Below are 56903 nucleotides of genomic sequence, written 5' to 3'. Positions count from 1 at the left end.
TGCGCGATAACCAGTTGTGATAAAGTTATCGCCTAAAATGTTTGCGCGCAAGATATTTTTTAAGAATGAATTCGATGTTTATATAAGTGATTGTTTTTTAATGAAATATTTTCGTAGTGAGCTGCGGGCTCTGATCGAACCTCGAGCGAAAGGGAAGGTATTCACCCTCGGACTCATGGTCAGTCAGGCACGAGTCATGTCAGGACCGAGGCTGATGGTTGGACGGTCGTGACCCGGGACGGAGCGCTTTGCGCGCCATTCGAACACACCGTTGCGGTGACTTCATCGGGTGTTTCGGTGCTGACGTTGCACCTGGATGAGTTGGGGAGGGTGCGAGGCGAGGGCGTCAGGGGCGCTTTGTCTAAGGGCATATAGACGTTGCGACGGCGATCGGAGAGAGAGGCCCCGTCCCTTGGCTGCCTGTTGTTCTGAGGCTGCTTACGTGCTCCCTTCTCTATGACCGACTACGAGGCTACGCGGTTTTTCCCCCCGCGCTTGGCCTTGTACAGTGCGGCGTCCGCTGCTTGGATCAGTATGGTTTGATCGGTCCCGTTACGCGTCGTCGAGGCCACGCCAAAGGATGCGGTAACGCTGAACGTCTGTACTCCATCCGTAGGGCTCATGCTTTCCAGCGAATCCCGGATGGATTCGGCTCGCAGGAGAGCGTCTTCAATGGAGCAATCCGGCAATATGATGATCAGTTCTTCTCCACCAAACCGGCAGGCGACATCGGTGGCTCTGATTGACTTCATGATCAAGGATGCAGTGCTTCGCAGCACCGCGTCGCCCGCAGAATGACCATGGATGTCATTCAGTTTTTTGAAGTTATCCAGGTCGAGCATGATGAGGCTCAGGTCCACTGCGTCTCGAGTGGCTTTGGAGAGTTCGCGCTTGAGTGTTTCCTCCATGAAGCGACGGTTATACAGGCCCGTCAGGGGATCTTTAATCGACTGGACTTGCAGGACCTGGCGCATCCTACCGTTCGCCAGCGCGAGCGCCGTTTGCTCGGCGGCAGCTTCCGCAAACTGACGGCTGATCTCCTTGTCGCCATTTTCGCCAGCATGCTGGATATGCAAGAGTCCCAGTGTTTCTCCGTAGGCTATCAGCGGCAGGCACCAGTGAATCTCGCCATCGTTGAACTCTGATTTGTCTGAGTAGTGGGCGCAGCGCAGCTCATGACGGTGTTCAACCACATGGGGGTGGCCTCGACGTATGGCCCAACAGTCTTTGGGGCCGATGAGGACGTCTGATTGAGCCTCGACATGGCCCCAGCTTGCGGCGGGTTGCAGGGCATCAGCCGAGTTGCGGTACAGGTACAGCGTGCCGCTACTGCCCTCCAGCAACTGTTGGCAATAAGTGCTGACCAGTTGGAGCGTTTCCTCTTGGCTCATCTCAGTCTGCAGCAGGCGAGCCATTTCTGCGAGCAAGCCTATTTCTGTATTGCGCCGCTCAAGGTTTTTCAGGCTTTTGCTGAGTTGGGTGCTTGAAGAAAGCGCACTGGCCGTCGATTCGGCTTGGCGTTTTATGGTCTGACGCATGGATACATAAATAAATCGGCCCAGCACAAGCGTAAGCAGGAAGCTTGCGATGGATACGGCGACAGCCCAACGCAAGTTGGCGTTAAGCTGGTTGTCCAGAATAGCCACTTCCTCGACTTCTGCTTGAATCAGCTCGCCTCCCAGGTCGCGGACCTGGTCCATGAGGTGCTTGCCGCTACCTGTAGCGATTTCGGCCACCGTCGCAGCAGCACCTTGGGTGCTGCGCAGCTTGATCACCATGTCCAGGTGGTCCAGCTTCAGTGCGGACTTCTCGATGAAGTCCTCCACCTTGGCAATTTCAGCGGATGAATCGTTTCGATAGTTTTCACGAAGCAGCTTGATCGCGTCGGGAAGCTGCGACGTGGCGACGTAATAAGGGCGAAGAAATGTCTCCATCCCCGTTAATGCATACCCACGTTCGCCTGTTTCTGCGTCTACAAGCAAACCTTGCACCTTGCGAATACCGTCCAGCTGCTTTTCTACCACGTTGCGGTCGTTACGCGTTTCGTTCGTCCAGAACAGGGTAAACGGACCTACTGCGGCCGTGACGGACATGACCAATGTGGCAGTAGCTGCTGCGAGGAGAAGTCTGGGGGTGCGATGGGGCATCGTCAGCTCCAATGGGATTCACATCGTTATCGGCAAGTAAGGTTAATGGCGTAGGTGTATCACGCTAAAACCGTTAGGCGGTCAAAAGATTGCCTATCCGCTGAAAGGTCGCGCGGTTTACGCGGTGGCAGAATCTGCGCATTTTGGCCAGTAAGGCGAGGTATGCTGGTTAAACTGATCCCGGACCTAACGACCAACGCTGTTCAACGCTGGCGATTACTCAGGCGCTTCTGTATCGGCTGGAATCGGCGTGGGAATTTGCCATGAAGGTTTATGGCCATCCTGGCTGTCGAACGTGCGACGCGCCTTGCGGAAGTCGTCGACGTTTTCGACGACCCAAGTCCAAATAGGGGACATGCGGATCAACAGCCCCATGCCCAGCGGAGTCAGCTCATACTCGACACGAGGCGGAATTTCATCGAACGCTCGCCGAATCAGCAGACCATCACGCTCCAGGGAACGTAGCGTTTTGGTCAACATCCGCTGTGTTACACCGGCCAGCTGCTTTTTTATCTCGGCATGGCGCATGCTGCCGTACACACCCAAGGCATGCAGGATGCCCAACGACCAGCGGCTACCTGCGTGAGCAAGGACTTCGCGCCTGACGCCATCATCATCTTCTCTAAGCGACTGGCAGATAAATTGCGCATGGCTAAGCGTTTCCTGATCGGTCATTTCTCCCCCTGGTATCACGCGTGTGCCTTCTTATGAGCGCTGCCGAATCGTGCCAGCATCTGTTCATCTTACAGGCAACGGGTTTGAGGAGTAATGATGACCGCAGTGACTCAGTTTTCCCCCCAATCGATTCTCGTTCTAGGCGCCGGAGAACTTGGCCTCCCGGTTTTGCGCAATCTTGCGCGAGTGGCAAAGCGTGCGCCGGGTTCCCAAATCAGCGTCCTGCTCCGGGACTCGACCATCAACACTCAGTTGCCCGATAAAAAGCTGGAGATCGAGGAGCTCCGTAGTCTGGGTATCCAGACGGTTGCGGCAGACCTGGTGAACGATTCGATCGATCAGCTGGCTGAAGTCTTCGCACGTTTCGATACTGTAATAGGCTGCGCAGGCATGGTCGCGGGTCGAGAAACCCCGATGAAGTTGGCTACGGCCGCTCTCAGGTCCGGCGTGAAGCGTTACTTCCCATGGCAGTTTGGTGTCGATTACGACGTGATTGGGCGGGGCAGTCCTCAGGATCTATTCGATGCTCAGCTCGATGTGCGCGAGTTGCTTCGCGCCCAAGATAAAACTGAATGGGTCATCATCTCGACGGGTATGTTCACCAGCTTTCTCTTCGAGCCTGTATTTGAGGTAATTGATTTCGAAAATGACACAGTGAACGCCCTGGGCAGTCTGGAGAACAGCGTGACGCTCACGACACCCGACGACATCGGTACTCTGACGGCGGAAATCGTTTTCTTCGAACCTCGCTTGCGCAATGAAATCGTCTACCTTTCTGGCGACACTGTGACATATGGGCAGGTTGCGAGCATCCTTGAGCGGGTGCTGGGACGTCCATTCAAACGTAACGTGTGGACTGTTCCGTACCTGATCCAGGAATTGGAAAAAGACCCCACTCACCCCATCAAGAAGTACCGCGCTGTTTTTGCCCAAGGCAGAGGCGTGGCGTGGCCTAAAGCTGACACTTTCAACGAGCGGCAGTCGATTCAAGTCACCACGGCCGAGCAGTGGGCAAGGCAAAACCTCGCCGACAAGTGAGCGTAAAAGCCCCTCCGGCAAGCTTCTGGCGTCGAGATTTCATGGACGCGAAGCTGCGCTGAGCGTCGCCTCCTGGTCAGTCATGGGAATAGAGTTTCAAGGCCTTGGCAAAGCCTTGGGCTTTGAAAATAGCGCTGCCTTCGCCCAGATCGCCATCACTGGCGACAAGGTAAACCTCGTTTGTATCTGGCTTGAGCGCCAGGCTGGTTGAACGCAGAAAGTGGCCGTGTTCACGTCCCGGTATCAGGATCTGCCCGATGGGAAGGCCGCTTGGATTGAGTACCAGGACACGCCCCTGGCTGTACATGGCCACGTACAAGTTGCCGTCCTGATCGACGCGCATCGAATCGGGGGAGGGACCGTTGAATCGATAAACCACGGCCTCGCCAAAAGGCGCTATGGTCCGAGCGTCTTTGAGTTCAATGCGATGAAGCAAGCCGGAGGCAAATTCCGTCACCCACAAGGTTTTTCCGTCGGGGGCGAGGGCGATGCCGTTGGCTATCGCCAGCTTGGGCAGGATCGGGACGATTGACTGCCCGTCCGCGGGCACATAATAAACGCCGCCCGTTGGCTCGGTAGACGTGCCCTTGAAGTCGGTGAAGTAAAAGCCCCCGGTGCTGTCGAACACCAGATCATCGACCAGGTAGTTTTTATTACCCGCAATGAGCTCTTTCTTCCCCGAGCCATCCGATTGGTAGACCGTCAGGTTACCTGTGTTCTTGAAGTTTCCAAGACCAGCTACAAACAGGCGTCCATCTTTATGTATGGCCAATCCTGCTGAACCCAACGTGTTTTTCTGCACGACAACACTGAGCTTTCCTTGTGGGTCGGCCTTGAGTACCTGGCCACCGAACACCTCCACGAATAGCAAATTACCCTCTCGGTCGAACGAAGGGCCTTCCAGTTGCATGCCTTCGTCCGAGACTTTGATCCAGCGCTGTGCAGTAACCGTCGGAAGGTCTTTTTCTGGCGCCGGAATGGCATACAGCTGTTTGTCGCCTGCGGGATAAGCGAGGGTTGGAATTGATTCACCGGCGTGTGCCATGAATGCAGTCGCGCTCAACACCAACAGCAGGGATGCGGGGATATTCTTAGGCATGATGATTACCTGGGTTGTTGTCGTGCTTGCTGGAGATCATGGGTGTGCCAGCGCGACGAGGGCCGGAACCGTGAGCACGGCGGTGTAATAGCCCATGAATTGGACGCCAATGTTGAAGCCCAGAAAGCGTGAGAGAAATCCGCCGAGCAGGCCGATGGTGATGATGACCAACAAGCCCAGGAGGCCACCTTCCCAGATGCCAATTACCAGGATCAGGCCAACGAATGTCGAGATCACGGCTTCGTGGCTGATGTTGCGCGACACATAGGAGGCGGCTCTGTGTGCGTAGCTCATGGTGAAGGGATAAGCAATCAGAATGGCAATGACCACTGCCAACATGCCGTAGCCCAGAAACTCCCATGTGCTGAGCAATGAGTGCAGGTTGTGCACCTGACCCGTTGCGTTGTCGACGCTAAAGCGTGGGGGAGCATTGAAGAGCGGCGCCGCCGGGCCTGCGGCGACAGGGCTCAGTGGCAGGCCAAACGCGATCAGCGGGATTAACGCTTCGGCGAGATAAGTTGATTCGGTCACCCCGTTTCGAGCGGTGATGACTGTGGTCAACCGATGGTAAACGTGCTTGACCCTCGAGCCGACGACTTCGCCCATGATGACGGTCATGGCAACCGGGCTGAACACAAAAGTGGCGCTGGAGATTACCGCAGTGATGGCCGTCCACAGGCTTTGCCTGCTGTCCAATACCTTGAGTGGATTAGGGAAAAATCCGCCCCCGCTTTTTACGTCGGGAGACAAGGAGAAAGTGCGCACCTCCTGGCGTCGCATTGTTTCTCGCTCGGCCGGCGCGAGCATGGAGAACAGGGCGGCGATCAATGGGCCGATGGCAATGCCGAGGAAGTAGCTGACACTGAGCTTGACCCCATACTGGCCGGTGACGCTTTGCAGGGCCACGATCACCATGACGAAAGGGATCAGCGTCAGCACCGCCGCCATGCGACCTTTGGAAAACCATGCGATAGCGACCGCTGCGCACAGGAATACCCAGGGTGCGGCACGCTTGATCATGTCACCGAACGGCGCGAGCATCACGGCGAACAGTACCGCCATCGGAACAGCAATCAACGCAGCAATGACCGCGCCCGAAATCATCTTGCGCAGTGCGATGTGGGGGACGCCCAGATTGCGCAAATAGTTGGCTTCGCGCATGAGCGGCGTTGCCATGGTGTCGCCCGGAATACCCAGTAGAGCCGTCGGTACGGCGTGGGTCATATGTTTGGCCACGGCGCCCGCCAGGAAGAATGTCAGCACACCCGCGGCAGGAACGCCCAGCAGAACGACCAGCAACGTCAGTGGGGCGAGCGTCGTGGTTTCATCGCTACCCGAAATGAGCCCGATCCCGGCAAAAATCACCGCCCCCAGGATACCCATGCCCAACGCAATCAGGATCTGATCCAGCAGGGGAGCGATCATGACCGGTCACCCTCGATGCTTCCCGCGCTGACCGCGGCGATGGGAGGGGCATCGAAGCTTTTCGTGCACGTGTTCAGACCTTTCTCGTAATCTGCGAACAGGTCATAAAGATCCATTTCACGCAGTTCCGCTATTGTGGCTGGCGGCAGGTCAGTCAGATTGCCGAGCGGGCCGTATTCATTCTCCAACTCGATCAGGATTGCTGAACGCCACGCCGGATCTGCCAGATGCTCTACGACATGACGCTTGGGTTTGAACATCGATGCACTGATGGCGCCTCCTGCGAGGCAGCCGACGATACCCACCAGCATTGCGTATGCACGGGCCATCTGCAGAGAGTCCACCCAGCCAACAAACAGGTATTGCGCCAGGGAGAACGTGCCGAGGCTGACGATGGCGCCGATGCCAATGGAATAGATCAAGTGGCGACCGTCTACCGTGTCGCCCCATACTTCAAACAGTTCGGATTTCATTAGGATTCTCCCACTGCCCCTGCGGGCTTTTATTGTTATGAACGTGAAGAGATGCGCTTTAGTTCGTTTCTACAAGATCACGTTTCGCGAGGAGGGCATGGAACACTCGGGATGCTGTTTCCCACCCGGGTTCGGCATTGATGAACCCGGACGTGAGCGTCGGCCATGATCATTCCTGCGCGCGCTTTTGCTTGAGCAGTTCAGCCGCTTTGTCTGAACGCACATCACCCGCCTCAACCATCTGCTTGACCAGCCACTTGACCTCTTCGCCTTTGGCACCGGCGGACAGCGCAATGTTGCGCGCATGCAAAGCCATGTGTCCGCGTTGTATTCCTTCCGTCGACAATGCACGCAGTGCGCCCAGGTTTTGAGCCAGGCCCACTGCCACTGCGATTTCGGCGAGTTCTTGCGCCGTCTTCACACCCAGGATGCGGAGCGACAGTTGTGCCAGCGGGTGAGTCTTCGTGGCGCCGCCGACCAGGCCGACAGGCATGGGCATTTCCAGGGTGCCCACCAGATGACCTTTGCCATCTTTTTCCCACGTGGTCAGCGAACCGTAATGGCCATTGCGGCAGGCATAGGCGTGTGCGCCGGCCTCCACCGCGCGCCAGTCGTTGCCCGTGGCGACGATAAGCGGGTCGATGCCATTCATGATGCCTTTGTTGTGAGTGGCTGCACGATAGGGGTCGATGACAGCAAAGTTGTATGCATCGAGGATCCCTTCAATGACGTCTGCGCCTTTGTAGGCTGCGGTCGTGAGCAGTTCGGGGGCAATGCGGATCTGAGCCCTGGCAAGACGCAGGTCCGCCAGGTTGGACAGAATGCGCAGTCGTACCTTGCCTCCGGTAATGTCTTCCATCAGCGGGGCAACCGCTTCAGCCATGGTGTTCACGGTGTTGGCGCCCATGGCATCGCGCACATCCACGATGAGGTGGGCCACCAGCATCGGCCCGCGGGGGCTCTGGGCAAAGGTGTGCACTTCAATGTCGCGGCAGCCGCCGCCCAACGTGTTGAGCAGTTGATCCTTGCGGTTGGCGAGTTCGATGATTTCGTCTTTGCGACGCAAAAGGCTCAGGCGTGCATTGAAGGGGTCTTCGATCTCGACAATCTGCACTTGGGCTCGCATCAGCGGCAAGGAACTGGATGTCTGGAAACCACCGGCATCGCGTGCCAGCTTGGCCATGAACGAAGCCGCCGCGACCACCGACGGCTCTTCAACCACCAACGGCACGATTACGTCACGACCATTGATTTGGAAGTTGCTCGCGACGGCGTAGGGCAATTCGAATTTGCCGATCACGTTCTCGATCATGCCGTCGGCAATCTCCAAGGGGAGGGCGCCGGCATCGCGTAGAAGGGCAACGTCCGCTTCTGGAAGCTCAAGCAGCGCTTGCAAATGGCCCAGGCGTTCGGCGGGCGACAGGCTGCGGAACATGGGGAGGCGGGAGTCGATACTCATGGGAAGGGTCCTGGCGCAGTTATTGTTATTGAATGGCTGTCACCCTATTCACATGTGTCCAAGTAAAAAAGGTACAGTTTGGACAGACAGTACCTAAGCTGTACCCTCTGTAACTCATTCGTCCAGGGTTCTATACGATGGCGCGGCTGACACTTGCCCAGCAACTGACGGCCTCATTAGTCGAGCAAATCGGCAATGGCACTTACCGGGTGGGTGACCGCTTGCCCTCCCTGCGCGAGTGCATGCGACTGTTTGGCCATTCGAAAAACACGGTGATCAACGCTTATGAATCGCTGGCCTCCCAAGGACTTGTCGAAGCGCGCCATGGCCAGGGCTTCTTCGTCAAGCAGGGAGCCCCGAGCAGTCACGAACCGGAAGAGCCGCTACCGTTCACCCGGGCGATGGACACCATCTGGCTCATGCGCCAGCAGTTTGTCCGTGAGCCCGGTCACTCGCCACTCGGTGAGGGGTTTCCACCCGTAGAGTGGCTGATGGATTTGCGATTGGACAAGTTCACCCGCCAGGTCATGCGTATCGGTGTAACGACGCTTTTCCGCTACGGCAATCGGTTGGGGAACGCAGCGCTTCGGCAACATCTGGTGCAAAAACTGGCGACCTACTCAATTACCGCAAGCCCTCGCCAGATTGTGACCACCCATGGAGCCAATCACGCACTGGACCTGATAATCCGTCGGTTCATAGCGCCCGGGGACTGCGTTTTTGTTGAGAATCCGGGCTATTACCCGCTATTTGGCAAGCTGCAATTACAAGGCGCCCGGATGCTATCCGTACCCAGATTGCCCGATGGGCCGGACATGGACGTGCTGGAGCAGCATCTGCTTGTACATAAGCCAAAATTATTTTTCATGCAGTCTGTCGGGCACAATCCGACGGGCTCCGATATTTCACCCGGCAAAGCCCATCGGTTGGTTCAGTTAGCGCAAGAGCACAACTTCATCCTGGTGGACGACGACGCTTTGGCAGATTTTAAACCGGCATCGGCAATCAAGGTGTCGGCGCTGGATCAGTTGCGACGCTCGCTGTACGTGGGAAGCTTTTCAAAATCGGTGTCTGCGGCATTGAGGGTTGGGTTTATCGCAGGCAGTAAAGACGTCATAGATGAACTGGGCGACCTGAAAATGCTGCTGCATACCAGCACTTCGGAGCTTTGTGAGCGAACCGTCGACGTCATCCTGACGGAGGGGCATTTCCTGCGCCATCTGATCCGCTTACAAGAGCGGCTAAAAATTGCCACCACGACAGGTTTGCAGATGCTGGATGACATTGGCGCCGAAGTCTTCGTCAGGCCGGAGCAAAGCCTCTATTTATGGGCCAGGTTTCCTCACGTTGACGATGCAAGGGAGCTCACCCGTCGACTGCTTCCGAAGGGTTTCATGATTGCCCCTGGGCACATTTTTTCTCCGGAACAGTCGCGTATGAATCCATGGACGAGATTGAATGTCGCGTATCTGAATGATCCATTGCTCAAGGCCGTATTGGACGATTGAGATTACCGGGGCTTCAGCCGCATTTGTGTGTTCATCGAATTTCTTGAGGAGATCCTGGCCCGGTGATCTCGATGCGCTTTTTTACCTGGCGGATCCAGGAAAACCATGGCGCCTGGCGAACCACACCACCGCCAGCGTGATCACCAGGAGCGCGATGAGGGCAGGGGCAAACGCGGCGACACCCAGGTGTTCCAGCAGCACGCCGCCAATGATCCCGCCGCCCGCAATAGCCAGGTTCCAGGCGGTGACCAACATGGACTGGGCGACATCCGCCGCATCTCCCGCCGTCTTGGCCAGTGCAGTCTGGAACAACGTTCCCGCGCCGCCGAAAGCGATCCCCCAGGCACCCACCGCGAGATAGACCGCAGCCAGGCTGTCGTTCATCACCCACAGCAGCAGCGCCGCAATGGCGAACAAGGTCGTGCCGGCAAGCGTCAATGGCCGGAGATGCCGGTCGATCAGTACGCCGACGATCCAGATGCCCAGTAGCGACGTGACGCCGAAAACCAATAGGACCTGCTCGGTGCGATCGGCCAGTCCGGCGGCGCCTAAGAATGGGGCGATGTAGGTGAAGAGAATGTTGTGTGCCAGCACGAACGAAAGCACTGCGAGCAGGACCGGCCGAACGCCCGGGAGCCTGACAACGTGGCCCAGGCCAAAGCGTTTGTTCGCGGCTTGCCCTGGGAAGTCAGGCACTTTCAGGCGCACCCAGACCATCAAGGCTAGCGCAAACAGGCTCATGATCGCGAAGCTCATCCGCCAACCGATCAGGTTGCCGAGCAGGGTCCCGGCAGGCACACCCAGGGATAACGCCAGTGGCGCACCGACCATGGCAATCGCGATGGCTCGGCCTTTTTGGCTCTCTGGCACCAGGCGGGCGGCATAGCCTGCCAACAATGCCCAGAGCAGCCCGGCTGCAACACCGCCCAACATCCGGGCAATGATCGTCAAGCCGTAGCTGGTTGAAAGCGCCGTGACCGTATTGGCAACGGCAAAGCCGGCGATCGCGAACAACAGAAGCGAGCGTCGCCGCATGCCTTGGGTGGCTGCTGTCAGTGGAATGGCCGCCAGTAACGAGCCGATGGCATAGACCGTCACCCACTGGCCTGCGAGCGCCTCGGAAACGGCCAGCCCTTGGCTGATCTGGGTAAGCAGGCCGGCTGGCAATGCTTCGGTCAGGATCGTAATGAATGCCGCCAATGCCAGGGCAAACAGTGATCCGAGAGGCAATGGCGCAGGGGCTTGCGTAACGTCTGGGGGGAGCTTGATGTGGGTATTGGCAATCGTCATGGTTCACCTTTTGGTGGCGCAGTTGACGCACCCTACGGTGTCGTCAGCAGCAGGGTCGGTACGTGTCGACTACGGTAGGGGCCCACCCGGGATGAGACAAGAATGCTAGAGTGCGAAACACATAGGAATAAATGTCCGTAATGGGATGGGTATGGAATCGCTAAGCGGGATTGATTTTTTTGTCCGGGCCGCTGAAACCCGCAGCTTTTCGGAGGCCGGACGAGCGCTGGGGATTTCGTCCTCGGCGGTGGGCAAAAGCGTCGCCCGCCTGGAGGAACGCCTGGGCGTACGGCTGTTTCATCGCAGCACGCGGAGCATCACGCTGACGGCAGAGGGCGCGCTTTTTCTCGAGCGTTGTCGGCGCATTCTCAGCGAAGTGGAAGCAGCGGAGTTAGAGTTGTCCGAAACCCGGAAAGCGCCACGGGGCAAGCTGCGGGTGAGTGTGCCGCTGGTGGCGGATTTGGTCATGCCGACGCTGATCGCCTTCATGCGTCGCTACCCGAGCATTGAACTGGATCTGGATTTTTCCGATCGGTTAGTGGACATCATCGAGGAAGGTTTCGATGTGGTGATTCGCACCGGTGAGCCGAATGACTCGCGGCTGATGTCCCGTCCATTGGGCCCGTTCAAGCTGGTGGTGGTGGGTTCACCCCGGTACTTCGCCGAACACGGTACGCCGCAGGTGCCGACTGATCTGCTGCAGCATGCCTGCCTGCTCTATAAATTCCCCAGCACCGGCCGGCTGCAGGTCTGGCCGGTCAGGCAAGAGGGCGAGGCTGAGCTCAATCTTCCGGCGACCCTGCTCTGTAACACCACCGAGGCTCTGCTTCATGTGGTGCGGGATGCATTGGGGATTGCCTGTGTACCGGATTTCACCGTGCGCGAGGCGCTCGCTGCCGGTGAGCTGGTCACCGTCCTGGACGATTTCAATCAGCACCAGAGCACCTTCCGGATGCTTTGGCCTTCCAGCAAGCATCTGGCGCCGAAGCTGCGGGTGTTCATTGATTTCATGAACGCTGAGCTGTTCAAGCGTTGAGCCTGCTACTGGCGATTTTGGTGCGTACACATTCCTCGGACCAGATGCTAAAGGGTCCGTATTGACGAGCGAATCGCCCGTGCACATTCAATAACCGCGGGCGCCAGCTTGCGCTCGGCTTCCTCCATGCTCCAGCGACTGGTGGGCACGACCACGTGCACGGCTGCGACCGGCAGGCCCTGGCTGCCAATGATCGGCGCAGCAATGGACATGTCGCCAAGGAACAGCTCTTCCTTGTTTGTAGCGTAGCCCCTGCGCCGCGTGGTCTCGATCTGCTCGATGATGTCCTCGATGGCGGTCAGGGTGTACTGGGTATGTCGTTTGCGCTCGCTGGCTTGCAGTGCGGCAACGAGTTCGTCGTCTTGCTGGGCACTCAGGAAGGCCCGTCCGGAACCGGTGCAGTACATCGGTATCCGGCTGCCGATGGGCATGTGAATAGGGATGAATTTCGGCGCCACGAAGCGTGCAACGTAAACCATGTCCAGTCCGTCGGGTTCGGTCAGGTTGGTCGTTTCCCCGGTAGCCTGCGCCAGCTCGGCAAGGAACGGATTGGCCACGTCAACCAGCGTGTCGGCGGCCAGGTAGTTGTAGCCGATCTCCATGACCTTCGGGGTTAGCTGAAAGCGTTTGGTCTGTGGATGTTTACGCACATAACCAAGCTCTTCCAGGGTGTGGATCATCCGTTGCGCGGAGCTTTTATTGATCTCTGCAGCTTGCGCGATATCCGCCAGATTCATCGTGCGCCGGGAAGCGTTGAATGCGCGCAGCACTGCCAGGCCTTTTTCCAATGACTGATTGAACAGGGGATGAGGGTTGTCGCTCATGTGAAATCCTTTTGTTTTTGCCGCTTAGATATCGATATTCGATACTTATAAATCTCTTTACGATTTTTGTAAATCGCTTTACAGTCATTTTGAGCCTCCTGCCATTCATCTGGGGCAACCCTTACCGGACTTAAGACAATAAAAGCGTCCAATGGGAGATACGCCATGCTTACTCGCTTTCGTGCACTCACGTTCGTTGTTGCTCTGGCTACCGGCATCGCTTCAGCCAATGCCGAGCCCCTCTACAAGGTTGGCGCAACCGCAACGGGCATTCCTTTCACCTTTCTCGACGTCAAGAGCCAGAGTATCCAGGGCATGATGGTCGATGCCGCACAGGCGGTGGCCAAGGCCGGCGGCTTCGAGGTGGAGATCCAGCAGACCACCTTCGCTTCGCTGATCCCGTCACTGACGTCCAACAAGATCGACGTGATTTCTGCCGCGATGCTCCGAACGCCGGCGCGGGAAAAGGTGGTGCAGTATTCCGATCCGGTCTTCAGCTATGGCGAGGGTCTGATCGTCAAGGCCGACGACCAGACCGCATACACCCGCATGGAGGATTTTGCCGGCGAGGTGGTCGGCGCCCAGGTCGGCACCGTGTTCATCGATGAGCTGAACAAGCGTGGCGTCTTCAAGGAAGTCCGTGGCTATGATTCGATCCCCGATCTGATGCGTGACCTGGCGCTTGGCCGTATCAAGGCAGGCTTCGCCGATCGCCCGATCGTCGCCTACCAATTGGCCCAGGGCACGCAAAACAAGGTGCACCTGGTACAGAGTTACCAGCCAGTGGTGATGGGAGATGTTTGCCTGATCGTGCGCAAGGGTGACAGCGCAACACTGGAGCAGGTCAACAAAGGCATTGCTGCGATCAAGGCTGATGGTTCGCTCGAGCGGATCATCGAGAAGTGGAAACTCAATTAAGGGCCTCGCCGCCCGCTCGCGTCGGCGGGCGGGTCCACTCATTGTCCCGTGGGTAGCTTTATGATTCTCCAGAATGCTTTGGACTTCCTCCCTATCTTGCTCAAGGGGGCGGTGGTCACTCTTCAAGTGACGGCGGGGTCGTTTGTACTCAGCTCGTTGATCGGGCTGCTCTTCGCCCTGATGATGGTCTCGAAAATACGCGCCATCGCCTTGTTCGCCATCAGCGTGGTGAACATCATTCGTGGTTTGCCGATCATTGTGCAGTTGTTCTATATCTATTTCGTCCTGCCGGAATTCGGCATCCAGCTGACTGCGATGCAGGCCGGTGTCATTGGCCTGGGGATCGCTTACTCGGCGTATCAGGCAGAGAACTTTCGGGCCGGTATCCAGGCGATTCAGCAAGGACAGATCGAGGCAGCGGAATCCTTGGGGATGCGCGGTGCGATGGTGATGCGGCGAGTGGTGCTGCCCCAGGCGTTCCGCATCGCCTTGCCGCCATATGGCAATACACTGGTCATGATGCTCAAGGACTCCTCGTTGGTCTCCACCATCACCGTGGCCGAGATGACTCGCGCAGGGCAACTGATCGCCTCTTCGACCTTCGAGAACATGACGGTCTATACCCTGGTGGCATTGCTCTACCTTGCGATGAGCCTGCCACTGTCCTTTGCGCTGCGTCGTCTGGAAGCACGCTTCAGCACCCGGAGAACCTCATGATCGAGATCAAGGGCGTTCACAAGAGTTACGGCAGCGTGGCGGTCCTGGAAGGCATCGACTTGCAGGTCAAGAGTGGTGAAGTGGTGTGCCTGATCGGCCCTTCGGGGTCGGGGAAGTCCACGCTGCTGCGCTGTATCAACGGCCTGGAAAGTTACGACCAGGGCGATGTCCTGGTCAGCGGCGAACGTGTCGACCGCAATGCCAGGAGCATCCACGACATTCGCAGTCGGGTGGCGATGGTCTTTCAGCGCTTCAATCTGTTTCCACACCGCACGGCCCTGGAAAATGTCATGGAAGGGCCGATCTACGTGAAGAAGGAGAACCCTCAGGCAGCTCGCAAGCATGCCGAGGCGTTGATGGAGAAGGTTGGCTTGTCCCATCGGATGAATGCCTACCCGGACGAACTGTCCGGTGGCCAGCAGCAACGTGTCGCCATTGCCCGGGCGTTGGCGATGAATCCGCAGGCGATTCTCTTCGACGAACCGACCTCGGCGCTCGATCCGGAGCTGGTCGGCGAAGTGTTGGCGGTGATGCGCAATCTGGCTGATGAGGGCATGACCATGATCGTAGTGACGCACGAAATGGCCTTCGCACGGGATGTCGCCGACAAGGTCTGTTTTCTTCACAGCGGCACGATCGTCGAGTCAGGGCCGGCCGGGGAGGTGCTGACTACTCCAACGCACCCTCGCACACAGGACTTTCTTCGCCGACTGCTCAACCACAGCGGGGAGGTGCAGGCATGAATGCACCTTTCGCGCCTCAACTGCCGGCCTCGCTCTGGGCCGCGACTGCGACACCGGCGGTGGAAACGCCGGCGTTGGCCGAAGACAAGCAAGTGGATGTGGCTATCGTGGGGGCTGGCTATACCGGTTTGGTGACGGCGTTGCGCTTGGCCGAAGCGGGTGTCAGCGTCTGTGTGCTGGATACCGGGGAGCCAGGCTGGGGCGCTTCGGGGCGCAACGGCGGGCAGGTGATTCCTGGGCTGAAGTTCGACCCGGATCAATTGCATGCCAAGTTCGGTCCGGCCCGTGCCGAAGCGATGATCGAGGCGGCCGGCTCAGCCGCTGACGAAGTGTTTTCGGTGATTCGCCAATACGGGATTGAGTGTGATGCCACCCAAAAAGGCTGGATTCAACCAGCCTGTTCAGCCGCTGCGATGAAGACCATCGAACAGCGCGCCGCGCAATGGCAACGCCGGGGCGTCAAAGTGGAGCTGCTTGACCGGACGGCGGTCAGCCAACGTATCGGTACCGAGCATTATCTTGGGGGGTGGGTTGATCCGCGAGCCGGTAGCCTGCACCCATTGAGTTATGCCCGTGGCCTGGCGAAGGCCGCAATGGGGCAGGGCGCAATGATCCACGGCCACAGTCGTGTCACGGGGCTGCAGCGGCAGCGATCAGGCTGGACGTTGTCCACTGCGCAAGGATTCAAGGTCGACGCGCAGCGGGTGTTACTGGCCACCGATGGCTATACCGACGACCTGTGGCCCGGATTGCGCCAAACCGTCGTCGCGGCCAACAGCTTCATCATCGCGACCCGTCCGCTCCCACCGGCGATACGCAAGACCATTCTGCCCGGTGGCGAGGTCTGTTCAGACTCGCGACGTTTGCTGCTCTATTTCAAGCAAGATGCCCAGGGCCGCTTGCTCCTGGGCGGCCGGGGGCCCTTCTCGGAGCCTTCCCGGCAGCGTGACTGGGCGCACCTGGAGCGTTCGCTGGGTGCACTGTTTCCGCAAGTGGCGGATGTCCCTGTCGAGTACCGTTGGAGTGGTCGGGTCGCCCTGACGCAAAGCTTTCTTCCACATGTGCATGATCCCGCGCCAGGACTGTCAGTCCTGCTTGGCTACAACGGTCGTGGTATTGCCCTGTCCACGGCGTTAGGCAAACATTTGGCAACGAAGCTGTCGGGGGCGACGCAGGACTTCCCGTTCCCGGTCATGCCGCTGCGCCGGATTCCATTCCATGCGTTGCAGCGGCTTTATCTTGCTGCCGGGATTAGCTATTACCGGGTGTTGGATGCCTTGTTTTGAAGGCGTATTGACGAAGCTGCGGGCGCGTACCGTGTGATGGGGAGGTAAAGATTGTTGATCAACGGTACGGGGGACCCACCGGGAATAGTGAGATTGCGCAAACAGATCCTGCCACCCACTCACTTACCACCGGTGACATCGAGGAACGTACCGGTCACGAACGACGCCTGCGCGCTGGCCAGCCACAGAATGGCCAGCGCCACTTCCTCTGGCTGGCCACCGCGGCCCATGGGGATCGAGTCCTTGACGCGATCGACCCGCCCGGGCTCGCCGCCGCTGGCGTGCATTTCGGTGTAGATGTGGCCGGGGCGAATACAGTTGACGCGTATCCCTTCCCGGGCCACCTCTTTGGCCAAGCCGATGGTGAAGGTCTCCAGGGCTCCCTTTGATGCCGCGTAGTCGACATATTCATTGGGGCTGCCCAGGCGCGCGGATGCCGAAGAAATGTTGATCACCACTCCGCCCGGACCGTTGTGCCGGTTAGACATGCGCTTCACCGCCTGCTGTGCGCAGAGCATCGGGCCAATGGCGTTGACCGCGAAGATGCGCTGCATGCGCTCGAAGCCGAGGTCCTCGAGGCGTGATTGCAGCGCCAGTACCCCAGCGTTATTGACCAATACGTCGACGCGCCCGAACGAGCGATCGATGGCCGTGAACAAATCCGCGACCTGCCCGGGGTCCGCGCTGTCGGCCCGGATGGCCAAGGCCCGGCGTCCCAAGGCCTCCACATCCGCCACCACAGCCAGCGCCGCCGGCTCGTTGGCAACGTAGCTGATCGCGACGTCATAGCCTTGTTCGGCGGCCAGGCGCGCAGTGGCGGCACCCACTCCGCGACTGCCACCGGTTATCAGAATCAGCGGTGCCTGCGAGACGTTTTCCATCGAGAGTACCTCCTGCAACGGTGGGAAATGAGTTGTGTCAGCCGATGATGAGGGTGCCGCTGGCGATCACTGCGCACGCCAGGAGCCGGCGAGCGGTGAGTGTCTCGCCGAGGAACACGTAGCCAATCAACGCCGCAAACAGCACGCTGGTTTCGCGCAATGCCGATACCGCGCCCAAGGGCGCTTCGTTCATGGCGTAGATGACGATTCCATAGGCCAGCAAAGAGACCAGCCCGCCGAACAAGGCGGTCAATGTTCCGGGCCGGACGGAGAATAAACTGCGGGCGTCGCGCAGGCCGATGTACACCGCAGGCATCAGCACGCCCCACAAGGCGCACATCCACACCGTGTAGGCGAGCGGCGCGCCGGAAAGCCGGGTGCCAATGCCGTCGGTGACGCTGTAGGCAGCGATGAAGCAGCCCGTTCCCAAGGCATAGGGCAGGCTGGGAACCGACAACTGGCGCCCCCTGAAGGCCAGCGAAATAATTCCGCCCGACACCAGCGCAATACCGAGTAACGCGCCGGGGACGATGCTTTCTCCGGCAAAGATGGCGGCGCCCAGGGTGATCAACACCGGTGACGACCCACGCGCAATCGGATAGGTCTGCCCCAGGTCGCCGACCCGGTAACTGCGCACCAGAAACAGGTTGTAGCCGACATGCAGCAACGCCGAAAGCACCGCATAGCCCCAACTGTCAGCCGCTGGCGGCACCATGAACGCCGCGGCGATGGCACTGGCGATGGCAACCGCGATGCACATGATCGTCATTGACCACAGTCGATCGGCGCCGCCACGCAGCAGTGCATTCCAGCTGGCATGCAGGAGCGCGGCGAAAAGAACCAGCAAGGTGATATGGATAGGCATGCGCCATTTTAAGCAGCCCAGCTGCCCGGACTACAGCGAAGTCTCCTCATTGCATCATGAGTTAAACCTCATGCACATTACCCATAAGCTCGTTGGACTTTCAGCGCTTCACCTATCAGCCACTGGCGAAAGTTGACGATGTGCGGCTGCGATTCGGTGCCCCTTGGACAGACGAAATAGTAGGCCAGCGGTGAGGGGAACGGCACATCGAACAGCCGCACCAGATGGCCGTCGCTGATTTCGCTTTCAACGTGCCCGCTGCGCACCAAGGCGACGCCCTGGCCGAGCAGCGCGGCCTCGACGGTCATGTTGGTATCCCCAAACCTGACGCTTTCCTTGAGCGGCAAAAACTCCAGCCCGACCTTTTGAAACCAGACCTCCCATTTCGGCACCAGCTCGGCGCCATCTCGGGTCAGCAGCGGGTAATGCAACAATTCGGCAGGGCTGCGCGGTGTTCCGAAGCGCTGCAGAAGATCGGGACTTGCCACCGGAAACACCTGCTCGCCGAACAGAAACTCTGAGTGCAGGCCCGGGTAAATGCCCTTGCCGAGCCGGATCGCGACATCGGCTTGGGCGTTGGAGAAATGGATGATCTTGTCCGTGGTGTCCAATGAGACCAACAGCTCCGGATGCAGGCGCGAGAGACTCGGCAAGCGTGGCAGCAGCCACTTCAGGGCGAAGGAATACGTAGTGCTGACTTCGAGTCGGACCCTGCCTTTTTGCTCGCGCAGATCGCCCAGGGTCGCCTCCAGGCTCATGAAGAACTCTCTCACGATGGGCGCCAGCGTGGCTCCGGCAGCCGTGAGGCTTAAGGACTTGCCACGCTCGAACAATTGCAATCCCCAAAGCGCCTCGAGATGCTTGAGCTGGTGACTGACTGCGCTTTGCGTAACGTGCAGCTCTTGGGCAGCAGAGGTAAAGGTCGTGTGCCGGGTGGCGACTTCGAAGGCACGCAATGTGGCGGTCGGCGGCAGGTCTCTCATGGATAGGGTGTCCCGGCGAGTCGTCAGAAATGTGTGTCATGAACACAGGCTCATGATAGAGCATCTCGGGCAGGCGTCGAATGTGCTGGTCGACGAGCACTTGCGCGGTTACTCCACCGCCTCGACCACCCCCCGATCCTCACCCAGAAACCCACCGCTCTGATGGTGCCACAGCCGCGCGTAGGTGCCGTTTCTTGCCAGCAGCTCGGCGTGGGTCCCTTGTTCGATGATGCGTCCCTCATCCATGACAATCAGCCGGTCCATGGCTGCGATCGTTGACAGTCGGTGGGCAATGGCGATGACGGTCTTGCCTTCCATCATTTCATCGAGGCTTTCCTGGATGGCGACTTCGACCTCCGAATCCAGGGCACTGGTGGCCTCGTCAAGCAACAGGATAGGGGCGTTCTTGAGCATCACCCGGGCGATGGCAATGCGTTGACGCTGGCCGCCCGAGAGCTTGATGCCGCGCTCGCCTACCAAGGTGTCATAGCCGTTATGACCTTGTCGGTCGCTCAGTTGACTGATGAAGCCATCGGCCTGGGCGTTGGCCGCGGCCCTGCGGATCTGCTCGTCGGTCGCATCCGGACGGCCGTAGGCAATGTTGTCGCGTATGGAACGGTGCAGCAGGGAGGTGTCCTGAGTGACCATGCCGATGGCGCTGCGCAGGCTGTCCTGCGTCACTTGGGCGATGTTTTGACCGTCGATACGAATCTCACCGCTGTCCACATCGTAGAAGCGCAGCAGCAGGTTGATCAGCGTGGACTTGCCGGCACCGGAACGGCCCACCAGGCCGATCTTTTCGCCCGGGCGGATATCCAGGCTCAGGCCATCGAGCACCTGGCGTTCACCGTTGTAGTTGAAGCTGACATTGTCGAAGGTCACCGCACCGCCAGTGGGCACCAGCACGCCGGCACCTGGCGCATCCACCACTTTGGGGCCAAGGGTCAACGTCGCCATGCCATCCTGCACGGTGCCGATGCTTTCGAACAGCGCGGTCATCTGCCACATGATCCAGTGCGACATGCCATTGATACGCAACGCCATGGCGGTAATCGCCGCCACGGCCCCCGTGCCGACTTCGCCTTGGTGCCACAGCCACAGGGCATAGCCGCCGGCGCCAAGGATCAGCGCGACCACCAGGGCCTGGTTGACGATTTCGAACTGGCTGACCAGGCGCATCTGGCGAAAGCCGGTGAGCTTGAAATCCTCCATGGCCGCGCGCGCGAAATGCGCCTCGCGTTTGGAGTGCGAGAACAGCTTCACGGTGGTGATGTTGGTGTAGGCGTCCGAGATGCGTCCGGTCATCGACGACCGCGCGTGGGCCTGTTCCTGTCCGACTTGCCCCAGGCGTGGCACGAAGTACAGCATGGCCAGGCCGAACAATGCGATCCAGGCAAGGAACGGCAGCATCAATTTCAGGGCGAAGCCGCCGGCCAGTGCGATGATTGCGATGAAGTACACCCCGATCCCGGGTGCTATTTCGATGAGGGTGAACAGGACTTCGCGCACGGCGAGCGCTGTTTGCATCACCTTGGTCGTCACCCGGCCGGAGAACTCGTCGGAAAAAAATGAAAGGCTTTGCCGCAGCATGAGGCGATGGAAGTCCCAGCGCAGGCGCAGCGGCAGATTGATCGCCAATACCTGGTGCTGCACCATCGTGCGCAGCGCCACCAGCCCGATGCTGGCGACCAACACGATGCCAATGCCCCACAGCACTCGACTTTCCTGCCCCTGCGCATCGCCACCCGTTTTCCAGGTCGAGAGCAGGTCCACGACTTGCCCGAGGAAGGAAAACAACCAGGCCTCATAAATCGACACACTGGCACTGAGCAGCGCGAATAGGAGCATGTAGCCACGGGCACCTCGGGTGCAGGCCCACAGGAACCGTACCAGGCCGACAGGGGGCGGTGGTGCTTCATCGGGTGGGAAAGGGTCGAGCCTTCGTTCAAACACACGAAGCATTGTGGCCTCCAAAAGATTCATGATTGGAGGATTCTGCCATTTAATGGCTGCTTTGAGGGTTTTGCGGGAAGGAGAGGGCTGCGGGATTGGCGCTGAGTCGCTCTGCTTGAAATGATAAGCGGGGAGGCTACAGCGCAGGACGCTGCAGATTGACCCACTCCTGGACGGCCGGTCGTTGCCATTGGCGCTGCGCGTATTCCACCAACGCCGTGGGCACAGGGTCACCATTGAGTATCAGTCGATTGAGCATCAACGCCAGGTCAACATCGGCAATCGACCACTGACCGAACAGGTACTCTGGGCTGTCGGCCAGCAGCGTTTGTGCGGCACCGATCAACTTGCGTGCTGCCGATTCGGCAAGGGACGACAAGGGCGCTGATTTGAGGCCATAAAACACCACCAAGGTGGAACGCTCCTGTCGGATCGGCAACAGGTCACTGCGCAGCCATGCCTGGACTTGTCGTGCCTTCGCCCGCTGCAGGCGGTCTTGTGGATAAACCGGCGGCAGAGGAAATACCTCCTCCAGGTACTCAGTGATCGCCGAAGATTCAGACAGGGCGGAGTCGCCATGCACGAGTGTAGGTACGCGCTGAGTCAGCGAAAGGTTGGCATAGCCCTCTGTCTGGTTTTCGAAGGTTCCGAGGTCTATCGGGCTCATTTCAAACTCGATGCCCTTTTCGCGAAGCACCACGAAAACCGACATGGCATAGGGGCTGCTGAATTGAGAGTCAACGTAAAGGCGCAGGCGGGAATTACTCACGGCGGTCATCTCCATATGCATTGAAGGGCACACCCTACGAGTTCCACGGGGATAAATAAAATGCATGATTTTTATGGGCGTATTCCTGATCGGAATACCTTATTGCTCGCCTTGCGCATCCTTGACGAGAGGGCTGGAAGTGATATTAGGTAGACCTGAATATCCTTCCAGGAAGAAAAAATGATTTCACATGTATTCGTCGGAGTGAATGACTTCAAGCGAGCGCTTGTGTTTTATCAAGGAATCCTGCAAACCCTGGGGCTCGAGTCCAAGTTCACCGACCTTGAACGCCCCTGGGCGGCCTGGAAACACCCAGACACCCCGCGTCCTCTGATCGTGGTGGGCAAGCCTTTCAATGGCGAATCAGCATCTCCAGGCAATGGGCAAATGATTGCTTTGTTGGCGCCTGACCGGCAGAGCGTCAACAAGGCTTATGCCTTGGCGTTGTCATTGGACGGAACTTGCGAAGGGGCTCCAGGCCTGAGGCCGGAATACCACCCGAATTATTATGGTGCGTACTTTCGAGATCCCGAAGGCAATAAAATATGCGTTTGTTGCCACGAGGTGGAATGATGCGCCGAACATTATAGTCAGCACATGATCAATGAAGCGTTAAAAAGTTAAGTTGAAGGGTGGCGTGCAGTGAGCGTCGCTGTTTTATTTTGATCGTGGGGTCAATCCTAATTGTTTGGTCCGTGCCTATATTCGGCGTGAAGTCCCTGTTTTTTCTATTTTCATGAATGCGAAAGGCCAACTTTTAGTTGCGCTATGTTGATAATTTTTGTCCACTTGTCAACCCGATCATAGCCCTTATCATCAAGCCACTGAGAGAAAAACAAGAGGGGCTTATGGGGCAGTTATTTGAAGGTTGTGTAAAGGTCATCGTTCCCTGTGGTTCATTAGGGGCGGGCGTCCGTGAAGAGGAAATTGCCTATGGTCTGGCGGCAGGCGCGCAGGCAATAGCGACTGACGCAGGTTCCACCGACAGTGGGGCCGCTTATCTTGCGCTGGGGAAGTCGAAAAACAACCGAGGCGCGGTCAAGCGCGATCTGACGATATTGATGAAGGCGCAGGCGCAGAGTGGGGTGCCGATAATTGTCGGCACTTCAGGACAGGCCGGTGGCGATCTGAATCTGGATTGGACTCGGGACATTGTTATCGAAATCGCTGGAGAGTTGGGGGTCGCTCCCAAAGTTGCCCTTATATATTGCGAGCAAGACAAGGCCACGGTAAAAAAACTGAACGCACAGGGGCGTATTAAACCACTTGCCCCACACGGCGAGTTGGAGGATGCAACTGTAGATGCTTGTGAACATATCGTGGCCGCGCTGGGTGTGGAGCCGTTCCTCGCCGCGCTTGAGGCTGGAGCTGACATAATATTGGCCGGCCGATCAACCGACACCGCCGTTCTCGCCTGTTATCCGATCTGGAAAGGCGCGCCGTGGGGACCTTCATGGCATGCCGGGAAGACCGGAGAGTGCGGTGTTCAGTGCGCTGTAAATCCGACGCTTGGGTCGGGGATATTGCTCAGTGTCGATGCCAAGGGTTTCGAGGTGGAGCCGCTAAGCCAAGATAACCAATGCACCCCCCATAGCGTTTCTGCGCATATGCTTTATGAGAATAGCGATCCGTTCCGACTGGTGGAACCGGGTGGCATCCTGGACGTTTCAGAGGCGCGCTACATTGACTTGAATGGACGCGCCGTTCGAGTGGAGGGTTCGCGCTGGGAGGAAATGCCTTACACGATGAAGTTGGAGGGAGCGGCCGCCGGGTTATATCAAACCATTATGTTGGTGGGTATCCAGGATCCGGACGTGCTCAAGGATATCGATGGCTTCCATGATCGTTTACTACAGGCACTCTATGCTCGAACGCGTCAGTCTATTCCGACCGAAGAATTAGGCGAGTTTCACATTTCCTTGCGGATGTACGGATGGAACGGCGTTACGGGTATCAAGCCACCCACGGGGACGTTGCCTCCCCCTGAGATCGGTATGTTATTTGTGGCCACAGCCGCCTCCCAGGAAGTAGCCAACACGATTGCCCAAGCGTGCAACCCATACTTTTTCCATTACCCCAGTGTCATGGGTAAGGAATTGCCTTCGTACGGGTTCGCTTTCACCCCTGCCGATATACCCCGCGGGCAGGTATTTGAATTCAAGCTCAACCATGTTGTGCAATTGGACGATCCATTGGAACTGGTACGCATAAGGTGGCTTGATGTGCCGGAGTTGTTCGCTGCTAAGGAGCTTGGATAATGATTAAGTTGCGCGATGTCTGTCGGCATGTTCGATCCAAGCAAGCCGGGCCATTCTGGATTACCTTCGATATTTTTTTTGATGGGCGAGAGAACTTTGAGCGTTATGTCAATTGCGCTGCGCTATCACCTGCGCAGTTCGCAAAACTCTACGGCGTCGACCCCGAACGGGTGAAACGATTTCCGGTTGCCGATTTGGACATGATCAAGATTTCTTACCCGCGAGCGACGCCGCAAGGTGGAATGGTGGAGCGTGACATGCATGCGGGCCAGCAGTACGTCCGTTTGCTCGACGTCATAATCGATTGAAAACCCGCACGTTAAGTCAAATCAATCGGCCTGCGTCTTCATTGGCGTGGGCTGCCCAAAACAAGAAGAGAGGTGATTATGACGGAGCCTACCGTTGCGATGCGGCTTGCACGCTATGCCCATGAATTCAGACAACAGCGTTTGCCGGATGCCATTGTCGCAATCGTACGCCAGCGCTTCCTTGACAGCCTGGCTTGCATCCTGGGTGCTTATGACGCTGCGCCAGTGAAGGCAGCCGTTTGTTACGCGGCCGCCAATCCCGCGAAGTTATCCAGCGTTTTCGGAACCGCCTTGCAAACCACACCGGAGATCGCTGCTTTCGCCAATGGCTCAATGGTCCGCTTCCTGGATTATAACGACGGCTACATGGGGCTTGAGCCAGGTCATCCCAGCGACAATATTCCTGCCTGTATTGCGGTGGCAGAGGCGGAGGGGGCTACAGGGGCTCAACTGATTTCGGCCATTGTGCTGGCCTATGAAATCCAAATGCGCTTGCAGGACGCGGCAAGCTTGAATAAGCGGGGTTGGGATCACGTCAATTACATCAATGTTGCAATGGCCGCAGCCGCCTCCAACTTGATGAAGTTAAGCCCGGAGCAGACCGAACAAGCGATCAACATCGCCTTGAGTGGCCACTTGGCGATGCGCCAGGTTCGCAGCGGAAGTTTATCTGACTGGAAGGGCTGCTCGGCAGCTAACGCTGCGCGCAATGCGATTTTCGCGGCGCAGCTAGCGCGTCATGGCATGACAGGGCCTTCACCGGTCTTCGAAGGAGAGATGGGGTTTTTCAAACTGGTCTCCGGCCCCTTCGACCTGGACACCTCTGGTTTTGGTACACCTGAAAACGGCGACTACGCCATACGCCGTTCACTCACCAAGACCTTTCCAACCAACGGAGAGCTGCACACCGCCGTATGGGCCGCACTTGACCTGCGCAGGCGAATTAACGACGTTAGCGATATCGTCTCCATTACCATCGAAACCTCGGAATTCAACCGTCGGGTACTGGCGGATACACCTGAAAAATGGCTGCCGAAAACCCGGGAGACGGCGGACCATAGTCTGCCTTACAACGTCACCAGGGCATTGCTGGACGGCGACATAACGGTTCATTCGTATTCGGCAGAGAAGATTGCCGACCCGACTGTCATTGCCTTGATGGCGAAAGTCAGCGTCGTGGAAGATGCCGCGCTCACGGCGTTATTCCCACGGCATCTGGCTAACCGAGTCATCGTCACACTGGTTTCAGGCGAGGTGGTGGTGAGCGAGATGATGAGTGGCCCCGGCTCTGTCGAAACCCCCATGACGGATGATGATTTCCAACGAAAATTCCTACGCATGGCGGGGCCCCATATCGACGAATCGGCACAGGCCAGAGTACTTGAGTATGTTGCCGGGCTTGAGTACCAGTCCGAGTTCGGATCGCTGTTTACGGCGATGGCTACTTCTCGCCAAGAGGCGCTTAGGCATTAGATACGGCCGCTCAACGAGCGACCGTACGCTGGGCTTAATCGCTGCCGATTTTTGTGACACCCGGCAGAATCCCCGTGTAGCGCGCGCGGGGGCGGGCGTCATGGTTCTGATTGTATTGCTCACTGGCGTGGGCAATCCAACCGATCAAGCGACCGATGCCCGCCAGCGCAATTTCCTGCCCATGCAGCCCAAGCTTCCTGCCGATAAAACTCACCAGCAAAATAAACTCCGGAGGGTGCGGGACGAGTTCCGCGGCCACCGAAAAAGCTATCTGCAATTTGGCAAATTCGCTGTCGCCATCGAATGCTACGGCTAACGCCCTCATGAGGTGGGCGGCGCGTGGGTCGCTGATTGAGTGCACATTCGGCCCGAACCCGACAATCTGCCCCTCCTGGCTGTAACGCTGCAGGATGGGTTGTGTAGGGTCCGTCGCCGTACAGATTTCCTCAATCATCCGGCTGGCCGCTTCGTTTCTGCCATAGGCGATTTTATGACCCCTGGCTGCCGCGAGCCCGGCAATAGCCGCGTAGTAAGGCGTAGCACCCGTAGTGGCGGCCACTCGTACGCTGTGGGTGGCGTGGTCCAGCTCATGGTCGATGCTGAAGATCAGCAGGCGTCTGATCAGGTCGGCGTACGCGGGCGGAGCGCCGCAAGCCTGGGTGATGAACTCGTGCAAGGGCTGCGTGCTGGGTTCGGTCGCCCCCACCACCAAAGCGGCAAACCATCTGACCACGTCTGCGCCGGTTCGCGCATAGCTTTCAGTGGATAGATCAAACGCCTTGGGGTTCTCTCGTTGTACCAAGGGGTAGAGCGCAATGGCTTTTTCAGGTGCGGACATGTGCTCATAGATCTTCAACAACTGGGCGCTGTCCTTCGGCACGCGGGGTAACGTTGGTCCAAATGCCGTATGCACTTGCCACATCAAGCCGGCGACTTCTTCAACTGTTGCATGCTCGGCAAGCTCAGTGACGTCATGGCCTCGGTAGAAGAGTCCGTCATCGGTGATCAGCGTAATTGCGCTGTCCGACGGTGGTGAGCGCTTTGCAGGAGGTTTTCCATCCGCCGGTCTTTTCACCAAGCGCTGAATGTCTTCAGCCCAATATCGACGCTTGGGACTGCCCGCAATCTTGATGGAGCGAATATTTTTGCGGCTGACATAAGCGTAAAGCGTCGGCAGGCTGACCCGGAGCATTCCAGCCGCCTCTTCTGCCGACAGGTAAAGGTCTTCTTGATCTGGCATGACGGGTCCGATCGGGTGGATGGAAATATGTACATGTTTATTAAATATACCTGGATTTCGTCAATGTCCATCGGGGCTTTTATTTATCAATGGAGCGATCGCTAAAAACACCCCCGGACGAGCTGTACATTGACAAAAAAAATCAAGATTTACAGCCATTCACCCGCTATGTAGATTCCAGGCGAGCACACAGTTGTTCACATTGATTTTCATTGAAAAACATTCATAACAATAAAAAGACAAGGTGGCAGGCATGGCTTGGTTAGGTTTCGCAATGGTCGTCACGTTTATGGCGTTGATCATAAGCAAGCGACTTTCTGCTGTGACGGCGCTGATACTCATTCCGGTTGCTTTTGGACTGGCGAGTGGGGCAGGACCGGAACTAGGGGGAATGGTAATGGAGGGCGTCAAGCAAGTAGCGCCCACCGCGTTGATGTTGATGTTTGCCATCCTGTATTTCGCAATCATGTTCGATGCCGGGCTGTTCGAACCGGCAGTGCGTTGTATTTTGCGATATGTAGGCAATGATCCTCTTCGCGTGGTGCTGGGCACTGCATTGTTGGCCGCGGTTATTTCTTTTGATGGTGATGGCGCAACTACGGTATTGATCGTAACCACTGCGTTTTTGCCGCTTTATCTTCGCCTCGGGATGAACCCGCTCATTCTGGCGCTGATGCTCTTGTTGACCAATACCGTGGTGAACCTGATCCCTTGGGGAGGGCCGGTCGCCCGGGCTGCCAGTGCGCTTCACCTGGATGTGGCTGAAATGTTCCTTGGCCTTGTACCGGCCATGTTCGCCGGTCTCGCTTACGCGTTCGTTGCAGCCTTCTGGATAGGCCACAAAGAGCGCCGCCGATTAGGCTGGACGCCGACGGCCAAGGGCGTCGCGCAGGAGGAGGCACTGTTGCCCGTCACCCAGGCCGAAACCCAGAATCCGAAGCTTTTCTGGATCAACCTGGTGCTGACCGCAGGGCTTATGTACTCGATGGCTACAGGGGTGGCCCCTCTGCCGATGTTGATGATGGTCGGTTTTTCCCTGGCGCTGTTAATCAACTACCCACGGGTGGCGGAACAAAAGGCCAGGATTGCAGCGCATGCCGAGAGTGTCTTGACGGTCATTGCCTTGATATTTGCCTCAGGCGTATTTACTGGAATCCTGTCGGGCACGGGAATGGTCGACGGCATGTCTGAGCGCATCGTGCAGATGATTCCAGAGGGAGGCGGGCAATACTTCAGCATATTGACGGCACTGGTGGCCTTGCCGCTTAACTTTCTGCTTTCCAATGACGCGTTCTTTTTCGGTATTTTGCCTGTGTTGGGGGCTGCCGGTGCCGAATACGGAATAGACCCGATGCACATTGCCCGTGCGTCGGTACTGGGCCAGCCGGTACATGCACTGAGTCCATTGGTGGCTGCCGTTTATCTCATTAGCGGAATCATCAAACGCGACATGGGCGACATGCAAAGATTTTGTTTGCTCTGGGCCATAGGCAGCAGTCTTGTGCTGATTGCAACGGCGATCATTACACGAGCGATCATTTAATTAATTCACCCGTTGTGTTGTCGTTTCGAAGGCGCTGAGTTGCGCCTGCTCACTCCAAAATAAAAATAATATTTGAGGTGTTCGATGAAATCGATTCACGCCGTAGCTATGACTTTTTTTTCAACTCTGGTGGCGTCGGGTAGTTGTTTTTCGGCGACAATCAGCTATCCAGACAGGTTTCAGCATGAAGGAAAGTTAAATGCCTATCTGCGCTCGGTGTATATCAATACGCGTATATCCAATGATCTGATTGAGGACCGTTTCGGTGGTTTTCCGGATGGCGCCGAACTGGGCGGGACCGGGGTCGGCGCGATTGTGGATTACAACTCGGGTTATTGGGCTGGGATCGTAGGGTTTGATGCGTCACTGTACGGCGTGGCCATGATCGACTCAAAAGATAACGGTCGCGATCTTTTCGACGACACGGACGGGACTAATGGTGGCTTTGCCAAAGTCGGGCAGAGTTATTTCAAAGTCCGCTATGAAGGGGATGGGTGGAACGCAGACTCCCAAGTAGGGCGCGGTCGGTTCGATGCCGGGACGTTAGTGACCCTGGACACCCGTATCGTTCCCGGCTCCTATCAGGGAGGCCGTGCCCACCTAAACTTTACAGATATGGGGTTGGGTCCGCTTCCCGGTACGCTGGGCTTTGAAACTGCCTATATCAATCGCAGCTCTCCTCGAGACCGGGAAGAGTTCGAACATCTGCTCAGTCAGACAGGGGAGGAAATCAAGGATCTGTACACGTATGGTGTCAAGTACGATTTAAAAGCCATTGAACTTGGCTACGATCACGGCGTATCGCGAGATTTCAATGAGAACAGCCGTTATGGCTTGACGTTAAAGGCCCCCTTGGGCAAAAGCGCCGGACTCATATTGGACACTCAATATTATGAGTTTAAAAAAGGCGGGCGAATCTGGGAGCGCGATTGGCTGGCCGGCCAGGCAGCCTATGAGGATGAGGCGACTTGGTTGAACGTCAACCTGGGTGTACTGCTCGATAAGTTGCGCCTGGGGGTTTCCTATTCCGAGACAAAAGCCGAATTGAATAATGGACAACTCGGATATGCCTATTTTGATCATGGCGATAACGTTGACGGCAAAATGGATGCCTGGACCCGATCCGGTAATGATTTCAATAACCATGGCGAGCGGACATGGCAGATCGGAGCTGAATATGACCTGAGCGGCCTCTCGTTGTTGGGTGCGCCCTTGGAGGGCTTCAAAGTCATGACTATTTATAAGCAAGGCGCGTTCGATGCCGTTGATCCTTTTAGTGGCCAGCGCACGGACGTGAAAGAGCGTCAAAATGAATACCGTCTCTATTATCGCTTCGATGAAAAAGAATACGCCGGACTTTCTGTGGGGTTGATTTATATCGATTATCGAATTGACAAGGACTTTGTCGCGCTGGTTTCCGCTCAACCCGACAACGTGGTCAGCGGCTCAGAGGCGCGAGTTTATCTGGATTATGCATTTTGATTGTTGAGCGCTGCGCGATGAATAACGAAAAGCCTGCAATACTTGGATTTCACTATAAGGTCGTGGTGACGCAACGTTTTTTTGATGCCCAGGCCATCGAGCATCTAAGACAGCACGGCTGCGAAGTCGTGATTGCCGAACTCAGGCAGGGACAGGCTGACGCCGATCTCAGTGAACCTCAATTGAGAGCCCTCCTGGACGAAGCGGACGGCTGGATCGTTGGGCATGCCAGCGTGACGGCAAGTTTATTGGAATCACTCCCTCGCCTGAAAGTCATTGCCCGTCGGGGCGTGGGCTATGAACGGGTCGATACGGCGGCGGTAAAAGCGGCGGGGAAGGTGGCGACGATTGCGATCGGTGGAAACGACGCAAGCGTGGCTGATCACACCGTTGCGCTGATGCTCGCCGTATGCCGTCAGCTCAAACAATGTCAGTCGGGGCTTGCCGCCGATGATTGGACGATTCCTCTGGGAAGCGATCTTTATCGTAAGACAGTGGGGGTCATTGGCTTGGGCCGAATCGGCCAAGGCGTGTTGCGACGCCTGGCTGGGTTTGATGTGAAACCGCTGGTTTGTACCCCCCATCCCGACGCGACCCACGCCAACGGTATCGCGCCGGATTGCTTTGTCGATCTGGAAACCCTGCTCAGGGAAAGCGATTTCGTTTCGCTTCATGCGCCGCTCAATCCAGCCACCAACGGACTGATCGATGAGCATGCCTTGAAGCTGATGAAGCCTTCCGCCGTGCTGATCAATACGGCCAGAGGCGGTTTGGTGCGCGATGCACAATTGTTGCGGGCGCTTCAGGAAAACCAACTGGCAGGGGCGGGGCTGGATGTCTTCGAAAGCGAGTCGGATCCCGCGCTTTCGAGGGTCACCCAACAACTGATCAAGCTGCCTAACGTAGTGGCGACTCCCCATGTTGGCGCCTCTACGGTCGAGGGCCTCAGTCGTACCAACTTAATCGCGGCCCAATGCGTGGTGGCGGTCCTGGAAGGGCGTAGCCCACCGAGGCACTGCGTCATTGCCGACGGACGACCTACCACAGACGTCGAGGAGAACCTATGAACGCCCCGATAAAAGTGCTTACGCCAACGGGCGCAATCGGTACCGGTTTTTCAAGGGACGCTTTCATCAAGGCGCTTCTGGAGCGCCCTGATGTGATTGCCATGGACGCAGGGTCGACCGACTCGGGTCCTCACTATCTTGGGACAGGCACGACGAAGGCATCGGCTTCGATACTGCGTGCAGAATTGCGAGTATTCATGCAGGCGCGCGCGGAACTGGGTATCCCATTGATCATTGGCAGCTGTGGCACCTGTGGTTCCGATGCCGGCGTCGATTTGATGCGAGGCCTGTGTGAAGAGGTCGCGCTAGAGCTGGGTCAAGTTGTGCGCATTGCAAGCATCTACAGCGAGCAGTCGGCGAGCATCGTAAAACAAGCGTTAGCGCAGGGGCGTATCCGGCCCCTGCAACTGGAGCACATCGACGATGCACTGGTGGATCGCTGCTCGCGAATCGTTGCGCTGATGGGGGTGGAGCCCTTCATTCATGCTCTCCAGGACGGCGCGGATATCATTCTGGCGGGTCGTTCCACCGACACCGCGGTCATGGCCTCGCTGCCGATTATGCGAGGTGCCAATCCCGGGGCCGCCTGGCATGCCGGGAAGATTCTGGAATGCGGCGCATCGTGCACAACGACCCCAGCCGCCGCGGTAGTCATGGCCGCAATCGACGATACCGGTTTCACCATCAAGGCCATCGGCGAAGGCGCCCGGCTCACGCCACGGTCGGTGATGGCCCATATGCTTTATGAGAACAGCAATCCCCACGTGCTCATTGAGCCTGGCGGTGTATTGCAGGTGGAAGGGGCCACCTACACCGCGCTGGATGCACAAACCGTCCGGGTGCAAGGTTCGGTTTGGCAGCCGAGTGAAGACTACACGGTCAAGTTGGAAGGGGCCGCGCCTTGCGGCTTCCAGTCGGTGGTCATGAGCATTGTCCGTGACCCGGAGTATCTCCAGCGCTTTGATGAATGGCTTGCCTGTCTCGATTCAGTGATGCGTCAGCGAATCGAGAAACACCTGGGGATCGGACCGGAGGACTATGACTTGCAGTTTCGCGCCATTGGCAAGAATTCAGCGTTAGGAGAACTCGAATCGCGCTCGGGCACGCCGGTGGAGATAGGCGTCATGGCGATCGCGACATCAGCGACTGCCGACTGTACGAAAGACATGGTCGCTTTGCTCAACCCCTACATGCTGCATTTTCCGCTGCCTGGCGATAAAGACCTGCCAACCCATGCGTTTCCTTTTTCACCGGCCTCCATGGACCGGGGAGAGGTGTATGAGTTCGTGCTCAGCCATGTGATGGTCGTGGCTGACCCCCTGGCGTCTTTCCGGTTTGACATAAAAACAATTCAAGGGGACGCGAGATGAATACTCTGCAAGCACTCGGCTACGAGATTCGTTCGAAGAACGCCGGGCCGTTTTCCCTGACGATTGATGTGTTCTGTAGAGACTCGGAGACGTTCAGGAAGCTGGCTACAGAACCGAAACTGCAGGCGCAGGCGATTGCCGGTGTTTTTCAAAAAAACGCGGACTCGATCAGCATTTTCCCGATCGAGGCATTGAACGTCATCAAGATCAGCTTGCCACGCCCCGTGGTGCAAGGTGCCTTGCATGACCGCGATATGCACGGTGCCCAATGGGCTTTTATCCTGATGGACGCTTTACTTGAACCCGACAGGACGACCATTGATGCGGCGCGATGAAAGCCTGTCAGCGGCGCCAGGTTCGGTTCATCCCGACTTGACCGCCGTCGCAACGATACTAAAGGAACAGGGGCTGCTCCCTATTGTTCACGGCGACGTAGAAAGCGTACGGGCTCAACTGGAGCGGATCAATGCATGGGCGGCACAACGCAGCGTGCCGCTGTCGTATGAACGCACGCTGACGTTTTCCGTCAATGGCCGTATGGTTCCTTGCAAACTCTACTGGCCGGACGGCGATGAGACGCCGGGGTTGATGTTCTATTGCCATGGCGGTGGGTTTCGCCACGGTTCGCTCGCCGGTTGGGACGCGCCTCTGCGTCAGTGGGTGCGCGAGACCGGCCTGGCCGTTTTGTCCATCGACTATGCACTGTCGCCGCAATATCGCTTTCCGGTGGCGTTCGAGGAGGTGGTGTCGATCGTAAGCCGAGTCATGAAACTGGGGTCCATCACTGATTGTCCGGTACGCGGTTATACCCTCGGTGGCGATTCAGCTGGTGCCAACCTGGCACTGGGCGCGGCGGTTGCCTTGCGTGATGCGGGCATTGATGCGTTGCGCCAGCTGGTGCTGTTCTACGGCAGCTACTCGCGCAATGTGACTTCTGATTCGTGGCAAAGGCTTGGCGGATATGGAGGTCAGCACCTATCGACCGAAACGATGAGCGCTTATTGGGCGAGTTACCTGGGCAACGATGAAGACGACTGGCGTGTGCAGCCGATTATTGCGGATCTGGCGGGCCTTCCTCCGGTGCGGATGGTGGTCGGTGAGCTGGATCCCTTGCTCGATGAAAACCATGAGCTGGCAGACAAACTCCGCGAGGCCGGCGTGGCGACGAACCTGGAGGTGCTGGCAAACATGACTCACGGATTTATTCGATTCAACGAAGTCGCACCGGTCGTGCAAGACGTCATCCGTACACAGGGTGCCGCTTTGCGAAAGGCCCTCTTCTAGCCAGGCGAACATTCAATGATGACTTTTCCAACAGTTGCAACGGCTGCCACCCTCGCGCGAATGTGCCTCGGGGCACTCGCGGTCGTGGCCTTCAGTGCCATGGCTGCCGACAAGCTGCCCATCGGTCCCGCTGCGGGAGACATGGACCTTTCGCCCTTTTATCGATGGTCCGGTGCCATGCCGGCGCTTCCCGGCGCGGTACTGAAAAACGAAGTCATGCCACAGCAAGAGAAGCTGCCGGCCGCCTCGCAAGCCATCCGTCTGCTGTACAGCTCCACTGACCAACGCTGGCATTCGGGACGCGTCCCCGTCAGCGGAGCGCTGTATTTGCCGGCTGTTCCTCCGCCACCTGGAGGCTGGCCTTTGCTGGCTTGGGCGCACGGTACGCTTGGGATAGCCGATGTCTGTGCACCCTCGTGGGCTGGATGGCGGAGTCGTGACGCCGCCTATATCAACCGCTGGCTGGAACGAGGGTATGCCGTTGTCGCGACGGACTATCAAGGTCTTGGAGGTCCGGGGCCGCACCCTTATTCATTTTGGCGGGCGGAAGGCAGTTCCGTCCTGGATGCGATTCGGGCCGCCCGCTCGATCAAGCCTGGCCTGATCTCCAATCGCATTATCCTGGCTGGGCAATCCCAGGGTGGAGGGGCGGCGCTAGGCGCGGCGCAGCTCGCCGACACGTACGCACCGGAACTTAATATCCTCGGTGCGGTGTTGACGGCTCCCAACAGCACGTTTCCCGACGGGCCCGTCTCGGTGCCTGAGCGCCAGTCCAATACGGTTTTCCTGGCATTGGCGTCCGGCGGTCTACGTGAAAACAGCCCGCCAATAGAGACGCTGCTGACGCCTGCCGGCCTGGAGCTTCTTGGCATCGCCCGGCAGGGCTGTACACGGGACCTCGCGCTCAAGTCTCGGGAATTGCAGGTCGACTCATTCGCCCAGTTGTTGACCATTTCTGCTGAAGCGCTGAAGGCCCTGCGCAGGCCAACCACCGATATGCCACAGAAATTGATTCCTTTTCCGTTGTTCATTGCGACTGGCCAAGCTGACAGGACGATCATACCGCTGCGGCAATACGCGGTAGCGATGGCGTTGTGTGCGGCTGGCAACCATGTTGCCTGGCGGGTTTATGACGGCTTGGGGCATGACGGTGTGATGCACGGCTCATTGGATGAAGCCTTTGTTTTCGCGCGCGCTCGACTTGATGGCCAGGACTACGGGTCCACCTGTGCCGTGAATCAGGAGCCAGGTCCACCCGGTGAACGGAACCCGAGTGCGCCGTTCAATGACGATTGATTCAGCTCGCGTGTCCAACGATCCCCTCGGCGTTCATCGTGCATGAATCGGTCTTCCCGGCATCTGCCTCTGCCCGAAGACCTTCGGGTGTTCCTTACGGTTCTGCGCCAGGGCGGCTTCGCTGCCGCGGCGCAGGAGTTGGGCCTGTCGCCTGCCTACGTCAGTAAGCGCATCCGCGTGCTTGAAGAGACACTGCACACGCGCCTGCTTCATCGTACCAGCCGCCGGATTGCCCTGACGGACGATGGCGAGCGCACTCGTCGATGGGCGCTGCGCATCCTCGATGATTTCATGCAACTGGATGACGAGTTGTCCGACGCCCATGATCATCCCAGTGGAACGCTGCACGTCTGCAGCAGTTTTGGCTTCGGTCGTAACCACGTCGCCCCGGCGCTTTCTGAACTGGCCAAGCGTTACCCTGAGCTTGAGCTTCGCTTGGACCTCTTCGACCGGACCGTGGACCTGGTGGCGGAAGGTTTTGACCTTGAAATTCGGGTCGGCGAGCACACCTCGCCTCAACACATCGGCCGTCGCCTGGTGCGCAACCAGCGGGTGCTCTGTGCCGCCCCCAGCTACCTCGCCGAACGGGGTACACCGAGCTGCCTGGCTGATCTTGACGCCCACGACTGCCTGATGATCAAGGAGCGCGGTAATGCCCTTGGCGTCTGGCAGTTGCGGGGGCATGAACAGGAGCACAACGTCCGCGTCCAAGGCCGCTTGTCATCCAACCACGGGGAGGTGGCCCTGCAATGGGCGCTGGATGGCCGCGGCATTCTGTTGCGTTCACTCTGGGACGTACAGTCGCTGCTCAGCGTTGGCCATCTGGTGCACGTGCTGGTTGCCTATAGTCAGCCTGCGGACGTGTGGGCGTTGTATCCCTCAAGGCTTGCCCAATCAGGCAAGCTGCGGGTATGCGTGGAGTTCCTGCAAACGCACTTCGAAAAACGTTGGCGTCAATTCGAGTCGTAGGCCTGATGCCCCCTTCAGTGGCGAATGCCATCTGTCGATGTTGGCGGCGGAGCCGGGAAGCAATCATGCGAGCCAAGGGTGGGTCCTCAGGTGCCGCGCCTCGAATACCCGTATAGCCTCGGTCTTTTGCAGCGTACGACCGATCGCATCGAGCCCATCCATTAGCGCCTGCTTGCGCAGCTGGTCGATCGCGAATGCCACGTCGATGCCGCTGCTCAGGCGGATGCATTGCGCCGGTAGATCGATTTCGATGGCGGCGCGATGGGCTTGGGATATTTCTTCCATGACCAGGTTGTGGTGACTCGTGTCCAGCTCAATCAATAGCACGCCGTTGCGCTGGCAGTTGTCGTAAAAGATGCCGGCAAAGCGTGTGCCGATCAGCGCCCGTATGCCCATCTGCTTGAGCCCCCACACGGCATGTTCGCGGCTGGACCCGCAACCGAAGTTCGGCCCGACCACGAGGAAGCGAGCATCCTGCCAGCCAGGGCGATTCAGGATGAAGTCCGGATCTGGCGTGCCGTCCGGCAGCCAGCGAAGGTCATAGAACAGTCCGCGTGCCAGGCCACTGCGGTCGATGCCTTTGAGGAACTGTTTGGGCATGATCACGTCGGTATCGACGTTGGCTGCCGGGAAGGGGGCGGCGATGCCCGATACCTGGATAAATGGGTCCATGGGTCAGTACTCCCGATTGAGGCTGCGAACGTCTGTGAGATGGCCGGCCAGGGCTGCGGCGGCAACCATGCTCGGACTCATGAGATGCGTGCGTGCACCGGCGCCCTGGCGGCCTTCGAAATTCCGATTGGTGCTGGAGGCGCAGCGATCGCCGGGGCCGAGCACGTCGTCATTCATTGCCAGGCACATGGAACAGCCCGACTGCCGCCATTCGAATCCCGCGTCGCGGAAAATATCCGCCAGGCCTTCTGCCTCCGCCTGGGCCCTCACTGGCGTTGAACCGGGCACGATCATGGCGCGCACACCCGCTGCGACATGTCGGCCCCTGACAATCCCTGCGACTTTCCGTAGATCCTCGATGCGTGAATTAGTACACGATCCGATGAAGGCGTGGGTGATGGGGATACCTGCCAGGGGCGCGCCCGGCTCAAGGTCCATGTAGCGCAGGGCACGTTGCAGGTCGGCACGACGAATGAGGTCGGGCTCGGACATGGGATCAGGCACTAGATCGTCTATCGACGTTGCCTGGTCCGGGCTGGTGCCCCAACTCACCATGGGGTGTAGGGAGCTGGCATCCAGCTCCACTTCGAGATCGAACCGGGCGCCTTCGTCACTGTGAAGCTCACGCCATTGCTCTTCAGCCAGCTTCCAATCTTCGCCCTTCGGCGCGCGCGGCTTGGTGACGAGGTACGCAAACACTTTTTCGTCCGGTGCCATGAACGCACCGCGAGCACCCGCTTCGACGGCCATGTTGCAAATGGTCATTCGTGCTTCAACGCTGATAGCATTGATGGCCGGACCAGTAAACTCTATGACGTATCCCGTCGCCCCGTCAGCACCGATCGCGGCGATCATCGCCATGACGATGTCTTTCGATTCCACATTGGCGGGCAACGTGCCCCGGACCGTCACGCGAAGGGTCTTGAGGCGCTTGTAGACCAGCGTTTGGGTCGCCAGCAGATGCTCGATTTCCGACGTTCCGATACCAAAGCCAAATGCGCCCAACGCCCCGTATGTCGTGGTATGGCTATCCCCGGCAGCGACGACCATGCCGGGCAGGATGAAACCTTGCTCCGGCGCCACGACGTGTTCAATGCCTTGCCGCGCATCGAGAATGTCGAACAACTCGATCCCGAAGTCCTTGCAGTTTTCTGCCAGGTAGCTGACCTGACGAGCACCGCCGGCGTCGGCCATGGCCTCATTGCGGGCGGCAACCGTGGGGTTGACATGATCGACCACGGCCAATGCACTCCGGGGCCGCCAGACCGAACGATTGGCTTCTCGTAAACCGGTGAATGCCTGAGGACTGGTGTACTCGTTGAGCACCTGACGGTCTATGTAGAGCAGCAGATGATCGTTATCGTCGAGACGGCAAACGGTGTGCGAATCGAGATATTTATCGTAGAGGGTGCGAGGTATATTCATGGAGGTCCGGGCGCTCATAAAATCGATGGCTGGATACTCCGGCCAGGCGTAGCTTCGATCAATCGCCAAGCTGTGAAACCAAGCTTCATGAAACGTGTTCGATTCGGCTGGCCTCAACAGAAGGGATTCGCCATCGCTGCGTTCACCAGCAGTTGGTCGGCCCAGACGGGCGCCCGGCCAATTCTGACAAGAATGTCAGGAAGCGGTCAGCCCCAGGACACCTTTGTCCTATAGGCTGGTGGATGGTCTACACGCCTGCTCGGACCGCTTGAGACATAAATCAGGGACTGTCAGGACCCGCGCTGCTTCCACAGAGGAGTTACCCGATGCGTTTGCTCATCATTGAGGACGAAGAAAAGACGTCCTCTTATGTGCATCGTGGCTTGAGCGAGCTCGGCTACATTGTCGATGTCGCGACGAATGGCATCGATGGCCTGCACTACGCGCTGGAGATGGATTACGACGTCGTGATCCTGGATGTCATGTTGCCGGGCAAGGACGGCTACGGCGTGCTGCAGGGCTTGCGCCTGCACAAGAAGACTCCGGTCATCATGTTGTCGGCAAGGGGCACGGTGGATGATCGTGTCCGGGGGCTGCGAGAGGGCGCCGATGATTACCTGGCCAAACCCTTTTCCTTCGCCGAACTGGTCGCGCGCGTCCAGGCATTGATCCGGCGTCGCGCCGATGACACCGCCGACCCGACGCACTTGCGCATCGATGACCTGGAGGTCGACCTGCAGGCACGCAAGGTCACCCGGGCCGGGCTGCGGTTGGATCTGACGGCCAAGGAGTTCTGCCTGTTGAGCCTGCTGGCGCGACACCAGGGTGAAATTCTTTCCAAGTTGATGATTGCCGAGCAGGTCTGGGACATGAATTTCGACAGTGACGCCAATGTGGTCGAAGTGGCGATCAAACGCGTGCGATCCAAGGTGGATGCACCTTATCCACGCAAGCTGCTGCACACCGTCCGTGGCATGGGTTATGTACTGGAAAGTCGTGAAGCCGATGGCAGGCAAAATGGGACACCATGATGAAAGGATCGATAGCCAAGCGACTCGCCCTGATGTTTGCCCTTGCCGTCATGCTGATCACCGCGATCAGCGCGACACTGTTGCGCTGCTCTTTGAAGCAATCGCTCGAAGCCCAGATGCAAAACGAGTTGATCCTGCGCCATTCTGTCCTCGACCCCGTGCTTGCAAAATACGATTCCCCGGCATTCTGGGTCGGTTTGCGTCAGAAACTCGATGGCCTGACGCCCGCGGATGAGCGGGTGCGGTACTGGATTCTGGTTGAAAACCCTGACTACACATATGGTGGGCCGATGCCGGACGGCCAGGATTGGTCGAAGCGTCCGGATGGATTTTTCACCGTCGAGGTACCGGAGCGAGATCGTCCCATGGTGCTGTCGATCAAGACCATCGCCGCCATGGGGAGCCGTCCGGAGCTGCGTTTTATCGTGGGACTCGATTCAACGCCGTTCATGAAGACCCTGGACCATTTCACCAGGACGCTGATCCTGACGTCGGCGGTGGGCGTCGTGTTGGTTGCGCTGCTCGGTTACTGGATCGCGCGTTTCGGCCTGGGCCCGGTCAGGCGACTGAGCCGTCAGGCCAACAGCCTGCCGCCGGGTGATTCAAAACAACGCCTGGACACCGAGGCGCTGCCAAGCGAGTTGCAGGAAATGGCGGTGTCGTTCAACGGCGCCCTGGCTCGCCAGGAAGCCGCCTGGTGCCAGCTCGAAGGATTCAATGCCAATGTGGCCCACGAATTGCGAACGCCTCTGACCAACCTGATCGGGCAGACCCAGGTCGCGTTGGCCCACGGACGGGACGTGAATGAGCTTCAGGATCTGTTGCAGTCGAACCTCGAAGAGCTGGAACGGATGGGCACCATCGTCAATGACATGCTGTTCCTGGCGGGCGCCGAAAGCGGTCAGCGGGCAACCGAGTTGAGTGATGTCTCGCTTTATGAAGAAGCCTCGAAGACCGTGGAATACCTGGAGCCCGTTTTGCTCGACAAACAGTTGAGTGTGGTGATCGACGGCGACATGCGCGTATGCATCGACCGGCGTCTTTTCCACCGATCCCTGGCCAATCTGCTGCAAAACGCGGCGCGCTACGCAGTGCCGGCGAGCACCATCACGGTGAGCCTGGAAAACCGTGGAGTGCAGGCCACGGTGAGTGTTTCCAATGCCGGGGCGCCCATTGATAACGTGCACCTGGAGCACTTGTTCGAGCGTTTCTATCGGGCTGACGCCGCCAGGGCGCGAAGCGACGCGCACCATGGCCTGGGACTCTCCATCGTGCGGGCGGTGGCGTCCATGCACGGCGGACGCGTGTTCGCCCACAGCAAGGACGGGCTCAACACTTTTGGATTTTCCCTGGCGAGCCAAGCCGCGCGCTAGCCGCCGCTGCCCACTCCCGCCCAGACATTGCCATGCCTGAGTGAACACCGGCGTTTCTCCTGCGCCGGCGTTTGACATCTTCCTGTCAGTCAGCAGTCACCTTGACGTCAGTGTCCCCCTCCTAGAGTGCTACGACCGTCCCGGTAAGGACAGTCGTGGAGTCCACTATGAACATTCAAAACGTATCGATCACCGGTTTGCTGGCGGTGATCGCCTTGAGCGGTTCGCCTCTGTTCGCCGAAGAACAATCGGCCCCCCCTGAATACGAATATGGCATGCCGCTGGACATCGCCCAGGTCGTTCGCATCGATGAGCCGAGATCGCAGGCATGCGAGGTCGTGCGAGCAAAGATGACGTACGTCGATACCCAAGGGGTGACGCAGCGCATCAGCTTTCTGAAATTGGCCGAGGCGTGCGTGCTCCAGTGAGCCGCCTGTCATTGCAACTCATCATTCCAATAGGGAACTCAGTCATGTGGAATAAAACAACACCGGTAATGAACCTTGAGAACAACATCAGCCGACTTGGGACGTTGGCGCGTACCCTTGCCGCAGGTGTCTTGCTGCTGAGCGCCATGAGCATCGAAGCGTCTGCTCGTGTTGCACCGAAACCCGACTGGTCGACCGGCGATATACCCTCCCAGAGGGGCCGAATCGTCTTGATCACCGGCGGCACCAGCGGCATGGGCTATGAGGATGCGCTGGCACTGGCGCGTGCCGGCGCCGAAGTGATTATCGCCGCGCGCAATCCAGAGCGCGGCGCGGAGGCCATCGCACGCATCCAGATGTCGGTGCCCGATGCCAAGGTGCGGTTCGAGGCCGTGGACCTGGCCAACCTTTCCTCCGTGAGCGGTCTGGCCCAGCGCCTCAATCAGAAGCTGTCGCGCCTTGACGTGTTAATCAACAATGCCGCGATCATGGCGCCTCCCGAACGAGGTACGTCTGCGGATGATCTCGAGCTTCAGTTGGCGACCAATTACCTGGGGCATTTCGCGCTCACCGGTCTGTTGATGCCGCTCTTGCGTCAAAGCCAGGACGCCCGCGTGGTGAGCCTTTCAAGCATTGCCGCCGTGCGTGGCACCCTGAACTTCGATGACCTTCAGGCCGAGCAGAAGTACGACCCGTATGCGGCCTACGCGCAATCGAAACTGGCCATCCTGAATTGGGCGTTCGCATTGCAGCGGCGCAGTGACGCCGAACGTTGGGGCATTCGCAGCATCGCTGCGCACCCCGGCGTCGCCGTGACCGAGTTGGTCGCGCGCGGTCCCGGCCTCAACAGCGCGTTCGGCCAGCGCTGGGCAGAAGGCCGCGATGCGTACCACTCCGCGGCACAAGGGGCGTTGCCCACGCTGTATGCCGCCACTGCACCGGAAGCCGTCGGCGGCGCCTATTACGGCCCAACCGGTGACGAAGAAAAGCGTGGGCCGCTGGGCTTCGCCAAGACGCCCGCCGCCGCAACCGAGGAGGCGGATGCCGAACGGCTTTGGGCTGTCTCCGAGCGACTGACCGGCGTGGTCTATCGCTGATGCACCTGGGGTGCGGGAATCCGTCCCGTGCCCGCCTTTTGGCTTGTCGTCGTCTCCCAGGAGTTCCCATGAGTACGCCTTCCTACCTGCATCGTCTGAGCCTGGCGCTTAACGCACAAGACGATGAACTGCGTCCGGCACTGTGCGGGTTTATGCTGTTCCTCTGCCTTTTCACTGGCTATTTCATGCTGCGCCCGATCCGTGAATCCATGGGGATCACGGCGGGCGTGGAGAATTTGCAATGGCTGTTCACCGCAACCTTCCTGGTCATGTTGGCGGCCGTCCCGATGTTTGCCTGGCTCAGTTCTCGGGTTCCGCGCCTGCGCCTCGTTGATTGGATATACGGGTTCTTCGCCATCAACTTGCTGATGTTCGTCGAGCTGTTTGAGTTCCAGCCGGACAGCGTATGGCTAGCCCGTACCTTTTACGTATGGATCTCGGTGTACAACCTGTTCGTTGTGTCTGTGGCCTGGAGCCTGATGGCGGATGTCTTCGATGGTGAGCAGGCTAGACGTCTATTCGCTTTCATTGCCGCGGGGGCCAGTGTGGGTGGCCTGCTGGGGCCAGCATTGAGTGCGATGCTCATCGAAACGCTCGGCGCGTCAGGGTTGATGTTTCTGGCAGCCTTGCTGTTAGGCGCCGCCCTGGCGCTGAAACAGCCACTGATGCGCTGGCGCGCCACGGGTGGGGCCGGTCGACCCGGTGCCGCGCTGACACAAAGCCCCCGCCAACCCCTGGGTGGCAATCCATTCAGCGGCTTGACCGCCGTGCTCAAGTCGCCTTACTTACTGGGGATTGCAGGTTTCGTGGTGTTGTTGGCGACGGTGAGCACTTTTCTCTATTTCGAGCAGGCTCGTTTGGTGGCTGAGTTGTTTCCTGATCGCGAGGCGCAGGTGCGCGTCTTTGGCACCCTTGATTTCATCGTGCAAGCCGGTGCGTTGCTCTCTCAGTTATTCATCACCGGACGCATCGCACCGAAGCTGGGCGTCGGGGCGTTGCTGGCAGTTGTACCGCTGTTGATGTGCATCGGCTTCCTGGGCCTCGCCCTGGCGCCGGGTTTCGCGGTGCTGGCGGCATTGATGATCGTGCGGCGGATCGGCGAGTATGCATTCGTCCGACCGGGCCGGGAAATGCTCTTTGCACCGCTGGATGCCGAGAGCAAGTACAAGGCCAAGAACCTGATCGACACCGTCGTTTACCGCGCAGGGGATGCCGTCAGCGGCTGGGCCAAGAGCCTGCTCGACATGCTGGGGCAGGGGGCCGGCATGACAGCAGTGATCGGCGCCGGTTGCGCATTGCTGTGGGGGTACCTGGGCTTTCAGTTGGGGCGGCAGGCCGATCACTTGCAGGGCGAGTCGGTCCCAATGCAGGCGAGCGCCGCCGAAACTTAACGACTTGATGAGGCGCCGGAGCTTGCCTGGCTGTTCGAGCGACCATCACTTGTCGGCCGCGAAGGCTTCATGCTTGTGAGCGTCAAGCACCTGCAAGCGCTTCGTCAGTGCGGCATGAATGTTGTTGTAGGCCGTACTGCCGAGCGCCAGACGAAAGGGGGGAAGAGGCTGATCCAATGCCTGCATCATCGTTTCCACCGTGCGCTGCGGGTCACCTTTCACTGGAAACGTGCCTGACTGCAACGTCATGCGAATCTTGTCGGCCGGTGTATCGGCATAGGCAGGCGATGCTTGGGCATAGTCGACGCCTGCGCCGAAGCCAGTATCCGTCGGCCCTGGTTCAGCCAGGATGAAGTCAATACCGAAGCCAGCGACTTCTTGCGCAACGGCCTCCACGAATCCTTCAATGCCCCATTTACTGGCGTGATAAAGGCTGAAACCGGGATAAGCGACCTGTCCTCCTTCCGAGGAGACCTGCATGATCCGGCCACCGCCTTGGCGGCGCAAATGAGGAAGCACGGCACGGATCAGCTGGATGCTGCCCGTGAGATTGGTTGCCAGTTGCCGGGCAATCTGTTCGTCGCTCAACTCCTCGGCGGCTCCCACTAACCCATAACCCGCGTTACTGATGACATAATCCACTGGGCCAGCTTGTCCAAAAGCGGCATCGACGGTTTGGCGAACGTTTGCCGTGTCGGTGAGGTCAAGTACGAATACCGATAGTCGCTCTGGGAAACGTGCCTTCAGCTCATCCAGGGCACGAAGCTTGCGCACCGTCGCGATGACGCGGTCGCCGCGTTGCAGGGCATGTTCGGCAAGCGCGCGTCCGAGTCCAGAGGATGTACCGGTGATAAACCATGTCTTAGCCATATCGTTTTTTCCTCTCGTTGGTGTTGAGCCCATGCTAGGTTCGATCGCAGGTGGGAAAAACCCCCATAAACGGAACGTGCTGGTGAGGAAACTTCACCAATGAAGAGACCTTCCTGGGGAGACTTGAACGCACTCGCCGAAATCATCGCCCGACGCAGCTTTCGCGAAGCGGCGGATTCGCTCGGCGTGAGTCGGTCTTCCCTCAGCCACGCCGTTCGTACACTCGAGCGGGACTTGGGGGTGCGTTTGCTTCACCGCACGACGCGCAGTGTTTCGCCTACGCCAGAGGGCGAGCGCCTGGTCAACGGCATGCTGCCGCTCATGGGGGCCATGGATGAGGTGCTGTCTGATTTTGCTAATGCTGACGGCCAGCTGCGTGGCATTTTGCGTATCAATGGCAACGAGGCGGGGATACGTGAGTTGCTAGCCACTGCCGTGCCGCGCTTCGTCGAACTGCACCCGCGTGTGGAGCTGGATCTGGTCGTCGACGGGGCCTTGGTGGACATCATTGAGCGTGGGTTTGATGCAGGTGTTCGCCTGATGGACAAAGTGCCGCGTGACATGATCGCGGTGCCGATTGGACCGCCCGTAAGGTTTGTCGTGGTGGCATCGCCAGGGTACCTGGCCCGCCATAGTCCTATCACCGAACCGGAGATGCTCCGCCAGCATTGCTGCATCCGGCAAAGGTTGCCCAGTGGCAAGCGCTATCGCTGGGAGTTTGTCCGTGCTGGCTGCGCGATGACAGTCGATGTGCCAGGCCAACTGACTCTGAATGACAACGCCTTGATGGTCCAGGCAGCAATCGATGGGCTGGGTGTTGCCTACGTTCCCGAACAGTATGCTGAAGCGGCGATCAGCGAGGGTCGGCTGCTAACGGTATTGTTGGATTGGTGCCCTCCAGAGCCAGGACTTGCTCTGTATTATTCGGGACATCGTCAGATACCGGCACCTCTTGGCGCCCTGATCAAGATCCTGAGGCAATCGTGAATGCGACCTTCGGCTGTGAGGCGTTGCAGCTCCTTTCAATCTGTCCCGTTTCGCCGAAGCCCAGCGGCCGGTGTTCGATCGGGTCATGGAGGCACTGCGGCACGCGTGGACCCCGGACACGCCGACCGCACCGATCACCTGTCCGTCGACGATAACGCGGCTTCGACCAGTTCAATCCAATGCCTGACAGGGGTTCGACCTGCACCGTCGAGGTGGGTCTGGCAGCCGATATTGGCGGTGACAATGATTTCGGGGTGCTCGCTTTCCAAGGCATTGAGCTTGTTGTCGCGCAGTTGCCGAGACAGTTCGGGTTGGGTCAGCGAATAAGTGCCCGCCGAGCCACAGCACAGGTGGCTGTCGGGAACAGCGGTGAGGTTGAATCCCAGGCTTGTCAGAATGGCTTCAACGGCACCGCCGAGTTTTTGCGCGTGCTGCAAAGTGCAAGGGCAGTGGAACGCCAGGCGCTGGTCGCTGTGCACACCGAGTTTATCCAGCGGCTCGTCGCGCAGGACTTCAACCAGGTCCTTGGCCAGGGCACTGACCCTTTTCGCCTTGTCGGCATACGCCGGGTCGGTGCTGAGCAGGTGCCCATAGTCTTTGATGAAGGCTCCGCAGCCGCTGGCGGTTTGCACGATGGCCTCGGCACCGCTTTCAATGCTCGGCCACCATGCGTCGATGTTACGGCGGGCATGATCGAGGCCGGCGGCCTGGGCGTCCAGGTGATAGTCCAGCGCACCGCAACAACCGACCTCGCGAATCGGGGTGACACTGATCCCGAGTCGATCCAGTACGCGGGCGGCGGCCGCGTTGGTATTGGGCGACAGACTCGGCTGCACGCAGCCTTCGAGCATGAGCACTTGCCGGGTATGGCGGGTGGTCGGGCGTGGTTTTGCCGGATACACGTTGCGCGGTAATTTGACTTGCAGCGTGTTGGGCAGCAAGGCGCGGAAAACCTGGCCACTGCTCAGCAGCCCTTTGAACAGCCCCGGATTGGGCAGGACGCCGCGCAATCCCTCACGCAATAGGCGCTGGCCGAGTGGGCGCGGGACGGCCGCATCGACCACCGCCCGGCCGATGTCCAGCAAGTTGTGATAGTCGACGCCGGAAGGGCAGGTGGTTTCGCAATTGCGGCACGACAGGCAACGATCCAGGTGTTCCTGGGTCTTGCGGGTCACTTCATTGCCTTCGAGCACCTGCTTGATCAAGTAGATACGCCCCCGTGGGCCATCCAGTTCATCGCCCAGCAGTTGATAGGTCGGGCAGGTGGCGTTGCAGAAACCGCAGTGCACGCAACTGCGCAGAATGCGTTCGGCTTCTGCGGCACGGGGCAGTCGGCGGGCGTCTTCGCTCAAGGTGGTCTGCATGGTTCAAAGCTCCGCGTACAGGCGACCGGGGTTGAAGAGGCCCCGTGGATCGAGTTGCTGTTTCAAGTTCCGGTGGTAGCGCATCAGCGCGTCGGGCAGTGGTTGGAATGGACTGTCGATCAGGCCATGGCTGTAGCAGGTCGCATGTCCGCCGACCGTTTCGACGACCGCGCGAATGAGGGGCGCTTCGGCGTCGGATTTGAGCCAGCGCTGGGCGCCGCCCCAATCGATCAGTTGAACGCCCGGCAACGACAGTCGGGGTGCGTTCTGCGGCAAGGAAAGGCGCCAGAGCGGCTGACTCTCATCGAAGAAACTCAATCGATGTTCGTTCAGGTCTTGCCAGTACGAAGCGTCCAGCAACTCCCCGCCCAAACGGTCATGGGCCGCCGCCACTGAGCCTTCGCCGCCCTCGAGCCGCAGGTGCAGGCGCTGGCCGTCGTGACAGGCGGCGCTGATCGGCAGTGGTTGTTGCCCCCATTCCGCCAGGCGTAGCAAGGCACGATCACTGTCCATTTCCAGGCTGATACTCAGGGTTTTTCGTGGGTTCGGCAGGACCTTGAGGGACACTTCGGTTATCACGCCCAGCGAGCCGTAACTGCCGGCCATCAAGCGCGACAGATCGTAGCCGGCGACGTTCTTCATGACCTCGCCGCCAAAGCGCAAATGCTTGCCCTGGCCGGTGATGACCCGTGTCCCGAGGACGCAGTCGCGGACCGATCCTGACCAGGGGCGTCGCGGCCCCGAGAGTCCACAGGCAATCATGCCGCCCACCGTGGCGTCGTCACCGAAGGAGGGCGGTTCGCAAGGCAGCATCTGCTGCGCCGCGTCCAGCACTTCAGACAAGTGTGCCAACGGCGTGCCGCAGCGCGCGGTGATCACCAGTTCGGTCGGGTCGTAGCTGACGATGCCCCGGTGGGAGCGGGTATCGAGGACTTCTCCCGCCACGTTGCGCCCGAGGAACGCCTTGCTGTTGGAACCTTGGATGCGCAGCGGAGTGGCGTTTTGCAGCGCCTGGTTGACCTGCTCCAGCAGCGCGGCGCTGTCATCCATATCGTGTTCGCTGCGCATCAGAAACGCTCCAATTCAGGAAAGGGCATCTGACCCATATGCACGTGCATGGCGCCAAACTCGGCGCAGCGATGCAGTGTCGGAATATTCTTGCCCGGGTTGAGTAACCCGCTCGGATCGAACGCAGCCTTGACGGCATGGAACACGGTCAGCTCATCGCTATTGAACTGCGCGCACATCTGGTTGATCTTCTCGCGGCCCACACCGTGTTCACCGGTAATGCTGCCGCCGACCTTCACACACAATTCGAGGATCTTGCCGCCCAGGGCTTCGGCGCGGTCGAGTTCACCCGGTTGATTGGCATCGAACAGAATCAGTGGATGCATGTTGCCGTCGCCGGCGTGGAAAACGTTGGCCACGCGCAGGTCGTATTCGGCTGATAACGCCGCGATCGCCTGCAGCACACCGGGCAGCTCTCGGCGTGGGATCGTCCCGTCCATGCAGTAGTAATCCGGTGAGAGACGGCCCACCGCCGGAAAGGCATTCTTGCGCCCGGCCCAGAAACGCACGCGTTCGGCCTCGTCGCGGGCCTGGCGCACTTCGGTGGCGCCGGCCTGTTCCAGCACATGGCGTACGCGGTCGCAGTCATCATGGACGTCGGCTTCTACACCATCGAGTTCGCACAACAGTATCGCTTCGGCGTCGACCGGGTAGCCGGCGTGGATGAAGTCTTCGGCGGCGCGAATGGCCAGGTTGTCCATCATCTCCAGACCGCCCGGAATGATGCCCGCGGCAATAATGTCACCCACGGCGCGACCCGCCTTTTCGACGGAATCGAAGGCGGCCAGCAGTACCTTGGCGGTTTGCGGTTTGGGCAGCAGTTTGACCGTGACCTCGGTGATGACACCGAGCATGCCTTCGGAACCGGTGAACAACGCCAGCAGATCGAAACCGGGTGAGTCGAGTGCCTGTGAACCCAGCGTCAGGTGTTCACCGTCGACGGTGAGGATGTCGACCTTGAGCAGGTTGTGTACGGTCAAACCGTATTTCAGGCAATGTACGCCGCCGGCGTTCTCCGCCACGTTGCCGCCGATTGAACAGGCGATCTGGGAGGACGGGTCCGGCGCGTAGTACAGGCCAAACGGCGCGGCGGCCTGGGAAATCGCCAGGTTACGAACGCCTGGTTGGACGCGGGCCGTGCGGGCGGTGGGGTCGATGTGGAGGATTTTGTTGAAGCGCGCCATCACCAGCAGCACGCCTTTTTCCAGCGGCAGTGCACCGCCGGACAAACCCGTGCCCGCACCGCGGGCGACGACCGGCACCTGCCGTTCATGGCAGAGCCGGAGCACGCCCTGGACCTGATCGATGTGGCGCGGCAGTACCACCAGCATTGGCGTAGTGCGATAGGCGGAAAGTCCGTCGCATTCGTACGGTTTGAGCTCTTCGCCCTGGTGCAGGATTTCCAGATCGGGCCACTGGGTCTGCAGGGCCCGCAGCAGGGCGTTTTTGTCGACGTCGGGCAGGACACCGTCAACGCGTTCATCGTAGAGAATGTTCATAGTCGGTGGACGACGCTCAGTTGTTTTTATTAGCGGTCTGTTCAACTACAGCTGACTTGCATCATTGGCCCGGGGCGTTTTACTGTCCATGTGTTGTTTGACTGGTCGAACCAGTTCTTTAACCTTGATTGTTTTGTTTATCTAAAAAATAACCCTAAAAACAGCCAGTTATTGCCGTGCCTGAACAGTTTTGATACCGCTGGTGAAGCTGGTCATACCAGTTGGAGGTTCAATGGACAGCGCAGAAGCGAGCCGTCATCTGCAAGTCGCCGACGTGGTCTGTGAGCGCATCGAGCGCCTGATCGTCGACGGGGTGCTCAAGACCGGGCAACTGTTACCTTCGGAGCGGCGGCTGACGGAAAAACTCGGCGTCTCCCGCACCGCCCTTCGCGAGGGGCTGAAGTTGTTGCGCGCTCGCGGGATTATCAGGACCGAGCAAGGCAAGGGGTCATTCGTGGCCGACCTGTCGGGGCATGGCTTGGCGTCACCGCTGATGCACCTGTTCAGCTCGCAGCCACGAACGCTCTATGATTTATTCGAGGTCCGCAGCTTGCTCGAGGGCGAGTCCGCGCGTCTGGCGGCCTTGCGCGGGACCGAGGCCGATTTCGTCCTCATCACCCGCAGCTACGAGGCGTTGCTCGATGCCCACAGCCGTTCGCTGGAGGCGAGCGAACATGCCCGGCTCGATCATGCGTTTCACCTGGCGATTTGCGAGGCGTCGCACAATCCGGTATTGGTGCAAACCCTGCGTTCGCTGACGGATCTGTTGCTCAACTCGGTATTTGCCTCGGTCAACAACCTCTACCACCGCGAACCGCAAAAGCGTCAGATCGACCGTCAACACGCGCGGCTCTACAACGCTGTCACCGGCCGCTTGCCGGAGCAGGCGCGCAAGGCGGCCATCGCTCACATCCAGAGCATCTGCGAGAACCTCAAGGAAATCGAAAGCGAGGAACAACGCTTGGTTCGGGCGACGTTGCGACTTGAGGGGTGGGCATGATGCAAGTCTGGATCACTTCGCTTAAGCCAAGGTGGTGCCGTTCCTCGCCAGCAAAGATGCACCGTTCTTGACGGGATACAGCCATGCTTGAGATTCCTGATCTGGCGATTGAGTCAGGCAATGAATGAGGCTGGTCGGGCAACGCTATGGACTATTGGTCAAGGCATACTCGTGATTCGGTTTCGTAGATCGCGCTATGAGCAATTGACCTTCGACGGAGTGGGGCAACAGCTTTTTACCAGACCACAGCGAATTTCCGCCGCCCTGGTGAGCTGTTTGATAAGCGCTACAGAGGCTTTTCTGACCTCCGGTGAGAGATTTGCGATCATCGCACTCTCTTCGGCCACCAGGTCGATGCGGATCTTCTGGTACAGCGCTTCACCCGCTTCTGTGGCTCGTATCTGAATGGCGCGTTTATCTTGCTGGTCAGCAGATCGCTCGACGTAGCCTTTGCGTTCAAGCGTATCGATGACTCGGCTCGCCGTGCTTTTATCAAGAAACATCTCCTCCGCCAGTGCCTGCATTCGCAATGGGCCCTGCTTGATCAGTGTCTCTACGGCGTAGCACTGAGTCACGGAAACGTCATAGCAACAGATTCGGTCTCGGTCTCTAAATTGATAGACGCGTACTAACTGATTGACGGCTTCAAATAGGTTTTCAGCATCACTGATGAGGTGGGTATCGGTACGCTGGGTCATAAATTTCTCTTCAGTTGTTACTACCAACAGTAGCTTTCAAGGGGTGGAGCTGCAACCACCAATATGGGGGTTGACATTCCACAAATCGGATACCTATATTGGTTGCGAGTACCAACAAATAGTCTCGACCAGGTCGATTGATAGCCCATTGATTGTGGTCTCGGAGGGACGGGGGAAAGATTTCTACGCGCGTCCTTCTCAAAAAATAACAGAACGAATGCTGGAAAACCCGTCGTGAAGGGGCCGGTAGAATCGTCGAAAAATCATGTCACTTCCTGCAGTCTGCCGATTTTCGACCTCATGCTGGGTTGTTTTGAATACGCAGAAAACGTGCCCCTGGCGTAAATCGCTGGGTAAATCATCGAATCGTGCAAGGAAGCGATCATGTCTGAATTGGAAATCAGCGCCCAGTCTGCCCCCACCTCAGTTCGTAGCTCGATAGCCAAGGCGTTCTCCCTGCCGTTCCCTATTTTTATGATCGTGTTAACTGTTGCTCTGGGGCTCGTGGGTGGGCTGGGGAACAGCGAAATAGTCTCCGTATTGATCACGGGATATGGGAACAACCTTGGTTACTTTTGCATTGTGCTCCTCAGTGCGTTCTACCTTGCTGCCTGGTTAAGTCATGGACAGGATCTCTACCTCGGTAAGGCAGGGGTCGTCATGTCTCCGCTGATGGGGGCCGGTATGGTATGCCCTGACACCGCCTATGCGGCTTTGTCTCCGTTAGCGGGCCGTTATAGAGCCGCGATTGCGGTTGGCAGCTACAGTGGCTTCAAGCTGTTGATACCTGCCGGGCCGCTGATAATCGGCCTCGGTGTGGGGGCAAACGTCGAAGATCACCGATTGATTGTGCTGGGTTTAATCTTGATGGTGACGACTTTTGTGGCTGGCATGATTTGGCTCCGCCTGGTAGGCGACCATTCAGATGCCATAGAAGCCTCCCCGAGCGAGGGCAGGGACTTTCAGTGGGCTAGTTCGTCCAGGCTCCTCTTTCCTCTCGCACTGCTATTTGCGCTCTTGTTCACTGGGTACTTCGGTAAGCTCTCCGCAGTTCCGGTCATTGGTTTTTTTACCGCCCCAGCCGGCGCACTTCTCATCTCAGCTATTGTGGCCTACCTGCTGACCAAGCAAGAAAACCGCAAGCCGATGCTTGATTCCACAATCAGAAGAACAGCTAATCTTCTATTTATAATTGGTTGCGCGTCCGCGCTAGGGCACATGCTTGCACGTGTGGTGCCTGCGGGATATGCCATTGAGATAGTCACCGGGGTAAAGTCAGCTTCGTTGATGTTGATCGGGCTGTTTTCAGTGGCGGCTATTTTTAAGGTCATCAATGGATCATCGTTGGCAACATTCTCAGCCCTCCCTCCCATACTCGCGCCTGTCTTGGCTAACACAGGAATAGACTTGATACCTGTTGTCTATGCGATCTGCCTGGGATCGTTTGTAGCCATTTTGCCTAATGACAGTTTCTACTGGCTGGTGCGAAACGATGCATTTGCGAATGGCAGCACAATCAATTACGTAAAAACAATAACAGGTGCCTCGATCTTTCAAGCTTTTATAGGCCTCTGTGCCTTGTGTGTGATAACTGCCCTATCTTTCTAGTAGAAGAATGAATACTGCCTCCTGATCTGGTTCGGAGGCACGTATACCTGTGTCGAAAATTACTTGCAATGTATGAGCTGTATGGATATTAACCTCAATTGCGTGGTGACATGGAAAATGAAAGTAATAGTGGCGACAACATTTGAAGGTGGTTACCAGCCCCTTACCGCGATATCGGCGGCCACAGCACTTATCGATGCAGGATTCGATGCGCAGTTGGTTGATGTCTATGTGGAGGGGCTAGTCGAATCGATGTTTTCTGACGCGGATGTCATTTGCATTTCCGTTCCGCTATTTGATTCGTTACAGGCAGGCGTGCAGCTGGCGGCTAAAATCAGTGAGTGGAATCCTAAAGCGATAAAGGTATTTTTTGGCCAGTACGCTACCATCAACGCCGAACGTCTTACTGGCAAATACAGTGAATACACGATCGTCGGGGAGTGGGAAGTTCCTCTGGTGAACCTGTTAAAAAGACTCAGTGGTCAGGATGCCAGCCTGGCGGGGATAGTAGACGTCAAAAAGCTTGAGTCGAAGGAAATAGTCGTTCCCTTTTTAGAGAGAAACAATTTTCGATTGCCGAAGCGTGAAATCGCGCCTCCGCTGTTTAAGTACCCTCAGCCCCAAATCGATAAGCTTCTTGGTTCGAAACAGATTGTCGGTGGTATTGAGGGAACCCGTGGGTGCCATCATAAGTGTACGTATTGCTCTGTTTATGCCGCTTACGACGGTAAAGTGTTGATGGTGTCCAGTGAGTTAGTAGAGCGAGACACCGCAGCGTTAGTAGAGCAGGGGATGACGCATCTTACCTTCACCGATGCAGATTTCTTTAATGCCAAGCACCACGGCATAGCGATATTGCGTAAGCTGCATGAGAAGCACCCAGATCTAACATATGATTTTACCACGCGTGTCGATCATATCCTGGAGAACAAAGAAACCATCAAGGAAATGGTTTCCTTGGGGTTGGCGTTCATTACCACCGCACTGGAGTTTCCCAAGCAAGAAGTGTTGGATCAGGTTGTGAAGGAAATGGATATGAATATGATCGAAGAGTCCATTGCCTTTTTACTTTCATTGAAGATTAAGGTTAACCCCACTTTTATTATGTTTAATCCTTGGGTGGGATTGGAGGACATAGCAAAATTTCACGACTTCGTCGAAAAAAATCAGCTGTTAGACATCGTTGACCCGATTCAATATGAAACCAGGTTACATCTCTACAAAGGTTCGCCACTGCTTCGCAATGAGAGTGTTAAGCGATTAGAGCTTGAAGAGCATGAGTTTCACTTCGATTGGAAACACCCGGATAGCCGATTGGATACATTGTATGCCCAAAGTCTGACTCCCGTTGAAGAGGGCGTTTTCAAACGCTGCTGCCTCAAATGCTAACAGTAGACGTTGGGGGAACTATGAATAAGTCGTTCGCGCTGCGTCAAGCAGCTTTGAAAATTGCAGGTCAAGGGGTGGGTGGCTTTGATCTGAGTTTACAATCCAACTGGAGGGAGAAGCTGGAACCTCTGGTTGGAGAATTTATTCGCTCGGCGTTGAGCCCCATGCTGGTAGGGCATAAGGGAAGTGAAGAGCTGCAAGTGGCTATACAGAACCTCCAGTCAGGTGCTAAATCGCTTATAGCCGAGCCAGCCGCTGATTGGAGTGAAAACCCTCTGGTTGCCGATGAGTTATTGCGCTCGTCCAATATTACAGACTATCAAGACTTCCTTCGCTTGCAAAAAGAGATCAAGCGTCTTTCAAGCGAGAATCCTTTTGTTAAGTCAGAGAGCCATGACAGGCTCTACATTTGTTTCACGCTGAATGGTGTTGAACCCAACGAAACAAAAAAATTGCTAAGCGAGTGTTACCGGGTACTCAATCGAAACGGTACGTTGATGATGCTAGTACTCTTGGCTGACGAGTCTCATGACCGATTGGAGATAGGGCCTGTAGGATCATATCCAATCATACAAGCGCTCACCGAATCGACCATCTCCGAGCGGCTAGAGCAGGAGGGTTTTCATGGCATTACGTATCATCAATTAAGCGATCTGCCTCTGCAGATCACCGATGGCGTGGAACTCAGACCTTTCTTGATTAATGCTTATAAAGGAAAGTTCGGGCCCTGTTTTGAGCAGGGGCATGCCGTCTTGTATCGCGGCCCCTGGCTTCAGGTCTGTGACGATGATGGGCATATTTATCGCAGAGGCGTGAGAACCGCCGTGTGTGCTAAAACCTATAACCTCCTATTAAGAGCTCCCTATGAAGGCGAGTTTGTCGGCATGCCCTGTTACAACGCACCTCCATTAGAGAACGCTATTTTATTCGACTGCAACACGCCAGCGATACGAGATCCTGGCGTGACAAAAGGTGTTAAACCGTTGGCTGATCAAGGGAGTTGCTGCACGTCAGACGACGGAAATTGTTGTTAGTGGTAGGCACTCAAATCTCAAATCAACGGACGAAAAGATAGGGGCGTTCTATGGCTATCGCGCAGAAGATAAGGTGGTCGTTGATAATGGCACTGGTGGCCGTTGCCTCCACGGTTTTTGTAAGTAAGGCGCTTACAACCCAGAAGGGCACTGAAAAAATAATAATATCGGGGGCTAGTACTATAGCGCCTCTTGTTGCAGAGATTGCAAAGCGCTATGAGCGTGAAAATCCTGGCATTCAAATTGATGTTCAATCCGGTGGTTCCTCCCGAGGCGTCGCAGATGCCCGGAGCGGTCTCGCAGACATTGGAATGGTTTCGCGTGATCTAAAAGCGTCAGAGCGTGAGCTCGTTGATTATCCGATAGCCCGTGACGGCATCGCTGTTATTGTTCATAAGTCAAACCCCATTCAAGCATTGTCGAAAGAACAGATACGCAATATTTATCTTGGGCGTATAACCAACTGGAAGGAGCTGGGTGGGGCAGATATGCCTATTACCGTTGTCAATAAGGCCAGTGGGCGCTCTACCCTGGAGTTGTTTGCAGGATTTATGAATTTAGAGCCTGCCGACATCAAGGCAAATATTGTAATCGGCGAGAACGAACAAGGTATAAAAACTGTGGCCAACAGCCCCGGAGCGATAGGGTATGTTTCGATTGGGACCGCAGAATACAGCGAGCGGTCAGGAACTGCACTTAAACTGATTTCATTGGACGGGCAGGTACCCTCTACACAGAATGTAGCAGACAAAAAGTACGATCTCTCAAGGACGCTTAATTTAGTAACGAAGGGAAAGCCTAGCGTCGCGGTATCGCATTTTATTGATTACGTCCAGTCAGCTTCAGTGAAGGATCTGGTCGAGGAGCAGTACTTTGTCTCCCTTAAGTAGAAACGGCGCGACAACGCTCAGCTTCTTCGTCTGCGGTATGACGTGTGTTTTCATAATGCTGATGATGTTGCTGTTTATATTTGATCAGTCGTACGGCTTCTTTACCTCAGTAGGGGTTGAAAGAATTTTTACCGACAAGGCATGGATTCCGGATTCCGGTTTCTATAATTTCATACCCATGATGATAGGCACGCTGTTGGTGAGCGTAGGCGCGATATTGATAGCTGCACCGATAGGTTTAGGTGTGGCGATTTTTTGCAATTTTTATGGTGGCGGTCGGGCTGCCAGATTTTTTGAACAATTGCTCGCATTGCTCGCAGGTGTTCCATCCGTTGTATATGGATTGTGGGGGTTGATGGCAGTCACGCCGATCATCTACAAAATTAAACCACCAGGTGCAAGTTTATTGGCGGGGATTCTGATACTTGCATTAATGATCATCCCTACTGTTGGAATCATTGCAAAGGAAAGTATAAGACGTGTGCCTTCCTCGCTAATAAATGGAGCTGCTGCCTTAGGACTTCCAAGGGAAAAAATCATTTTTTATGTTGTTCTGCCGTCAGCGCGGGCAGGACTGTATGCGGCCGTGACGTTGGCCTTGGGCCGCGCCCTTGGTGAAACAATGGCGGTATTAATGGTTACAGGGAATGTTGTAAAAATCCCGACCAGTATTTTTGATCCGATTAGGACATTGGCTGCA

General features: G+C 57.6%; 52 protein-coding genes (1 of these 52 running past the window's edge). 31 read left to right on the top strand and 21 right to left on the bottom strand.

Translation table 11 applies throughout. From position 1 onward, the window contains the following. Positions 1-464 precede the first annotated feature (464 nt). Positions 465-2147, bottom strand: a complete 1683-nt coding sequence (locus LOY70_RS17715; protein WP_265028683.1) for a GGDEF domain-containing protein — start codon at positions 2145-2147, stop codon at positions 465-467. Positions 2148-2363: 216 nt separating this feature from the next. Next, positions 2364-2822 (bottom strand): winged helix-turn-helix transcriptional regulator, encoded by a 459-nt coding sequence (locus LOY70_RS17710; protein ID WP_265028682.1) that lies wholly within the window; start codon positions 2820-2822, stop codon positions 2364-2366. Positions 2823-2918: 96 nt separating this feature from the next. Here LOY70_RS17710 and LOY70_RS17705 point away from each other — a divergent pair, with 96 nt between their 5' ends. Next, entirely contained in the window at positions 2919-3860 is a 942-nt protein-coding gene (locus tag LOY70_RS17705; protein WP_265028681.1) for an aromatic alcohol reductase, read from the top strand. A 76-nt stretch (positions 3861-3936) separates the two neighbouring features. Here LOY70_RS17705 and LOY70_RS17700 read toward each other — a convergent pair whose 3' ends face one another. The 4 genes from LOY70_RS17700 to LOY70_RS17685 all read right to left on the bottom strand — a co-directional run bounded on the left by LOY70_RS17700 (position 3937) and on the right by LOY70_RS17685 (position 8316). Beyond that, positions 3937-4959 (bottom strand): SMP-30/gluconolactonase/LRE family protein, encoded by a 1023-nt coding sequence (locus LOY70_RS17700; protein WP_265028680.1) that lies wholly within the window; start codon positions 4957-4959, stop codon positions 3937-3939. Between the two features lie 36 nt (positions 4960-4995). Beyond that, positions 4996-6384, bottom strand: coding sequence for a tripartite tricarboxylate transporter permease (locus LOY70_RS17695; RefSeq protein WP_265028679.1), 1389 nt, complete (start codon positions 6382-6384; stop codon positions 4996-4998). Then, positions 6381-6857 (bottom strand): hypothetical protein, encoded by a 477-nt coding sequence (locus LOY70_RS17690; protein ID WP_265028678.1) that lies wholly within the window; start codon positions 6855-6857, stop codon positions 6381-6383. The genes LOY70_RS17695 and LOY70_RS17690 overlap by 4 nt, the downstream gene beginning before the upstream one ends. Positions 6858-7026: 169 nt before the next feature. After that, on the bottom strand, positions 7027-8316 hold the full coding sequence (locus LOY70_RS17685; protein WP_265028677.1) for a hydroxymethylglutaryl-CoA reductase, degradative: 1290 nt from the start codon (positions 8314-8316) through the stop codon (positions 7027-7029). A 137-nt stretch (positions 8317-8453) separates the two neighbouring features. Between LOY70_RS17685 and LOY70_RS17680 the strand changes: the two genes are divergently transcribed. Beyond that, a complete protein-coding gene (locus LOY70_RS17680) occupies positions 8454-9824 on the top strand; it encodes a PLP-dependent aminotransferase family protein (RefSeq protein ID WP_265028676.1) in 1371 nt (456 codons plus the stop codon). Between the two features lie 81 nt (positions 9825-9905). Here the strand turns inward: LOY70_RS17680 and LOY70_RS17675 are convergent, their stop codons facing one another. After that, the gene (locus LOY70_RS17675; RefSeq protein ID WP_265028675.1) at positions 9906-11114 is read right to left on the bottom strand and encodes an MFS transporter; all 1209 of its coding nucleotides are present in this window, start codon (positions 11112-11114) and stop codon (positions 9906-9908) included. Between the two features lie 151 nt (positions 11115-11265). On the opposite strand from LOY70_RS17675, the gene LOY70_RS17670 reads away from it, so the two are divergent. After that, positions 11266-12150: a LysR family transcriptional regulator gene (locus LOY70_RS17670; protein ID WP_123413697.1), complete on the top strand. Its 885-nt coding sequence runs from the start codon at positions 11266-11268 to the stop codon at positions 12148-12150. A 47-nt stretch (positions 12151-12197) separates the two neighbouring features. On the opposite strand, the gene LOY70_RS17665 is transcribed toward LOY70_RS17670, so the two are convergent. After that, complete coding sequence (locus LOY70_RS17665) at positions 12198-12974, bottom strand: IclR family transcriptional regulator (RefSeq protein ID WP_123413570.1); 777 nt, start codon at positions 12972-12974, stop codon at positions 12198-12200. 165 nt (positions 12975-13139) lie between these two features. Here LOY70_RS17665 and LOY70_RS17660 point away from each other — a divergent pair, with 165 nt between their 5' ends. From LOY70_RS17660 to LOY70_RS17645, 4 genes are read left to right on the top strand one after another with little or no spacing between them, the layout of a single operon-like run. Next, entirely contained in the window at positions 13140-13892 is a 753-nt protein-coding gene (locus tag LOY70_RS17660) for an ABC transporter substrate-binding protein (RefSeq protein ID WP_123413571.1), read from the top strand. Between the two features lie 60 nt (positions 13893-13952). Further along, positions 13953-14609 (top strand): amino acid ABC transporter permease, encoded by a 657-nt coding sequence (locus LOY70_RS17655; protein ID WP_123413572.1) that lies wholly within the window; start codon positions 13953-13955, stop codon positions 14607-14609. Further along, complete coding sequence (locus tag LOY70_RS17650; protein ID WP_265028674.1) at positions 14606-15352, top strand: amino acid ABC transporter ATP-binding protein; 747 nt, start codon at positions 14606-14608, stop codon at positions 15350-15352. The genes LOY70_RS17655 and LOY70_RS17650 overlap by 4 nt, the downstream gene beginning before the upstream one ends. Then, on the top strand, positions 15349-16638 hold the full coding sequence (locus tag LOY70_RS17645) for an NAD(P)/FAD-dependent oxidoreductase (RefSeq protein ID WP_265028673.1): 1290 nt from the start codon (positions 15349-15351) through the stop codon (positions 16636-16638). Before LOY70_RS17650 ends, LOY70_RS17645 begins: the two co-directional genes overlap by 4 nt. Before the next feature lie 119 nt (positions 16639-16757). Here the strand turns inward: LOY70_RS17645 and LOY70_RS17640 are convergent, their stop codons facing one another. The 5 genes from LOY70_RS17640 to yfcF all read right to left on the bottom strand — a co-directional run bounded on the left by LOY70_RS17640 (position 16758) and on the right by yfcF (position 22089). Beyond that, positions 16758-17519, bottom strand: coding sequence for an SDR family oxidoreductase (locus tag LOY70_RS17640; RefSeq protein ID WP_265028672.1), 762 nt, complete (start codon positions 17517-17519; stop codon positions 16758-16760). Between the two features lie 37 nt (positions 17520-17556). Beyond that, positions 17557-18384, bottom strand: a complete 828-nt coding sequence (locus tag LOY70_RS17635; RefSeq protein ID WP_265028671.1) for a DMT family transporter — start codon at positions 18382-18384, stop codon at positions 17557-17559. Positions 18385-18461: 77 nt separating this feature from the next. Further along, positions 18462-19367, bottom strand: a complete 906-nt coding sequence (gene gcvA / locus LOY70_RS17630; RefSeq protein WP_265028670.1) for a transcriptional regulator GcvA — start codon at positions 19365-19367, stop codon at positions 18462-18464. Between the two features lie 108 nt (positions 19368-19475). Continuing rightward, positions 19476-21329, bottom strand: a complete 1854-nt coding sequence (locus LOY70_RS17625) for an ABC transporter ATP-binding protein (RefSeq protein WP_265028669.1) — start codon at positions 21327-21329, stop codon at positions 19476-19478. A 127-nt stretch (positions 21330-21456) separates the two neighbouring features. Continuing rightward, positions 21457-22089, bottom strand: a complete 633-nt coding sequence (yfcF, locus tag LOY70_RS17620) for a glutathione transferase (RefSeq protein ID WP_265028668.1) — start codon at positions 22087-22089, stop codon at positions 21457-21459. 180 nt (positions 22090-22269) lie between these two features. On the opposite strand from yfcF, the gene LOY70_RS17615 reads away from it, so the two are divergent. The 4 genes from LOY70_RS17615 to LOY70_RS17600 all read left to right on the top strand — a co-directional run bounded on the left by LOY70_RS17615 (position 22270) and on the right by LOY70_RS17600 (position 26128). Beyond that, positions 22270-22662 carry a VOC family protein gene (locus LOY70_RS17615; RefSeq protein WP_265028667.1) on the top strand — a complete coding sequence of 131 codons (393 nt, stop codon included), beginning with the start codon at positions 22270-22272 and terminating at the stop codon, positions 22660-22662. Positions 22663-22850: 188 nt separating this feature from the next. Further along, positions 22851-24347 carry a DUF1446 domain-containing protein gene (locus tag LOY70_RS17610; protein ID WP_265028666.1) on the top strand — a complete coding sequence of 499 codons (1497 nt, stop codon included), beginning with the start codon at positions 22851-22853 and terminating at the stop codon, positions 24345-24347. Beyond that, on the top strand, positions 24347-24655 hold the full coding sequence (locus tag LOY70_RS17605; RefSeq protein ID WP_265028665.1) for a DUF4387 domain-containing protein: 309 nt from the start codon (positions 24347-24349) through the stop codon (positions 24653-24655). Before LOY70_RS17610 ends, LOY70_RS17605 begins: the two co-directional genes overlap by 1 nt. A gap of 78 nt (positions 24656-24733) precedes the next feature. After that, entirely contained in the window at positions 24734-26128 is a 1395-nt protein-coding gene (locus LOY70_RS17600; protein WP_265028664.1) for an MmgE/PrpD family protein, read from the top strand. A gap of 34 nt (positions 26129-26162) precedes the next feature. Here LOY70_RS17600 and LOY70_RS17595 read toward each other — a convergent pair whose 3' ends face one another. Further along, on the bottom strand, positions 26163-27368 hold the full coding sequence (locus tag LOY70_RS17595) for a citrate synthase (protein WP_265028663.1): 1206 nt from the start codon (positions 27366-27368) through the stop codon (positions 26163-26165). A 253-nt stretch (positions 27369-27621) separates the two neighbouring features. Here LOY70_RS17595 and LOY70_RS17590 point away from each other — a divergent pair, with 253 nt between their 5' ends. The 8 genes from LOY70_RS17590 (at position 27622) to LOY70_RS17555 (ending at position 36379) form a co-directional block, all read left to right on the top strand. Continuing rightward, entirely contained in the window at positions 27622-28911 is a 1290-nt protein-coding gene (locus LOY70_RS17590; protein WP_265028662.1) for a CitMHS family transporter, read from the top strand. 84 nt (positions 28912-28995) lie between these two features. After that, a complete protein-coding gene (locus tag LOY70_RS17585; protein WP_265028661.1) occupies positions 28996-30393 on the top strand; it encodes an OprD family porin in 1398 nt (465 codons plus the stop codon). A 17-nt stretch (positions 30394-30410) separates the two neighbouring features. After that, positions 30411-31460, top strand: a complete 1050-nt coding sequence (locus LOY70_RS17580; protein WP_265028660.1) for a phosphoglycerate dehydrogenase — start codon at positions 30411-30413, stop codon at positions 31458-31460. Next, a complete protein-coding gene (locus LOY70_RS17575) occupies positions 31457-32830 on the top strand; it encodes a DUF1446 domain-containing protein (RefSeq protein ID WP_265028659.1) in 1374 nt (457 codons plus the stop codon). Before LOY70_RS17580 ends, LOY70_RS17575 begins: the two co-directional genes overlap by 4 nt. Then, positions 32827-33165 (top strand): DUF4387 domain-containing protein, encoded by a 339-nt coding sequence (locus tag LOY70_RS17570; RefSeq protein ID WP_265028658.1) that lies wholly within the window; start codon positions 32827-32829, stop codon positions 33163-33165. Before LOY70_RS17575 ends, LOY70_RS17570 begins: the two co-directional genes overlap by 4 nt. Beyond that, a complete protein-coding gene (locus LOY70_RS17565) occupies positions 33152-34114 on the top strand; it encodes an alpha/beta hydrolase (RefSeq protein ID WP_265028657.1) in 963 nt (320 codons plus the stop codon). Before LOY70_RS17570 ends, LOY70_RS17565 begins: the two co-directional genes overlap by 14 nt. Positions 34115-34129: 15 nt before the next feature. After that, positions 34130-35410, top strand: a complete 1281-nt coding sequence (locus tag LOY70_RS17560) for a lipase family protein (protein WP_265028656.1) — start codon at positions 34130-34132, stop codon at positions 35408-35410. A gap of 42 nt (positions 35411-35452) precedes the next feature. Then, positions 35453-36379: a LysR substrate-binding domain-containing protein gene (locus LOY70_RS17555; protein ID WP_265028655.1), complete on the top strand. Its 927-nt coding sequence runs from the start codon at positions 35453-35455 to the stop codon at positions 36377-36379. Positions 36380-36442: 63 nt separating this feature from the next. Here the strand turns inward: LOY70_RS17555 and leuD are convergent, their stop codons facing one another. Beyond that, entirely contained in the window at positions 36443-37051 is a 609-nt protein-coding gene (gene leuD, locus LOY70_RS17550; protein ID WP_265028654.1) for a 3-isopropylmalate dehydratase small subunit, read from the bottom strand. Between the two features lie 3 nt (positions 37052-37054). Further along, positions 37055-38476 (bottom strand): 3-isopropylmalate dehydratase large subunit, encoded by a 1422-nt coding sequence (leuC, locus tag LOY70_RS17545; RefSeq protein ID WP_265038102.1) that lies wholly within the window; start codon positions 38474-38476, stop codon positions 37055-37057. Between the two features lie 326 nt (positions 38477-38802). Here leuC and LOY70_RS17540 point away from each other — a divergent pair, with 326 nt between their 5' ends. The 5 genes from LOY70_RS17540 to LOY70_RS17520 all read left to right on the top strand — a co-directional run bounded on the left by LOY70_RS17540 (position 38803) and on the right by LOY70_RS17520 (position 43796). Beyond that, positions 38803-39507, top strand: a complete 705-nt coding sequence (locus LOY70_RS17540; protein WP_265028653.1) for a heavy metal response regulator transcription factor — start codon at positions 38803-38805, stop codon at positions 39505-39507. After that, the gene (locus LOY70_RS17535) at positions 39507-40880 is read left to right on the top strand and encodes a heavy metal sensor histidine kinase (protein ID WP_265028652.1); all 1374 of its coding nucleotides are present in this window, start codon (positions 39507-39509) and stop codon (positions 40878-40880) included. Before LOY70_RS17540 ends, LOY70_RS17535 begins: the two co-directional genes overlap by 1 nt. Before the next feature lie 167 nt (positions 40881-41047). Continuing rightward, positions 41048-41308: a DUF2790 domain-containing protein gene (locus LOY70_RS17530; protein ID WP_265028651.1), complete on the top strand. Its 261-nt coding sequence runs from the start codon at positions 41048-41050 to the stop codon at positions 41306-41308. Between the two features lie 44 nt (positions 41309-41352). Continuing rightward, positions 41353-42405, top strand: a complete 1053-nt coding sequence (locus LOY70_RS17525; RefSeq protein ID WP_265028650.1) for an oxidoreductase — start codon at positions 41353-41355, stop codon at positions 42403-42405. A 68-nt stretch (positions 42406-42473) separates the two neighbouring features. Beyond that, positions 42474-43796 (top strand): NTP/NDP exchange transporter, encoded by a 1323-nt coding sequence (locus tag LOY70_RS17520; RefSeq protein ID WP_265028649.1) that lies wholly within the window; start codon positions 42474-42476, stop codon positions 43794-43796. Between the two features lie 45 nt (positions 43797-43841). Here the strand turns inward: LOY70_RS17520 and LOY70_RS17515 are convergent, their stop codons facing one another. Continuing rightward, complete coding sequence (locus tag LOY70_RS17515; protein WP_265028648.1) at positions 43842-44666, bottom strand: SDR family oxidoreductase; 825 nt, start codon at positions 44664-44666, stop codon at positions 43842-43844. Between the two features lie 123 nt (positions 44667-44789). On the opposite strand from LOY70_RS17515, the gene LOY70_RS17510 reads away from it, so the two are divergent. Further along, positions 44790-45653 carry a LysR family transcriptional regulator gene (locus LOY70_RS17510; protein WP_265028647.1) on the top strand — a complete coding sequence of 288 codons (864 nt, stop codon included), beginning with the start codon at positions 44790-44792 and terminating at the stop codon, positions 45651-45653. A 134-nt stretch (positions 45654-45787) separates the two neighbouring features. Here the strand turns inward: LOY70_RS17510 and glcF are convergent, their stop codons facing one another. From glcF to glcD, 3 genes are read right to left on the bottom strand one after another with little or no spacing between them, the layout of a single operon-like run. Continuing rightward, complete coding sequence (glcF, locus tag LOY70_RS17505; protein WP_265028646.1) at positions 45788-47017, bottom strand: glycolate oxidase subunit GlcF; 1230 nt, start codon at positions 47015-47017, stop codon at positions 45788-45790. 3 nt (positions 47018-47020) lie between these two features. Continuing rightward, positions 47021-48085: a glycolate oxidase subunit GlcE gene (glcE, locus tag LOY70_RS17500; RefSeq protein ID WP_265028645.1), complete on the bottom strand. Its 1065-nt coding sequence runs from the start codon at positions 48083-48085 to the stop codon at positions 47021-47023. Continuing rightward, positions 48085-49584, bottom strand: coding sequence for a glycolate oxidase subunit GlcD (gene glcD, locus LOY70_RS17495; RefSeq protein WP_265028644.1), 1500 nt, complete (start codon positions 49582-49584; stop codon positions 48085-48087). The genes glcE and glcD overlap by 1 nt, the downstream gene beginning before the upstream one ends. A gap of 232 nt (positions 49585-49816) precedes the next feature. On the opposite strand from glcD, the gene glcC reads away from it, so the two are divergent. After that, complete coding sequence (gene glcC, locus LOY70_RS17490) at positions 49817-50584, top strand: transcriptional regulator GlcC (RefSeq protein ID WP_265028643.1); 768 nt, start codon at positions 49817-49819, stop codon at positions 50582-50584. Positions 50585-50778: 194 nt separating this feature from the next. Here the strand turns inward: glcC and LOY70_RS17485 are convergent, their stop codons facing one another. Further along, entirely contained in the window at positions 50779-51282 is a 504-nt protein-coding gene (locus tag LOY70_RS17485; protein ID WP_265028642.1) for a MarR family winged helix-turn-helix transcriptional regulator, read from the bottom strand. Positions 51283-51666: 384 nt separating this feature from the next. Here LOY70_RS17485 and arsQ point away from each other — a divergent pair, with 384 nt between their 5' ends. The 5 genes from arsQ to pstC form a co-directional block, all read left to right on the top strand. After that, complete coding sequence (gene arsQ, locus LOY70_RS17480; RefSeq protein ID WP_265028641.1) at positions 51667-52890, top strand: arsinothricin export permease ArsQ; 1224 nt, start codon at positions 51667-51669, stop codon at positions 52888-52890. Between the two features lie 117 nt (positions 52891-53007). Further along, entirely contained in the window at positions 53008-54279 is a 1272-nt protein-coding gene (arsL, locus tag LOY70_RS17475; protein WP_123413700.1) for an arsinothricin biosynthesis radical SAM protein ArsL, read from the top strand. Positions 54280-54299: 20 nt separating this feature from the next. Further along, positions 54300-55313, top strand: a complete 1014-nt coding sequence (locus tag LOY70_RS17470; RefSeq protein WP_265028640.1) for a hypothetical protein — start codon at positions 54300-54302, stop codon at positions 55311-55313. Positions 55314-55363: 50 nt separating this feature from the next. Beyond that, entirely contained in the window at positions 55364-56203 is an 840-nt protein-coding gene (locus LOY70_RS17465; RefSeq protein WP_265028639.1) for a phosphate ABC transporter substrate-binding protein, read from the top strand. Further along, positions 56187-56903, top strand: partial view of a phosphate ABC transporter permease subunit PstC gene (gene pstC / locus LOY70_RS17460; RefSeq protein WP_265028638.1) — the 5' portion only. Its footprint extends 147 nt past the window's final position; only the first 717 of its 864 coding nucleotides appear in the window; it begins with the start codon at positions 56187-56189; its stop codon lies off the right edge, out of view. Before LOY70_RS17465 ends, pstC begins: the two co-directional genes overlap by 17 nt.

This window comes from Pseudomonas sp. B21-054, from assembly GCF_026016345.1.
In the GTDB taxonomy this organism is placed as follows: domain Bacteria; phylum Pseudomonadota; class Gammaproteobacteria; order Pseudomonadales; family Pseudomonadaceae; genus Aquipseudomonas.
The sequence above is the reverse complement of the archived record's forward strand: the minus strand, read 5'-3'. Positions and strand labels throughout refer to the sequence as shown.

Bases quoted from the DNA above. Each gene is read 5' to 3' on its own strand.
- LOY70_RS17520 (WP_265028649.1), top strand. From the start codon at position 42,474: ATGAGTACGCCTTCCTACCTGCATCGTCTGAGCCTGGCGCTTAACGCA.
- glcC (WP_265028643.1), top strand. From the start codon at position 49,817: ATGGACAGCGCAGAAGCGAGCCGTCATCTGCAAGTCGCCGACGTGGTC.
- LOY70_RS17675 (WP_265028675.1), bottom strand. From the start codon at position 11,114: ATGACGATTGCCAATACCCACATCAAGCTCCCCCCAGACGTTACGCAA.
- LOY70_RS17705 (WP_265028681.1), top strand. From the start codon at position 2,919: ATGACCGCAGTGACTCAGTTTTCCCCCCAATCGATTCTCGTTCTAGGC.
- LOY70_RS17650 (WP_265028674.1), top strand. From the start codon at position 14,606: ATGATCGAGATCAAGGGCGTTCACAAGAGTTACGGCAGCGTGGCGGTC.
- glcD (WP_265028644.1), bottom strand. From the start codon at position 49,584: ATGAACATTCTCTACGATGAACGCGTTGACGGTGTCCTGCCCGACGTC.
- glcE (WP_265028645.1), bottom strand. From the start codon at position 48,085: ATGCGCAGCGAACACGATATGGATGACAGCGCCGCGCTGCTGGAGCAG.
- LOY70_RS17465 (WP_265028639.1), top strand. From the start codon at position 55,364: ATGGCTATCGCGCAGAAGATAAGGTGGTCGTTGATAATGGCACTGGTG.
- LOY70_RS17560 (WP_265028656.1), top strand. From the start codon at position 34,130: ATGATGACTTTTCCAACAGTTGCAACGGCTGCCACCCTCGCGCGAATG.
- leuD (WP_265028654.1), bottom strand. From the start codon at position 37,051: ATGGACCCATTTATCCAGGTATCGGGCATCGCCGCCCCCTTCCCGGCA.
- LOY70_RS17530 (WP_265028651.1), top strand. From the start codon at position 41,048: ATGAACATTCAAAACGTATCGATCACCGGTTTGCTGGCGGTGATCGCC.
- LOY70_RS17645 (WP_265028673.1), top strand. From the start codon at position 15,349: ATGAATGCACCTTTCGCGCCTCAACTGCCGGCCTCGCTCTGGGCCGCG.
- LOY70_RS17485 (WP_265028642.1), bottom strand. From the start codon at position 51,282: ATGACCCAGCGTACCGATACCCACCTCATCAGTGATGCTGAAAACCTA.
- LOY70_RS17525 (WP_265028650.1), top strand. From the start codon at position 41,353: ATGTGGAATAAAACAACACCGGTAATGAACCTTGAGAACAACATCAGC.
- arsL (WP_123413700.1), top strand. From the start codon at position 53,008: ATGAAAGTAATAGTGGCGACAACATTTGAAGGTGGTTACCAGCCCCTT.
- LOY70_RS17700 (WP_265028680.1), bottom strand. From the start codon at position 4,959: ATGCCTAAGAATATCCCCGCATCCCTGCTGTTGGTGTTGAGCGCGACT.
- LOY70_RS17570 (WP_265028658.1), top strand. From the start codon at position 32,827: ATGAATACTCTGCAAGCACTCGGCTACGAGATTCGTTCGAAGAACGCC.
- LOY70_RS17555 (WP_265028655.1), top strand. From the start codon at position 35,453: ATGAATCGGTCTTCCCGGCATCTGCCTCTGCCCGAAGACCTTCGGGTG.
- LOY70_RS17655 (WP_123413572.1), top strand. From the start codon at position 13,953: ATGATTCTCCAGAATGCTTTGGACTTCCTCCCTATCTTGCTCAAGGGG.
- LOY70_RS17535 (WP_265028652.1), top strand. From the start codon at position 39,507: ATGAAAGGATCGATAGCCAAGCGACTCGCCCTGATGTTTGCCCTTGCC.
- LOY70_RS17625 (WP_265028669.1), bottom strand. From the start codon at position 21,329: ATGCTTCGTGTGTTTGAACGAAGGCTCGACCCTTTCCCACCCGATGAA.
- LOY70_RS17690 (WP_265028678.1), bottom strand. From the start codon at position 6,857: ATGAAATCCGAACTGTTTGAAGTATGGGGCGACACGGTAGACGGTCGC.
- LOY70_RS17695 (WP_265028679.1), bottom strand. From the start codon at position 6,384: ATGATCGCTCCCCTGCTGGATCAGATCCTGATTGCGTTGGGCATGGGT.
- arsQ (WP_265028641.1), top strand. From the start codon at position 51,667: ATGTCTGAATTGGAAATCAGCGCCCAGTCTGCCCCCACCTCAGTTCGT.
- LOY70_RS17600 (WP_265028664.1), top strand. From the start codon at position 24,734: ATGACGGAGCCTACCGTTGCGATGCGGCTTGCACGCTATGCCCATGAA.
- LOY70_RS17540 (WP_265028653.1), top strand. From the start codon at position 38,803: ATGCGTTTGCTCATCATTGAGGACGAAGAAAAGACGTCCTCTTATGTG.
- LOY70_RS17575 (WP_265028659.1), top strand. From the start codon at position 31,457: ATGAACGCCCCGATAAAAGTGCTTACGCCAACGGGCGCAATCGGTACC.
- LOY70_RS17715 (WP_265028683.1), bottom strand. From the start codon at position 2,147: ATGCCCCATCGCACCCCCAGACTTCTCCTCGCAGCAGCTACTGCCACA.
- LOY70_RS17565 (WP_265028657.1), top strand. From the start codon at position 33,152: ATGCGGCGCGATGAAAGCCTGTCAGCGGCGCCAGGTTCGGTTCATCCC.
- LOY70_RS17640 (WP_265028672.1), bottom strand. From the start codon at position 17,519: ATGGAAAACGTCTCGCAGGCACCGCTGATTCTGATAACCGGTGGCAGT.
- LOY70_RS17595 (WP_265028663.1), bottom strand. From the start codon at position 27,368: ATGCCAGATCAAGAAGACCTTTACCTGTCGGCAGAAGAGGCGGCTGGA.
- LOY70_RS17605 (WP_265028665.1), top strand. From the start codon at position 24,347: ATGATTAAGTTGCGCGATGTCTGTCGGCATGTTCGATCCAAGCAAGCC.
- LOY70_RS17670 (WP_123413697.1), top strand. From the start codon at position 11,266: ATGGAATCGCTAAGCGGGATTGATTTTTTTGTCCGGGCCGCTGAAACC.
- LOY70_RS17665 (WP_123413570.1), bottom strand. From the start codon at position 12,974: ATGAGCGACAACCCTCATCCCCTGTTCAATCAGTCATTGGAAAAAGGC.
- LOY70_RS17685 (WP_265028677.1), bottom strand. From the start codon at position 8,316: ATGAGTATCGACTCCCGCCTCCCCATGTTCCGCAGCCTGTCGCCCGCC.
- LOY70_RS17635 (WP_265028671.1), bottom strand. From the start codon at position 18,384: ATGCCTATCCATATCACCTTGCTGGTTCTTTTCGCCGCGCTCCTGCAT.
- LOY70_RS17680 (WP_265028676.1), top strand. From the start codon at position 8,454: ATGGCGCGGCTGACACTTGCCCAGCAACTGACGGCCTCATTAGTCGAG.
- LOY70_RS17590 (WP_265028662.1), top strand. From the start codon at position 27,622: ATGGCTTGGTTAGGTTTCGCAATGGTCGTCACGTTTATGGCGTTGATC.
- leuC (WP_265038102.1), bottom strand. From the start codon at position 38,476: ATGAATATACCTCGCACCCTCTACGATAAATATCTCGATTCGCACACC.
- LOY70_RS17615 (WP_265028667.1), top strand. From the start codon at position 22,270: ATGATTTCACATGTATTCGTCGGAGTGAATGACTTCAAGCGAGCGCTT.
- LOY70_RS17710 (WP_265028682.1), bottom strand. From the start codon at position 2,822: ATGACCGATCAGGAAACGCTTAGCCATGCGCAATTTATCTGCCAGTCG.
- LOY70_RS17515 (WP_265028648.1), bottom strand. From the start codon at position 44,666: ATGGCTAAGACATGGTTTATCACCGGTACATCCTCTGGACTCGGACGC.
- gcvA (WP_265028670.1), bottom strand. From the start codon at position 19,367: ATGAGAGACCTGCCGCCGACCGCCACATTGCGTGCCTTCGAAGTCGCC.
- LOY70_RS17470 (WP_265028640.1), top strand. From the start codon at position 54,300: ATGAATAAGTCGTTCGCGCTGCGTCAAGCAGCTTTGAAAATTGCAGGT.
- glcF (WP_265028646.1), bottom strand. From the start codon at position 47,017: ATGCAGACCACCTTGAGCGAAGACGCCCGCCGACTGCCCCGTGCCGCA.
- LOY70_RS17585 (WP_265028661.1), top strand. From the start codon at position 28,996: ATGAAATCGATTCACGCCGTAGCTATGACTTTTTTTTCAACTCTGGTG.
- LOY70_RS17660 (WP_123413571.1), top strand. From the start codon at position 13,140: ATGCTTACTCGCTTTCGTGCACTCACGTTCGTTGTTGCTCTGGCTACC.
- LOY70_RS17580 (WP_265028660.1), top strand. From the start codon at position 30,411: ATGAATAACGAAAAGCCTGCAATACTTGGATTTCACTATAAGGTCGTG.